Source organism: Kitasatospora sp. NPDC054768, from assembly GCF_053612025.1.
The window spans coordinates 1,821-54,954 of record NZ_JBSHBN010000052.1 but is presented as its reverse complement, the minus strand read 5'-3'; the positions used below and the strand labels follow the sequence as shown (position 1 = coordinate 54,954).

26 protein-coding genes are annotated in these 53,134 nt (G+C 74.5%); 6 read left to right on the top strand and 20 right to left on the bottom strand.

Features of this window, described 5'->3' with window-relative positions; translation table 11 throughout:
* Positions 1-52: 52 nt before the first annotated feature.
* Positions 53-646 carry a hypothetical protein gene (locus ACWGKU_RS17990; protein WP_452178550.1) on the bottom strand — a complete coding sequence of 198 codons (594 nt, stop codon included), beginning with the start codon at positions 644-646 and terminating at the stop codon, positions 53-55.
* A 274-nt stretch (positions 647-920) separates the two neighbouring features.
* The gene (locus tag ACWGKU_RS17985) at positions 921-2,465 is read right to left on the bottom strand and encodes an FMN-binding glutamate synthase family protein (RefSeq protein ID WP_452178551.1); all 1,545 of its coding nucleotides are present in this window, start codon (positions 2,463-2,465) and stop codon (positions 921-923) included.
* A 242-nt stretch (positions 2,466-2,707) separates the two neighbouring features.
* On the opposite strand from ACWGKU_RS17985, the gene ACWGKU_RS17980 reads away from it, so the two are divergent.
* Together ACWGKU_RS17980 and ACWGKU_RS17975 are read left to right on the top strand one after the other, a co-directional pair.
* Positions 2,708-3,358, top strand: coding sequence for an NAD(P)-dependent oxidoreductase (locus ACWGKU_RS17980; protein ID WP_401055069.1), 651 nt, complete (start codon positions 2,708-2,710; stop codon positions 3,356-3,358).
* 216 nt (positions 3,359-3,574) lie between these two features.
* Positions 3,575-4,342 (top strand): SpcZ, encoded by a 768-nt coding sequence (locus ACWGKU_RS17975; RefSeq protein ID WP_452178552.1) that lies wholly within the window; start codon positions 3,575-3,577, stop codon positions 4,340-4,342.
* A gap of 59 nt (positions 4,343-4,401) precedes the next feature.
* Here the strand turns inward: ACWGKU_RS17975 and ACWGKU_RS17970 are convergent, their stop codons facing one another.
* The 5 genes from ACWGKU_RS17970 to ACWGKU_RS17950 all read right to left on the bottom strand — a co-directional run bounded on the left by ACWGKU_RS17970 (position 4,402) and on the right by ACWGKU_RS17950 (position 20,871).
* Positions 4,402-5,274 carry a TauD/TfdA dioxygenase family protein gene (locus tag ACWGKU_RS17970; protein ID WP_401051843.1) on the bottom strand — a complete coding sequence of 291 codons (873 nt, stop codon included), beginning with the start codon at positions 5,272-5,274 and terminating at the stop codon, positions 4,402-4,404.
* Between the two features lie 33 nt (positions 5,275-5,307).
* Positions 5,308-6,003 (bottom strand): hypothetical protein, encoded by a 696-nt coding sequence (locus tag ACWGKU_RS17965; RefSeq protein WP_452178553.1) that lies wholly within the window; start codon positions 6,001-6,003, stop codon positions 5,308-5,310.
* Positions 5,966-7,015 (bottom strand): GSCFA domain-containing protein, encoded by a 1,050-nt coding sequence (locus tag ACWGKU_RS17960; RefSeq protein ID WP_452178554.1) that lies wholly within the window; start codon positions 7,013-7,015, stop codon positions 5,966-5,968. Before ACWGKU_RS17960 ends, ACWGKU_RS17965 begins: the two co-directional genes overlap by 38 nt.
* A gap of 204 nt (positions 7,016-7,219) precedes the next feature.
* On the bottom strand, positions 7,220-16,738 hold the full coding sequence (locus ACWGKU_RS17955; RefSeq protein WP_452178555.1) for an amino acid adenylation domain-containing protein: 9,519 nt from the start codon (positions 16,736-16,738) through the stop codon (positions 7,220-7,222).
* Positions 16,738-20,871 (bottom strand): non-ribosomal peptide synthetase, encoded by a 4,134-nt coding sequence (locus tag ACWGKU_RS17950; RefSeq protein WP_452178566.1) that lies wholly within the window; start codon positions 20,869-20,871, stop codon positions 16,738-16,740. The genes ACWGKU_RS17955 and ACWGKU_RS17950 overlap by 1 nt, the downstream gene beginning before the upstream one ends.
* A 1,224-nt stretch (positions 20,872-22,095) precedes the next feature.
* Here ACWGKU_RS17950 and ACWGKU_RS17945 point away from each other — a divergent pair.
* Positions 22,096-24,912, top strand: coding sequence for a hypothetical protein (locus tag ACWGKU_RS17945; protein ID WP_452178556.1), 2,817 nt, complete (start codon positions 22,096-22,098; stop codon positions 24,910-24,912).
* A gap of 111 nt (positions 24,913-25,023) precedes the next feature.
* Here the strand turns inward: ACWGKU_RS17945 and ACWGKU_RS17940 are convergent, their stop codons facing one another.
* Together ACWGKU_RS17940 and ACWGKU_RS17935 are read right to left on the bottom strand one after the other, a co-directional pair.
* On the bottom strand, positions 25,024-25,488 hold the full coding sequence (locus ACWGKU_RS17940; protein WP_401055614.1) for a phage tail protein: 465 nt from the start codon (positions 25,486-25,488) through the stop codon (positions 25,024-25,026).
* Between the two features lie 305 nt (positions 25,489-25,793).
* A complete protein-coding gene (locus ACWGKU_RS17935; RefSeq protein WP_452178557.1) occupies positions 25,794-26,981 on the bottom strand; it encodes a cytochrome P450 in 1,188 nt (395 codons plus the stop codon).
* A 378-nt stretch (positions 26,982-27,359) separates the two neighbouring features.
* On the opposite strand from ACWGKU_RS17935, the gene ACWGKU_RS17930 reads away from it, so the two are divergent.
* Together ACWGKU_RS17930 and ACWGKU_RS17925 are read left to right on the top strand one after the other, a co-directional pair.
* Positions 27,360-28,283, top strand: coding sequence for a glycoside hydrolase family 19 protein (locus tag ACWGKU_RS17930; RefSeq protein ID WP_452178558.1), 924 nt, complete (start codon positions 27,360-27,362; stop codon positions 28,281-28,283).
* Positions 28,284-28,805: 522 nt separating this feature from the next.
* Positions 28,806-29,447, top strand: a complete 642-nt coding sequence (locus ACWGKU_RS17925) for a class I SAM-dependent methyltransferase (protein WP_401043516.1) — start codon at positions 28,806-28,808, stop codon at positions 29,445-29,447.
* Here ACWGKU_RS17925 and ACWGKU_RS17920 read toward each other — a convergent pair.
* The 9 genes from ACWGKU_RS17920 to ACWGKU_RS17880 form a co-directional block, all read right to left on the bottom strand.
* Positions 29,342-32,809: a lantibiotic dehydratase gene (locus ACWGKU_RS17920; protein ID WP_452178559.1), complete on the bottom strand. Its 3,468-nt coding sequence runs from the start codon at positions 32,807-32,809 to the stop codon at positions 29,342-29,344. The genes ACWGKU_RS17925 and ACWGKU_RS17920 overlap by 106 nt on opposite strands.
* 69 nt (positions 32,810-32,878) lie before the next feature.
* The gene (locus ACWGKU_RS17915) at positions 32,879-33,676 is read right to left on the bottom strand and encodes a cupin-like domain-containing protein (protein ID WP_452178560.1); all 798 of its coding nucleotides are present in this window, start codon (positions 33,674-33,676) and stop codon (positions 32,879-32,881) included.
* An 81-nt stretch (positions 33,677-33,757) separates the two neighbouring features.
* Positions 33,758-33,946, bottom strand: a complete 189-nt coding sequence (locus tag ACWGKU_RS17910; protein WP_401043508.1) for a hypothetical protein — start codon at positions 33,944-33,946, stop codon at positions 33,758-33,760.
* A gap of 94 nt (positions 33,947-34,040) precedes the next feature.
* Positions 34,041-34,430 (bottom strand): hypothetical protein, encoded by a 390-nt coding sequence (locus ACWGKU_RS17905; RefSeq protein WP_401043505.1) that lies wholly within the window; start codon positions 34,428-34,430, stop codon positions 34,041-34,043.
* 341 nt (positions 34,431-34,771) lie between these two features.
* A complete protein-coding gene (locus ACWGKU_RS17900; protein WP_359897263.1) occupies positions 34,772-35,044 on the bottom strand; it encodes an ester cyclase in 273 nt (90 codons plus the stop codon).
* A complete protein-coding gene (locus tag ACWGKU_RS17895; RefSeq protein ID WP_452178561.1) occupies positions 35,044-37,101 on the bottom strand; it encodes a hypothetical protein in 2,058 nt (685 codons plus the stop codon). The genes ACWGKU_RS17900 and ACWGKU_RS17895 overlap by 1 nt, the downstream gene beginning before the upstream one ends.
* A gap of 13 nt (positions 37,102-37,114) precedes the next feature.
* A complete protein-coding gene (locus ACWGKU_RS17890; RefSeq protein ID WP_452178562.1) occupies positions 37,115-38,653 on the bottom strand; it encodes a hypothetical protein in 1,539 nt (512 codons plus the stop codon).
* On the bottom strand, positions 38,647-38,847 hold the full coding sequence (locus ACWGKU_RS17885) for a hypothetical protein (RefSeq protein WP_380356405.1): 201 nt from the start codon (positions 38,845-38,847) through the stop codon (positions 38,647-38,649). Before ACWGKU_RS17885 ends, ACWGKU_RS17890 begins: the two co-directional genes overlap by 7 nt.
* Before the next feature lie 105 nt (positions 38,848-38,952).
* Entirely contained in the window at positions 38,953-40,926 is a 1,974-nt protein-coding gene (locus ACWGKU_RS17880; RefSeq protein ID WP_401043497.1) for a B12-binding domain-containing radical SAM protein, read from the bottom strand.
* 494 nt (positions 40,927-41,420) lie between these two features.
* Between ACWGKU_RS17880 and ACWGKU_RS17875 the strand changes: the two genes are divergently transcribed.
* Positions 41,421-41,903: a hypothetical protein gene (locus tag ACWGKU_RS17875; protein ID WP_380352678.1), complete on the top strand. Its 483-nt coding sequence runs from the start codon at positions 41,421-41,423 to the stop codon at positions 41,901-41,903.
* Positions 41,904-42,114: 211 nt separating this feature from the next.
* On the opposite strand, the gene ACWGKU_RS17870 is transcribed toward ACWGKU_RS17875, so the two are convergent.
* Both ACWGKU_RS17870 and ACWGKU_RS17865 read right to left on the bottom strand, forming a co-directional pair.
* The gene (locus tag ACWGKU_RS17870) at positions 42,115-47,661 is read right to left on the bottom strand and encodes a non-ribosomal peptide synthetase/MFS transporter (protein ID WP_452178563.1); all 5,547 of its coding nucleotides are present in this window, start codon (positions 47,659-47,661) and stop codon (positions 42,115-42,117) included.
* The gene (locus ACWGKU_RS17865; RefSeq protein ID WP_452178564.1) at positions 47,658-52,754 is read right to left on the bottom strand and encodes an amino acid adenylation domain-containing protein; all 5,097 of its coding nucleotides are present in this window, start codon (positions 52,752-52,754) and stop codon (positions 47,658-47,660) included. The genes ACWGKU_RS17870 and ACWGKU_RS17865 overlap by 4 nt, the downstream gene beginning before the upstream one ends.
* Positions 52,755-53,134: the final 380 nt, after the last annotated feature.

The window sequence follows — 53,134 nt, the reverse complement described above, 5'->3', positions numbered from 1 at the left end:
GTCCTCGTCCCACCCGGGCGAGGACCCGGGGCCACGGGGCCGCTCGGGAGGGTTACACGGGGAAGGGCCAGGTCGGGCACCACGGCCAGACGATCTGGCCGGGGAGCGGCGGGCCCCACGGCGGGCAGGCCGGGAGGGGCGCCGGGGTGGACGGGGCGGAGGTCCACAGGACCTTGCCGTTCAGGACGACCGCGATCGCGCCCTCGTTGTAGATGGCCAGCTCGGCGCCCGGGCGGCCGCCCGTCTGGCTGTTCCACAGCGGCGTGTTGGCGGCGGAGTACACGACGAGGTTGCCGTCGCCCTGCATGACCAGCACGTTGCCGTCGGGCATGGCGCCGGGGGCCACCCAGACCGGCTTGTTGTCGCGGTAGAGCACGACGTTGCCGTCGCCCTGCATGGCGAACATGACCCGGCCGTCCGGCGAGTACCAGGCCTGGTTGCGGGAGATCGCGGTGTTGCCCGGGATGCGGGTGGGCGTGGACAGCGCCGCGACCGCGGCGGGCGCGGCGGCGGGCGCCTGGGCGACCGAGGGGGCGGCCGGGGACGGCGCTGCCGCGGCGGCGTGGGCGGCCCCGGCGGTGAGGGTGGCGAACCCGACGGCGGCGACGGCCGCCAGGGCGGCGGCCCGGGTACGGAGAGTGGTCATGGCAGGCTTGGGATCCTTCCGGACGGGGACGGCGAGCCACGGGGGCCGCCGTTCTGACGGCGCGTCATCCTGGTCCTGCGCGCCGGGCGCCCAGGCTATGGCGGCCGTCCCGGGAGGCTGCGGCAGATCGACCGGCAGCTTCCCGGCACCCCCTCGGGTCCCGGTGGCGCCCCTCCGCCCCTTGCGTGCCGACGGCTCCCGGCGGTCCCTCACGTCCCACCGGCCTCCCGCCACCCCTCGCGTCCCGCCCCGTGGAGCCGCTCCGGGCGGTGCCTCAGACCGCCGGCTTCCGGGAGGCGGCCGACTCGCCGGTGAGGAGCGCCGTGATCTCCTCGGCGAGGTGCGGGCCGAGCTCGCCCCAGCCCTCCTTGTAGCCGTAGACACCGGCGAGGGTGCGGGCCTCGTAGTCGCCGTTCATGATCTCGAAGTCGTCGGCCGTGATGAGTGCCGGGTGGGCGACGCCAACGGCCGCCGAGACCTTCATCAGCTCCTTGCGCAGGGTTCGCAGGTAGGAGGCGGCCCGGTCGGCCTTCGAGGCCGGGTCGATGCCGCGGGCCAGCCACGGGTTCTGGGTGGCGATGCCGGTGGGGCACTTGTCGGTGTGGCACTTCTGGGCCTGGATGCAGCCGATCGACAGCATCGCCTCACGGGCCACATTGATCATGTCGACGCCCAGGGCGAAGGCGACGGCGGCGTTCTCGGGCAGGCCGAGCTTGCCGGAACCGATGAAGGTCAGCTCGTCGGTCAGCCCCAGCTCGGCGAAGGTGCCGTAGACCCGGGAGAAGCCCATTCGGAACGGCAGCGACACCGAGTCGGCGAACATCCGCGGCGCCGCCCCGGTGCCGCCCTCGCCGCCGTCGATCGTCACGAAGTCGACCCCGCGGTCGCCGCGCGCCATCAGCGAGGCCAGCTCCTGCCAGAAGCCCATCTCGCCCACCGCGCTCTTGACCCCGACCGGCAGACCGGTCTCGGTGGCGAGCAGTTCGACGAAGTCGAGCATCGAGTCGACGTCGCCGAACGCGGAGTGCCGCGACGGCGAGGCGCAGTCCTGGCCCTCCGGGATGCCGCGGATCCCGGCGATCTCGGCCGTCACCTTCGCGCCCGGCAGCATCCCGCCCAGCCCCGGCTTGGCGCCCTGGGAGAGCTTGATCTCTATCGCCTTGACGGGCGCGCCGGCGACCACCTCCTTGAGCTTGTCGAGGTTGAAGGTGCCGTCCTCGTTGCGGCAGCCGAAGTACGCCGTGCCGAGCTGGAGGACGAGGTCACCGCCGTTGCGGTGGTACGGCGAGAGGCCGCCCTCCCCCGTGTTGTGCATCGCGCCCGCGAGCGCCGCCCCCTTGTTGAGCGCCGTGACGGCCGCGCCGGAGAGCGACCCGAAGCTCATCGCCGAGATGTTCACCACGCTCGCCGGCCGGAAGGCCTTGGCGCGCCCGCGCGGCCCGCCCAGCACCTTGGCCGAGGGCAGCGGGGCCTGCGGGTCGTGCGCGTCGGGCAGCGTGCCGGCGAAGGTGCGCTGCTTCAGGTAGGCGTGCCCCTGGACGTGCTCGACGTCGACCTCGGTGCCGAACCCGAAGTAGTTGTTCTCCTCCTTCGCCGACGCGTAGATCCACGTGCGCTGGTCACGGCTGAACGGGCGCTCCTCCTCGTTGGAGGTCACGATGTACTGCCGCAGCTCCGGCCCGATCGTCTCCAGCAGGTACCGGGCGTGCCCGACCACCGGGAAGTTCCGGAGCAGCGCGTGCCGCTTCTGCACGAGGTCGCGGGCCGCCAGGAGGGCCACCGCTGTGGCGGCGGCCGCGCCGATCTTCCGGGCTTGCATGGACGTTCCTCCTCGATGGACGGCTCCACCGCCGGGCGGTGGAGCCGTCGTGTCGTACGGGGTGCGGGACGGCGGGGACACGGCCAACCGGGCAGCAGCTCCGTCGAAGAATGCGACATGATGGTAAAAGGCCGCGCCGAACCTCCTGCGACCAGGGGGTGTCAGCGCGCCTTCCCGGGCGACGACGGCACGCTGGCTAGCGTGGTGCCTCCACCCGATGCCCGGTCCCGAGGAGACCCGCCATGGCCAAGATCGCTCTGTACGGCGCCACCGGCATGATCGGCAGCCGCATCCTGCGCGAGGCGCTGGACCGCGGCCACCACGTCACGGCCGTCGTCCGCGACCCCGGGAGGCTCACCGAGAAGCGGCCCGGCCTCACCGTCACCACCGGCGACGTCCTGGACCCCGCTTCGGTGACCGCCGCGGCCCGGGGCCAGGACGTGGTCGTCAGCGCCGTCGGCGGCAGTGACGGGCCCGGTCACCTCGCCACCATCGCGCCCTCCGCCGAGTCCCTGGTGGCCGGGCTGCGTTCGCTGGACGGAAAGGCCCCGCGGCTGATCACCGTCAACGGCGCCGGTTCGCTGCGCACACCCGACGGAAAGCAGGTGTGGGACGCCGAAGGACTGCCCGAGCCCCTGCTGCAGATCATGCACGCCCACGGCGACGCCCTCGACTTCTACCGCTCCGTCCACGACGTCCGCTGGACCTGCCTCAGCCCCGCCGGACAGATCGAGCCCGGCGAGCGCACCGGCACCTACCGCACCGCCCTCGACGACCTGGTCGTGGACTCCGAGGGCAGGAGCCGAATCTCCGCCGAGGACTACGCGGTGGCCCTCGTCGACGAGATCGAGCAGCGGAACCACGTCGGCGAACGCTTCGCCGTCGGCGACTGAACCCCGCGCTCCGCCGGCGGTATCCGACCGGTGGCGGCGAGAGCGGGTCGGGCCGAGGTGCGGGCGCACCGGGAACCCCTCCCCCGCCGTCTGCGCGCCTGTACGATCTCCTCACCGGAGCGGCCGGTGAAGCTCCGCTTCTCCACCGCTCCAGCGGACTTCACCGGTTCGGCGTTCTCGCCCGGGTCGGGGACGAGCCCCTGAGGAGCAGAGCGGATGACCACGCCCGAGACCTTCGCGGTCTTCTCCTCCTCCCTCGGCACCCTCGCACCGGCCCCGGTCGGGGCGGCGGCGCCGGGTGGGGGGCCGGCCGTGCCGCCCTGGCTGGCGCAGGTGTCGGAGGCGCTGTTCGAGGGCATGGACGCCGACGCGGCGCGGGCCTGGGCACGCCGTGTGCGCCGGGAGATGGAGCGGCTGAACGGCAGGGTGCCCTTCAGCGTGGTCCACGACTGGTACCGCTCCGCCGTCGGGCCGGTGCTGACCGAGGCGAGCGCACGGCGCGGCGGGTCCGTCGCGCAGCACCAGCGCGTCCAGGCGCTGCACGCGGACGCCCTGGGCGGCGGTCGGGTCGACGAGGGCACGTGGCGCGCGGCGCTCGAACCGGAGCTGCGAGAGCTCTTCCACCACGCGTACCCGTACGCCGAGGCCTACGCCGCGGCCGCGGCCGCCGCCGGCTCCTACGCGCTGGCGAACGGCTACGACGCGGCCGAGGCCGCCCAGTACGGCGAGACCTACGCGGAGCTCAACACCACGGCCAACGTGCGGGCCCATGCCGACGCGAACGCCCTGGCCAACGCGGCCGCCGTGGCGGCCGCGTACGCGGCGGCGGACCCCGCCGCCTACGCCGCGACCTGGCCGTCCGCCCAGGTCCGCGCGGTGGTGCTGGTGCACGCCGACCGGCGGGACGAGCGCGGCGAGCGCGCCACCTGGGCGCGGCTGGCCGACGGCCTCGCCGCCTGCCTGGCCCGCGCGGAAGCCGCCTGACCCGGAGCTGAGCCCGGCACCCGGGCTCAGCTCCGGGCGCGGACCGGGCGCGGACCGGATCAGCCCTTGAGCGGCCCGCCGTTGATCGCGACCCGGCGACCGTAGCGGGTGTGCGGGTGGTAGTCGTACGTGGCGTGGTGCTGGACGCAGCGGTTGTCCCAGAACACCAGCGTGTTGGGGCTCCAGCGGATGCGGCAGCTCAGCAGGGGCCGCTGGGCGGGCAGCGCGCAGAGCAGGTCGAGCAGGGCCCGGCTCTCGTCGGGCGACAGCTGGGGGATGCGCGCGGTGTAGGCCTTGTTGACGTAGAGGATCCTGCGGTCGGTGTCGGGGTGCCGCACCACCAGGGGGTGTTCGCTCTTGGGAATCACGTACCCCTCGGGCGGGGTGTAGCCCTGGAAGGCGACGAGGCCGTCGTGGATCGCGGTCAGGCCGTCGAGCAGCTCGCGCATCGTCGGGGACAGCATCTCGTACGCCAGGTGCATGTTGGCGAACAGGGTGTCGCCGCCGCTGCCCGGTTCCGGCACCCGGGTGATGTGGAGCATCGACCCGAGCGAGGGTTCGGCGTCGGCGGTGCCGTCGGCGTGCCAGCCGTTGCCGGCGACGTTGTCCGCCTCGGCGCCGGTGCTGATCTCCAGGATGTACGGATCCGCGTCGACCGGGGGCGGGTTGACCGGGCGCAGTTCGCCGAAGTGCCCGGCGAAGCGCTTGTGGTCCTCGTCCGTCAGCTCCTGGTCGCGGAACACGAGGACGTGGTGGTCGAGGAACGCCTGCTTCAGTTCGGCCAGTTGATCGTCCGACAGCTCCTTCGAGAGGTCGACGCCGGAGACCTCGGCGCCGATCACCGGAGTGACCGGGTCGACCGTGACGGTCCGGTACTCCTTGGCGGGCCTGGTGGTGACGGCCCTGACCGCGTCCAGCTCGTACTGCTCCATGACCTGCTCCTGTGGTGGGGGGATTCGGTGTCGTCACAGCCCGCGTGCCAGCAGGTCCGCGAGGACCAGCCGGCCGAAGGCCAGGTTGCCGTGGATGGAGTCGTCGGCCTCGCACAGCTCGGGGCGCTGGAAGCCGTCCGGTCCGGTGGTGCGGGACCGGAGGTCGACGACCTCGACGCCGAGCGCGTCGAGCGCGCTTCGGACCGTTTCCTGCGCGGCCGTGAACACCACCGGGTCGGACTGCTCCGGCACGCGCTGCGGCGGCAGCACGGCCAGCACCCGCAGGCCGAGGCCGAGTGCGTGGCGGTAGAAGGCCAGCGCGTCGCGGACGGTGGCGCGGACGACGGCGTCGAACAGCGGCCCGGAGAGGAAGCCCGGGGCGAAACCGCCGTCGCGGCCACGGTGGAGGTGCCAGTTCTCCCGGGTGGCGACGAAGTGCGCGCTGAGGCCGAAGGTGGACACCAGGGGGACCGTGAGGTGCCCGAGGCCGTCCGCGTCCAGGCCGGCCAGGAAGCTGCGGTAGTGGGCGTCGGCCTCGGCCTTGTGGAACACCACGTCGTGCTCGCGCGGCGCGAAGAAGTCGTCGGTGAACTCGCGCCCGGCACCGATCGGGCCGCCCTGGAAGGGGATCCGGGCGGCCTTCGCGGCTCGTCCGATCGGGCCGGCGTGCGAGTCGCCGAGCAGCAGGAACCTAGCGGGGGCGGTAGTAGTCGAGGACGGCGTCGTCACAGGTGTCCACCCCCTTCGGTCCCGCGGCCGGCGTACCGGTTCGGACCGGTCGCGGATCCGCCGAGGGCCGCGACAGCCCGGCCATGAAGTGGCGCATCACGAAGTCGACGCCCTCGGAGGTCACTTCACGCAGGTTCGGCGCGTAGAACCTGCTCCGGAACGGGAGGCCGGTGATGAGTTCGTACGACGGGAAGTAGTCGACGTCGTCGAGGTCCTCGGTCAGCTGCCCGGCCACCGTCCGCAGCAGCGACTTGGAGTAGGTGTTGGCGGTGAGCGCGTGGCCGCCGGTCGCGGTCGCGGTCAGCGGAACCGGTGAGACGGTCAGCAGGACCCGCAGCCGCGGATTGGCCTCCCTGGCCAGCGCCACGGCGTCCGTCAGGTCGCGGCGGACCTCGTCGAAGGTGAACCGGTGGAGGACGTGGCGGTCCGGGTCGAAGGTGCCGCGCACGGTGCCGGGGCAGGACGGCAGGACGGTGCCGTCGGCGCGGTCCCGCCACGCCTCGGTCAGGCCCAGGGTGAAGATCAGGCAGCCGGCTTCCGTGACGGCCTCACGGATGGCGGCGAGGGTCGTCCCCCGGGCCGCCAGCATCTCCTCGGCCGAGGCGTGGCCGCCGGGTTCGACGGACGGACGGCAGGGGTCGTGGTACCTGCCCTCGTCCAGCCACGCCCCGGTGGGCGGGGTCGTGCGGCCGAAGGCCCAGGAGAGCCACTGCCGCAGCACGGCGGCGGTGTAGATGTTTCCGGTGCGGAACGAGAACACCCCGTAGTGGCGGGCCCTGCGCTCCTGCTCGGTCAGCCCTGGCGGGGCCGGCTCCGCGTCGCACCAGTTCATGCCCTGCTCCAGCAGGGCACGGCCGATGTGCGCGGCGAAGCAGGACCCCGCGGTGAGGATCGGCTCGTCCTGCCCGATCGCGAACGCGGGCGTCCAGAGGTCGTCGATGGCGAGCGGGTCCGGCTCGGCCACGGCGGAGCGCCAGAACGAGCGCGCCGGTAGTGCCTGGTAGGGGTTCACGGGGGATGGTCTCCGATGGGTCGGACGGCGGCGGTCGAAGGAGGCGCGGGTGCGGAACGGCTGAGGGGCTGGGGCTGGTGCTGGTGCGGACCGGGCCTGCGGCCGCGCCGGGCGACGCCGGACGTCACCGGGCGACGCCGGGCGCCCCCGCCGGCGGTCCGGGCCCGATGCCGCCCGGACCGCCGGTGCGGGGAGCGCGCCGGATCACGCCCGGGGGCGGTCGGCGCGATCCCCGGGCGGGTCGTCCGACGCCTCGGCGATCGCCGCCGCCACCGCGTGCACATGCGGCGGGCGGACGATGCCGTAGTGCGTCGTGTCGAGCCGGTGCCAGGTACTGGGTTCCGGGAGGTACGGGCGCCACAGCTCCCGCTGCCGCTCCGGCGCCCCCGCCCAGGGCAGCCCCTCCACCGGCCGCCCGGCCAGCCACAGCCGGCTGGGCGTGGCGCTCAGCATCGGCATCCGGTAGTCGGCCATGCTCCGCAGGTTGGCCCGGCAGCACCGGACCAGACGTTCGGCGTAGCCGTGGGCCTCGGGCCCGGCCGGCACCGACCCGCCCTGGCCGAGCTCGTGCGAGAACACCGCCTGGAGCTGCGCGTCGTCGTACCCCTGGAAGAGCCCGCCGGAACCGGGCGGCGGCGGGTCGATCAGGTGGACGCCGTGGACCGGCCGGCCGATCGCCTCCGCCTCCGCGGCCATCCCCATCACCGCCCAGGCGCCGAAGGACCAACCGGCCAGGTGCAGCCGCCGGGTGCCGTCCGCGAAGCGTGCTCGCAGGGCGGCGGCGTAGCGGCGGGCCCGCTCGGGCAGTGTCCAGTCCGCGGTCCCGGGCCGTTCCAGCGCGGGATCGGCGATCAGACAGACGGTCGGCCGGGGGCCCAGTGCCGACACCAGGGACCGGTAGGCCTGGATGTCGCCGCCGACCGGGTGCACCAGGCACAGCACGTCGGTTCCGGTGCCCTGCTGCCAGATCTCCGGAACCACGCCCTCCGTGGCGACGGCCCTGGCGGGTGTCGCCTCGGACAGCCGGGTCAGGATCTCGCTGAGGGAGACCCGGTGGCTGAGCCGTGACAGTTCCAGCTCGACATCGAAGTGACGTTTCACCAGGCCGATCAGGTCGAGCAGGGTCAGCGAGTCGGCGCCCAGGTCGTAGAGCGGGGCGTCGGGATCGATGCGGTCGAGATCCAGCCAGTCGCACAGCCGGTCGCGGAGCAGGGCGGCCGCGCCGCCGTCTGCCGTCTCGGCCGCCACGGTGCCTCCGGCGGACACCGGCGCGGTCCCGGCGGACGGCACCGTCCCAGTGGGCAGCGCAGGAGCGGGCGGCACGAGGGCCCCGGCGCCGGGCGCCGAGTAGAACGCGCGGGATGTGTGGAGGTCGGTGGTGGAGACCAGCACCTGCGGCAGTTGCAGTCCCATGGCCCGCGCGAACACCCGCTTGCCCTCGGCCACCGTCAGCCCGACCGACAGGTGCGCCCGGTGGCGTGCGTCGGCCCGCGGCGCGCGCAGCGCCATGCCGGCCTCGCTCCACACGTCCCAGTTCACGCCGAGCCGGACCGTGCTCCCGGCGTCACCGGACGACCGGTACTGGGCGAAGCCGTCGAGCAGGCTGTTGGCGGCCGCGTAGTCGAACTGGCCGACGCCGCCGAGCTCCGCCGACATCGACGAGCAGTACACCGCCACCGACGGCCGGTAGCGCTCGATCACCTGCTCGACCAGCAGGGCGCCCTGCAGCTTGGCGGCGGACGCCCGCCCCATCGCCTCGGCGTCGCGCCGGGCGATCAGCCCGCCGCTCGCCACCCCGACGGCGTGGATCACGCTGTCGAGACGGTCGGTGCGGCGGCCGATACGGGCCATCACCTCCTCGGGCGCCGACTCGGTGAGATCGGCTTCGACCAGGTCGACCCGGTCGGCCCAGGGCGTCAGCTCCTTCGGCAGCCGCGGACTCCTGGCCAGCAGCAGGACCCGGGCGCCGCCGTTCTCCAGCAGCCAGCCGGCGATGCTGCGGCCGATCCCGCCGGTGCCGCCCAGGACCAGGTGCACGCCTCCGACAGGCAGCCCGACGGGGCCCGCGCCGGCCGTGGACACCGGCAGCGTGACCTGTTCCCACCAGTGGCCCTGGCGCAGCGCCAGCCGGCGCGGAAGGGCGGCCGCGGCCGCCGGGGGCGCGGCCTCGGCCAGCAGTGCCGCCAGCGGTACGGCCCAGTGGGCGGGGTCCGCACCGGGGACGTCGACCCAGTGGCCCGCCCCGGTTCCCTCCTGAGGCGCCACCTCGGCGGCACCGGCCAGCAGGCCCGCCTCCGGCCGCTCCACCGGGCCGTCCACCGGCCTCGCCCGGTACGACAGCCACCACGGCCTCAGCCGCAGTGGCCCGGCGGCGTCGGCCACGGCCCGCAGCAGTGCGGCCGGCGTGTCCAGACAGGCCCAGCGGGCCCGGGCCAGGCTGTCCCGGCCGACCGGTCCGCCGATCCCCAGCGGCAGCGCGTGCACCCAGTCGATGCCGTCCTCGCCCGCACCCGAACCTGTGCCCGTACCCGTACCCGCCAGTGCGTCGAGCAGCCGACCGAGCGAGGCGGGGTCGGCCGGGTCGACCTCGTAGACGTCGTCGCTCCGCCGGGCGAACGCCCCGGCGGCACGGACCCGCACCACCCGGGCGTAGGCGGCCTCGAAGGCGCGGACCACCTCCGGGGGCGCCGGTCCGTCCGTGAGCAGCACCAGCGGCCGGGAGGTCCGCGAGCCGATCGCCGAGCCCGCTCGGCGCAGCCGCGCCCAGTGCGGCTGGTGCAGCCAGGCGTCCTCCGGAAGGCGCCGCGGAACGTCGGCGGCGGCCGGGCCGGCCGGGTCCGGGGCCGTCGGGACGGGGGCCGCCGGGGCGCGGGGGAAGTCGAACTCCGCCAGCTCGAAGGCCGGCGGCGGGAAGTCCCACGGTGCCTGGGCAGGGCCGGCGGGCCAGTCGATCCGCTCGCCGGACAGCCAGGCCGCGGCCGTCTCCTCGGCGGTGAGGCCTTCGCTCGAACCCGGTGCCCCTGCGCGGGCCTCCCCCGCTCCCGCGTCCGTGATCCGGCCCGCGCCGCGCAGCCAGGCCACGGCGGCGGAGGCGTCGGGGCAGACCGCTGCCAGCCGTCGGCGGCGTGCGGGACGGCCCGCCTGGAGGTGGCGCAGCACCTGCGGATAGGCGGAGGGCCGGGCCTCCAGGTAGTCGGCGATCCGGGCGGCGTCGACGCGCAGGCCCGCTTCGCTGCTGCTGGAGAGCAGCAGGCAGGGAGGCACCGGGGTGTCCGGTGCCGCGTCGCCCGCCGTCGGGCCCGCTCCGCCCACCGTCGGGCCCGCTGTGCCCGTCGTCCCGGGGGCCGGCCGGTCGCCCTCCAGGACCGCGTGGGCGTTGGTGCCACCGATCCCGAAGCTGCTCACCGCCGCGATCCTGTCCCGGTCCGCGGGCCAGGGCCGGGCCTCGGTGGGGACGTAGAACGGCGTGGGGTCGGCGCCGAGCTGCGGATTGAGGGCGTGGAAGCCGACGTTGGGCGGGATCACGCCGTGGTGGACCGCGAGCGCGGCCCGTACCAGCCCGACCACGCCGGCCGCCGCACCCAGGTGTCCTATCTGGCTCTTGACCGAGGTCAGCGCGCAGTGGCCGGACCGGTCCAGGTCGAAGGCCTGGCGCAGGGCGCCGACCTCGACCGGGTCGCCGAGCCGGGTGGCGGTGCCGTGGGCCTCGACATAGCCGAGGTCGGCGGCGCCGCGGCCGCTGCGGCGCAGGGCGGCGCGGATCACCTCGCGTTGCCCGGCGAGCGAGGGGGCGCTGTAACTCAGCTTGTCGGAGCCGTCGTTGTTCAACGCCGTGCCGGTGATCAGGGCGTAGACGGTGTCGCCGTCGCGTCGGGCCAGCCGGAGCGGCTTGAGCACCACCGTGCCGACGCCGCTCGCGCCGATGGTGCCGCTCGCGTCGTCGCTGAAGGGCCGGCAGCGACCGTCCACGGAGAAGATGTGCTGCGGCCGGTAGCGGTATCCGCCGGTCAGGGTCGGGTCGACCAGGACTCCGCCCACCAGCATCACCTCGGCGTCGCCCTGGCGCAGCATCCCGGCGGCGACGTGGACGGCCACCAGCGAACTGGCGCAGGCCGCCTGGGTGGTGAAGGCGGGCCCCGTCAGCCCCAGGTGGTAGGCCGCCTTGGTGGCGAGGAAGTCCTTGTCGTGGTGCAGGGCCAACTGGAAGCCGTCGGGCAGGCGTTCGGGGTCGGCCTCGCGGAGCATGGACTGGAAGTAGGTGCTCTCACCGGCTCCGGCGACCAGGCCGACGCGCGCACCCGACGGGTCGGCGATCCCGGCGTGTGCCAGGGCCTCGACACAGCTCATCAGCAGGTGCCGCTGCTGGGGGTCCATCAGCCGGGCCTCCTGCCGGCCGATGCCGAAGTGGTCCGGGTCGAAGTCCAGGGGGCCGTCCAACTGGCTGCGCGCCCCGACCAGGCCGTCGGCGGCGTCGAAGTGCTCGATGCCGGTGCCGCCCGTGGTGACCATCCGCCAGAACGCGGCGAGATCGGACGCGCCCGGAAGCCGTACCGCCATGCCGACGACCGCGATCGGCTCGTCCAGGGCGATCGGGCCGACGGTGGGGGCCGGCGGCGCAGCGGCGGCGGTGGAGGCCGCGGTGGCGGCGGTGGGGCCCGCGGTGGGGCCCGCGGTGGCGGTGCGTGGGGATCCGTCGTCCGCAGCCGTTGCCGACCGGTCCAGGAAGTCGGCCAGCGCCCGTACGGTGACGTGTTCGAACAGGTCGGCGACGGTGAAGCGCAGGCCCGCTTCGGTGGTGCAGCGCAGCTGGAAGCGCATCAGGCCCAGGCTGGAGGCTCCGGCGTCGAAGAAGGTCTGCCCCGGGTCGATCGCCAGGCCGGTGACCGCCTCGAACGCCTCGGTCAGCAGGGCCTCGCGCGCCGACAGGCCTGCGGCGCGGGCCGTCGGGCGGCGCAGTTCCCGCCCGGCGGAGCGCAGCGCGCCCCGGCGGTCCAGCTTGCCGCTGGGGGTCCTGGGCAGCTCCCCCATCACCCGGAAGCGGGCGATCCGGACGTGGCCGGGCAGCATCGGCGCCAGGTGCGCGGTGAGGTCCTCGACCGTGGGCGCCTCCCCACGGCATTGCAGGCAGGCCACCAGTTCCTCACCGTCGCGGACCACCACGGCGTTGACGACGTCCGGGTGCCGCAGCAGGGCCGCCTCGACCTGTCCGGGCTCCAGCCGGTGTCCGCTCAGCTTGATCTGGTCGTCGTCCCGGCCCAGGAAGTGCAGCCGGCCCTGCCGGTCGAAGCGGGCCCGGTCGCCGCTGCGGTAGCACAGGCCGAGGCCGGGCAGCTCGACGAAGCGCGCGTCGTTGAGCGCCGGGTCTCCCAGGTAGCAGCGCGCCGCCATCGTGCCGCCGATCAGCAGGGTGCCGGCGCGGCCGGGGGGAACGGGCTCGTCGGCCTCGTCGACCACCGTGAGCACGGCGTTGGCCACCGGTCGGCCGATGGCGGGACGCTCCGGCCACAGGGCCGGATCACCGTCCAGGCACAGGCTGCTCACCACGTGCGTCTCGGTCGGGCCGTAGTGGTTGAACAGCCGGGCGCCCGGCAGGCCCGCGAACCAGCGGCGGATCGCCTCGGTGCACACCAGCTGCTCGCCGGCGGTGACCACCTCCCGCAGCCGCGAGGGGTAGCGGCCCAGGTGGACGCCGTGCTCGGCGAGGAGCTGGAGTGCCACGTAGGGCATGAAGACGCGCTCCGCACCGGCCGTCTCCAGCTGCTCCAGCAGCGTGGGGGCGTCCTGCCGCCAGCCGGGCCGGACCAGGTGCAGGCAGCCGCCGCCGCACAGCGTCCCGAAGACCTCCTGGAAGGACACGTCGAAGGAGAGCATGGAGAACTGCTGGGTGGCCGCCGGGGCCGCCAGTCCTCCCGACTCCGCCTGCCACTGCAGCAGGTTGCACAGGGTGCGGTCGGACACCTGCACGCCCTTGGGGACACCGGTGGAGCCCGAGGTGAACAGGGTGTAGAGCGGTCGGGCGCCGCGGTGCGCCGGGGCGGCGGGTGCGGTGGGCGCGGCGGCGGGCGCGGCCGCCGCGGTGGCGGGTGACAGCACCACCGGATGGCGAGCGACGCGGCCCGGGTCGACCGCGTCGAACTCCGGGTCACCGCCCGGGGGCAGCAGCACGCACAGCGGCTCCACCTGGTCCAGCACCTGGCGGCGCAGGGCCGGTGGATAGGACGGGTCGAGCGGCACGATGGTCACGTTGAGCCTGGCCAGCGCCAGCAGCGCCACCACGTGCTCGACCGACGGCCCCAGGTGCAGCGCGACGCAGCACGGACGGTCGTCCCCGTCCGGCAGCGGGTGGTCGGCCCGCAGCTCGGCGGCGAGCGCCGCCGCGTGGGCGTCGAGTTCGGCGTAGCTCACCGGTCGGCCGTCGGACATCAGGGCCGGTGCGTCGGGGGTGCGGGCGACCTGCCGGGCGAAGCCCTCGGCCACCGTCGTCCAGGCCGGCACCGTCGGGGCGCCGCGACCGGGTTGCGGCAGTCCGCGGCGGTAGGGTGCCGCGAGCTCGGCCGGGGTCGCCGTCCCGCCCTCGGCCAGCAGGTCGAGAGCCCGCCGGAACAGGCCCGCCATCGCCGCCACCTCGGCGGCGTCGAAGCGGTCGTCGGCGTACTCCCACAGGCAGTCGAGACCGCCCTCGCGCTCGACCACGGACAGCGTCATCGGGCACTTGGCCTCGGCCGGGGCCCACCACAGCGGGCGGGCGGCGCAGCCGGGCAGGGCCAGCGCACCGAAGTCGGTGTTCTCCAGGACGAACAGGTAGTCGAACGGGGAGTCGCCCCGGGCCGGCTCCCGGTCGGCCAGGACGTCGGCCAGCGCCACGTCCTGGCGGTCCAGCACCCGGCGGGCTTCGGCGCCCTGGCGCAGCAGCTGGCCGCGCAGCTCCTCGCGGGGCGCGACGGCCTGCGGCAGCAGCACGGTGTTGGCGAACATGCCGACGCTGCCCTCGAACTCCTGGACCGGCCGGTTGGCCACCGGTGCGGCGATCCGCGGCCTGGCCGCGCCGGTCACCCCGTACAGGCTCCAGGCGAAGACGCCGAGCAGCAACTCGAAGCGGGTCATGCCCAGTTCGGCGCAGATCCGGTCCACGGCGGCGCGCCGCACGACGTCCAGCGAGGTGTGCAGCAGGCCGGCCCGGGAGAAGGGCGGGGCTCCGGCCCGGTCACCGGACTCGTGGTCCACCGCCTCCTCCGACCGGGCGTAGTGGGCCCGCAGTTCGGCGCGCTGGGCCAGGTAGGCGGGGCCGGCGAACCAGTCGGCCTGCCAGGCGGCGTAGTCGAGCGGGGTGGGCACCGGGGCGGTGTCCGTCCGCCGCGAGGCCTCGGCGGCGCCGCCGAGGGCGTGCCGGTAGCCGGACGACAGGTCGTTCAGCAGGACGTTGAGCGACCAGCCGTCGACCGCGATGTGGTGCAGATGGAGCAGCAGCACCCCTCCCCCGTCCTGCGGCAGCCAGCGGGCGCGCAGCATCCGGGGGCGGGCCAGGTCGAACGGCACGGCGAAGAAACGTTCCGCCATGGCGCGCGCATCGTCCTCGCCGCCGATGCCGACCACCCCCGGGCCGGGTTCGGCCCGCAGGCCGGGTTCGGTCCCCGGGCCGGGTTCGGTCCACGGGTCGTACGGGTCCCCGACCAGCTGGCGCAGGCCCTCGGGCGCGGCCTCGAAGGCGGTGCGCAGGGCCGCGTGGAGCCGCACCAGCTCCCGCAGCGAACCGCGCAACGCGTCGGTGTCGACCGGGCCGTCCAGGCGGAAGGCCAGTTCCACCGCGTAGGCCCGGGAGCGCGGCGCCCGCTGCTGCAGCAGCCACAGGCGCTGCTGCTCGCTGGTGGCGGACGCCGAACGTGCCCGGGTGGGGGCGGGCGGCACCGGGTACGGCGAGTCGGCGGCTCCGGCCTCCGCCACCGCCCGGGCGATCCCCGCCACGTCCCCGGTCAGCACACGGGCCTGGGGCAGTTCGCAGCCCCAGCGCCGGCGCACCTCGAAGCGCAGCCGCAGCGCCTTGAGCGAGTCGCCGCCGGAGGCGATCCAGCGGTCGTCCAGCCGCAGGTCCGGCACCCCGAGCACCTCGGCCGCCAGGGCCAGCACCTCACGCTGCCGCGCGGTGACGGCCGCGGCGCCCGGACGGTCGCCCTCCGGGCCGCGCCAGGGCCGGTCACTGCGGCGCAGCAGGGCGGCCCGGTCGACCTTGCCGTTGGCGTTCAGCGGGAGCGCGTCCACGAGGTGGATGTGATGGGGCCTCATGTAGCCCGGCAGCCCGGCCGCCAGATGGCGGTCGAACTCCTCGAACGGGACCTCCTCCCCGAGTACGACGTACGCCAGCAGCTCGTTCGGGCCGTCCTCCCCGAGCCTGCGGGTGCACACGTACGCCTGCCGCACCGCCGGATGCGCGACGATCTGCCGCTCCAGCTCGCCGGGCTCGATCCGGAAGCCGCGGACCTTCACCTGGCGGTCGGCGCGTCCGACGTACTCGACCAGGCCGTCGGCGTCGGCGCGCACCAGGTCGCCGGTGCGGTAGTGCGTCGTGCGGCCGTCGTCGTACCAGGGCAGCCGGACGAACCGGCGCTCCGTCTCCTCGGGCAGCTTGCGGTAGCCGGCCGCGAGACCGGCGCCGGACAGATGGAGTTCGGCCACCTCCCCGGGCGCCGCGACCCGGTCGCCGTCCGGGGCCACCAGCACGGCCCCGGTCCGCGGCAGCACCCGTCCGATCGGCACCAGGTCCCCGTCGAAGTCGCGCGGGATCGGGTGGCACAGCGCGAAGGTGGTGGCCTCGGTGGGGCCGTAGACGTTGTGCAGCCGGGTGGGGGCCGCCGCGTTGTGCCGGTACCAGCGGCGGATCAGCCGGGCGTTGAGCTGCTCGCCCCCGACCAGCAGCTGTCCGACCCCGGCGAAGCAGGACGGCTCCGTGTCCACCACCGCGTTGAACAGGGCCACCGTGACGAAGGCCGTGTCGATGCGCTCCCGCAGCAGGGCGGCGGCCAGCCGGTGCGGCGTCTGAACGGCCTCGTCACCGAGGACGACGCAGCAGCCGCCGGTCAGCAGCGGCACCCAGACCTCGAAGCTCAAGGCGTCGAACGCCGGATTGGACAGGCACGAGTAGCGGGCTCCCTGCTCGATGCGGATGTACCCCGGGCTCGCCAGCCGCAGGATGCCGGCGTCCCGCACCTCGACTCCCTTGGGGCGGCCGGTCGTGCCCGAGGTGTAGAAGAGGAAGGAGACCGGCGCCCCGGTGAAGACCGCCTCCCGGTCGCCCGGTCCGGCCGCGAGCAGCGCCGCCGCCTCCAGCGGGCGCACCCGACCCGGCAGGTCGTCGGGTGCCGTCCCGCCGTGGACCACGGCCACGCTGGACGAGTCCGTCAGGATGTGGCGTCGGCGTTCCGCCGGGCTCTGCGCGTCCAGCGGGACGACCAGGGCGCCGAGCCGCAGGACGCCCAGCATGACGCAGACCAGCTGCCAGGAGCGCGGCAGGCAGACCGCCACCGCCTCACCGGGGCGGACGCCGGCACGGCGCAACCCGTGGGCCACCGCCGCGGCGGCGGCCTCCAGGCCCGTGTAGTCCAGCCGGACGTCGCCGTCGACCAGCGCGACGGCCCGGGGGGTGCGCAGGGCCTGCTCGTGCACCGCCAGGGCGAGGCCGGTGGCCGTGGGCGTGACGGGGGCTGCGCTCACGGCGCTCTCGGCGGGCATCAGGCCTCCCCGGCGGGCGCGGCGGACGCGGCGGACGCGGCGGACGGTTGTCCGGGTACGGGTTCGGCCGGGGCGGGCGGGGGCACCGGATGGCGGTCCAGCTCGGCCGCGATCAGCTCGGCGATCCGGGGCACCGCCGCGCTCTCCAGCAGGTCCCAGTGGCCGCCGGCGACCGGCTCGACCAGCAGGCCGCCGCCGGCGCGCCGCTGCCAGAACGCGCGTACGGCATGCGCCAGTTGCTCCTCCTGTTCCCGGTTCGCGTTCCCGCCGGCCGATGCGTCCCCGGCGGCCTCGACCAGCACCAGCCGGGCCGGTGAGGGCGGCGTCCGGTAGTCGCGGGCGGTCATCCGGTTGTGGTTGTAGATGCGGAAGTACCGGTCGACCTGCTCGTCCTCGATCCCCGGGTACATCCCGTTGAACCTGATGAGCTTGTCGCGGAATTCGGCCATCGGCACGGGCTCGATCGAGGCGAGCTGCTCCGTGTCCTCGGTTCCGTGGGTGTCGAGCAGCACCACGCTGAACCGGGTGTGCCCGGCCTGGGCCAGTCGGCGCCCCATCTCGTGGGCGACCAGGCCGCCGTAGGAGAGACCGCACAGCACCAGCGCCTCGTCCGGACGGGGGTCGACCAGTGCCAGGTACTGCTCCGCCATGGCCTCGACCGTGGGCAGTGGTGTCTCCCCGGGGTTGATCCCGGGCGACTGCACCCCGAGGACGCCGACCCGGTCGGGAAGCGCCGCGGCCAGCGGCAGGTAGCAGAAGGCGGTACCGCCGGCCGGATGGACGCAGACCACCCGCTGTCGTCCGTCCCCCCGGCGGAACTCGACCAGGTTGCCGTCCGGTGCGCCCGACGCCCCCGCCCGGAGCCGTTCGGCCAGGGCCTCGATGGTCGGGTTCTGCACGAGATCGCGGATCGGCAGGGTCTCGCCGAACTCCTCACGGACGGCCAGGGCCACCTTGATGGCGGATATCGACGTGCCGCCCAGATCGAAGAAGTTGTCGGATATCCCGATGCCGGGGTGGAGCAGCACCCGCCGCCAGATGCCGTGCAGCGTCATCTCCACGTGGTCCCGCGGGCTCGCCGTGTTGACCCGGGCACGGGTCGCGGAGCGGGCCGCGTCCAGCAGCGCGGCGCGGTCCGGCTTGCCGCTGCGGTTGAGCGGCAGCCGCGGCAGTTCCACGAAGAGCGCGGGGATCATGTAGTCCGGCAGCCGCCGCGCCAGGGCGGCACGCCACTCGTGCGGTCGGCGCGGCTCCGCGTCGCCCCGGCCCAGGCCCGCTACCAGGCGCAGCTCGCCCGCGGCGTCGCGGTCGGCCAGCACCACCGCCTCCCGCACGCCGGGGAGGGCCAGCAGCGCGGCCTCGATCTCCCCCGGCTCGATCCGGAAGCCGCGCAGTTTGACCTGGTCGTCGCCGCGACCGAGGTACTGGGCGTTGCCGTCCGGAAGCCAGCGGGCGAGGTCCCCGGTGCGGTACAGGCGTTCACCGGGCGCGAAGGGGTCGTCGACGAAGCGCTCGGCGGTCAGGTCCGGACGGTGCAGGTAGCCCCGGGCCAGGCTCGCCCCACCGAGGAAGACCTCGCCGGTCACCCCGGTCGGCACCGGCCGGAGCCGCCGGTCGAGCAGGTAGAGGCGGGTGTTGTCGAGGGGGCGGCCGATCGGGCACGGCCGGTCCAGCGGCCGCGGGTCGGTGTAGGCGGTGCTGTACAGGGTGGCCTCGGTGGGCCCGTAGCCGTAGCAGACGCGCAGGCCGGGCAGCGCCTGCTGGATGCGGTGCAGCGCCTTCTCCGGGAGGGACTCCACCCCGGTCAGCAGCTGACGGAGCACCAGCCCGTCCAGGCGCGCCTCGGGGTCCTCGTCGATCCACGTGACGTAGGACGGCGGCAGGAAGGCCTGCACGACGCGGTGCTCGCGCATCCAGCCCAGCAGTTCCTCCGGGTCGCCGCGCAGCTCGTCGGGGACCAGGTGCAGCACGGCGCCGGTGGTGAGCGGCATCAGCAACTCGTGCACCGAGGCGTCGAATCCGATGCTCGACCAGGCGGAGGCCGCCTCGCCGGGGGTGGCCCCGAAGCGCGCCAGCCAGGTGTCGAAGAGGTTGAGGACGCTGCCGTGGGTCACCGCCACGCCCTTGGGGCGGCCGGTGGAACCGGAGGTGTGGATGACATAGGCGAGCTGCGACGGCCCGACGGTGATCCCCGGTGCGTCGTCGCGCTCCGCCTCGGCCTCGACCGCCCGCACCGGCTGCCAGCCCCCGGGCGGCACGTCGGCGTCGCTGAGCACCAGGGCCGGCGCCGCGTCCTCGACCATCGCGGCCAGCCGCTCGACCGGCTGCCCCGGGTCCAGCGGCAGGTAGGCGGCGCCGGCCTTGAGGATGCCGAGGACGCCCACCACCAGCTCGGTCGAGCGCCCGGCGTGCAGGCCGACCACCTGGTCCGGGCCGACGCCGCGGGCGATCAGCGCGTGCGCCAGCCGGTTGGCGCGGCGGTCGAGCGCGGCGTAGTCGAGCCGCTCCCCTGCCCGGACCAGGGCCGGACCGGTGGGGCGGGTTCGGACCTGGGCCTGGAAGCGCTCGACCAACCCGGCCGGGGCGGCAGCGGCGGGCGTCACCGACCCGTCGGCGCGGTCGTCCGGGTCGTCCCGGTCGTTCTGGCAGGTGCCGTCGTCCCGGTGGGCCCGGTCGGCGCCGCTCCACTCCGACAGCACCCGGCGGCGCTCCTCCTCGTCCATGAGTTCCAGCTCGTCCACGCCCAGGTCGGGCCGGTCGACCAGCTGGGCCAGTACCCGGAGCAGATAGCCCGCGTAGCGCTCGGCCGTCGGGTGGTCGAACAGCGCGACGGCGTAGTCCAGATGGCCGACCACCCGGCCGTCGTCCTCCTCCGCCAGCGACAGGGCCAGGTCGAACTTGGCCCCGGCGTACGGGATGCCGAGCGGCTCGACCTCGATCCCGGCCAGGTCCAGCAGGCCCTTCCGGGAGGGCTGCCAGGCGACCATGGTCTGGAACAGCGGGGTGTGGGCGGTGCTGCGCGGCGGGTTGATCAGCTCCACCACCTGCTCGAACGGCAGGTCCTGGTGCTTCAGGGCGGCCCGCAGCGCGCCGCGCACCTGCTTCAGCACGGCCGACCCGGTCGGCGAGTCCGCCAGGTCGACCCGCACGGCCAGGGAGTTGACGAAGAATCCGATCAGGTCGGAGAAGGTGCCGCGGCGGCGGTTCGCCGTCGGGACGCCGACGACGATGTCGGTCTGCCCGGTCAGCCGCGACAGCACCACGGACCAGCCGGCCAGCACGGCCGTGAACAGGGTCCCACCCTGCCGGCGCGCGAGCGACGTGAGGGCGGTGCCGAGTTCCCCGTCGATGGAGAGCGGCACCCGGCCGCCGCGGTGGTCCTGCTCCGGCGGGCGGGGGCGGTCGGTGGGCAGTTCGAGCAGGGCCGGGGCGCCGGCGAGGGCTTCCCTCCAGTGGGCGGCCTGCACCGCCGGTTCGTCCCCGCACGCCCACTCCCGCTGCCAACGGGTGTAGTCGGCGTACTGCAGGGGCAGCGGCGTCAGCGGGGAGTGCGCGCCGTCACGGAAGGCCGTGTACAGCGTTCCGAGTTCGCGCAGCATCACGGTCATGGACCAGCCGTCGAAGACCGCGTGGTGCAGGGTCAGCAGCAGCACGTGGTGCTGCTCGGCCAGGACGATCAGACGGCCGCGCGCCAGCGGGCCGCGGCTCAGGTCGAAGGGCGTGTCGGACTCCGCGCGCTGTAGGGCGGTGACGCGCGCCCCGGCGTCCGGGAGCCCGGTCAGGTCGTCCACCGCGAGGGTGTAGCCGGAGTCGGGCGGACCGATCAGCTGGTGGAGGCCGTCTCCGCCGGCGACCAGCCGGGTGCGCAGGACCTCGTGCCGGGAGACCAGTTCGTCGAGCGCACGGGCGAGCACCGCCCGGTCGAGGGTTCCGCGCAGGGTGAAGGCCAGGGTCTCGTTGTACGCGGCGTTGGCGCCGTCCAGCTGGGACAGCGCCCAGAGCCGTTGCTGTCCCGGCGCGGGCTCCGGGAGCCGGACCCCGGCCGCCGCCGGGGTGTCGGCCCCGCGCGCGGGACGCGTGTCCGCCTGGTCGGTGGTGGTGCCGTGGGGCTCGTACGTCTCCGACAAGGCCAGACCTTTCCTGGGGGAGGGTCGTTGCAGGGATCGACGGCGCGGTGGCGGTTCGTGGGGGGAGCGGCCGGTGACCCCGGTGGTACGGATCGGATCGCCTGGGCCGAGGCCCCCGATCGGATCGCTCGGGTCGCTTCGAACGCGCGCGGAACCCCGGGGTGACGGACGGTCGGCATCCGTTGGAGCTCGGGCGGTCCAGGGCGGCCCACAAGGGTGCCCGTGAAGCCGGCGATGACGACGTGCAGTGGATCAACGCCTCTGGATGCATAGTTAAGATGACTAATTCGGCCGGGGCAAGAGCCTGGATCTTCTTCCCCTGCCCGTCCGCGCGCCCACCGTCACCGGAGCACGCCGGTCCGTCACCGGAGCACGCCGCCCGTCCATCGCGTTGCCCGCACGAGCCGCGATCAAGGATGATGCTCCGCCGTGACGTATCTCGTCCTCGGCCTGCTGGGCATGCTCGCCTTCGCCGCCGTCCTCAGGTTCCGCAGGAACAGGGCCCGGAACTGGGCCCGGACCGAGTTCGACGCGCCCACGTACGGCATGGCCCCCCGCGACCGGCTCGACCCGGGCCGCGCCGGTCCGCCACCGCCCCCGCACCTGCGCCAGGAGTCCCTGGCGATGGCCGAGGCGGCCTGGGCCGGGGACTGGAGGCCGGCCGCCGCGTACGTCGAGGCCGCCGGGCAGGACTGGGACGAGCGCTGGTACCGGCTCGACCTGGCACCGCGGCCCCGGCCGTGCGCGGCTCACCACCCCGCACCGCCTGCAACTCCGACCGCCTCGCTCCCCCGCCACGAAGCCCGGGCGCCTACCAGGTCCGGGCGAACGGATGTGGCGACTTCTTCGGTTCACCATCCCGGGCGGGGAATTCATGAAAGGAAAGTTCCCTGGTCACAAGGGGTGCGAGACGGCCCGGCCGGTGGGGTGCGCACGTCATTTCAATGACGTGTTCCCGATTGAGCCGAGGGCAGGACGAGGAATTCGCCCCTCGCTCACGTGAATCGCGCAAGTCCCTTCCGTTCCCGGATTGAATCTGACAGCATCGTCCGCTATCCGGTGACCGAAGGCCGGTGATCACTGCGCCGGTGCGCCCCCAGGGTGCCCGTCCGCAGCCGACGTCCCCGGACCGGATCGACGAGTGGGACGGAATGCGGCCGGGGCGGCGCAACCGGGGAGGAACGTGATGCTCGGCTTCGTCGTGGGCAGGCTGCGCCACGTGGAGGAGAAGTGACCGCCCAGGCCGGCACCCGCGTGCCCACCCGCGACTCCGCCCAGCGCCCACCGCGCTGGGTCCGCACCAGGCTGCGGGCGAACCCGCTGTCCGCGCTGCTCATGGCGGCCCTCGCGTTCGTCACCGTCTTCCTGGCGGCGGCCTTCCCCCGCCTCGCGGACCGGGGCGCGGACACGGCACTCCAGGACTTCGTCAGCGGGAAGGGCCCCAACCAGACCAGCCTGCAGACCACTTCCAGGACCAGGGACGACGACAACGCCCTCGAGCTCGACCGGGTGCAGCGGCAGCTGATCGAACAGGTCGGCCGGCGGCTGACGCCGGCCCAGCCGGGGCAGGCCTACGGTGCCCGCGCCCTGGGCGACCACTCCATGGCCAATCCGGGGTACGCCCACCTCTCGGACAAGGAGCCCTACCCGGTCCTCAGCCTGCTCCACCTGCACGACCTGGCCGCCCGGGCCACCCTCACCGACGGCACCTGGCCGACCCCCGGCGCCGTCGGCGGTCCGCTGCCGATCGTGGTCAGCGAGAAGGCCGCCGAGACCATCCGCATCAAGCTCGGTGACGTCATCGACAACGGCGTCGAGAGCTCCGGCGCCAGGCGGACCACCGTGGTGGTCGGCCTCTACCGGGTCAACGACCCCCAGGACCCCTTCTGGGACGACCTCGGCTGCCCGGCCCGCGCCTGCCTGAACACCAAGGCCGACCACGAGCACTGGACGACCAGCGGGTTCGTCGACGGCGGCAGCCTGCCCGCGCTGGTCCGCTGGGGTTCGACCGCCGAGAACTTCTGGCGGCTGCCCGTCGACCCCGCCTCGCTGCACGCCGACCGGATCGACCGCACCCGCGACATCATCAGATCCTTCCTGACCGGGCGCGACGCCACCGCCCTCCTCGACGCGACCGGACGCACCGACCTGCAGACCGTCTCCGGCCTGCCCGACGTCCTCACCCGGGCGGACGAGCGCTACCGGGCCTCGCTGCCGCTCAGCGCGATCGGCCCGGCCGGCGTCGCGGGCGTCGCCACCGTGGTGCTGTTCCTGGCCGCCGCGCTCACCACCGACCGGCGCGCCGCCGAGATCCGGCTGCTCCGGGCTCGCGGCGGTTCCCTCGCCGGGGTGCTGCGACGGCTGATCGGCGAGGGTGCGGTCACCGTCCTGCCCGCCGCCGTGCTCGCCACGGCCCTCGCCCTGGTGCTGCTGCCCACCCCCCGGTGGGACCGCGCGGTGTCGGCCGCCCTGGTCGCGGCCCTGATCGCGCTGCTGGCCTTTCCGGTTCGCGCGGCCCTGCTGTGGTCCCGTCGACGGCCGGCCGGCGGCCGCCGCCGACTGGTCGGCGAACTCGCCGTCCTGGCGGTCACCGCCGCGGCCGTGGCGGAGGTCCGGCGCCGGGGTGTCGGCCACCCCGGGGCCGGGGTGGACCCGCTGCTGGTCGCCGCGCCGCTCCTGCTCGCCGTCACCGGCGGACTGCTGCTGGCCAGGATCGAGCCGGTGGTGGTCGGCCGGCTGGCCACCCTCGCCGGCCGGGGCCGCGGCCCGATCGGCTTCCTCGGCCTCGCCCGGGCCGCCCGCGACGGCTCGGGCCGCCGCAAGCCCTCCGTGCTGCCGCTGCTCGCCCTGCTGATCGCCGTCACCACGACCGGCTTCGGCGCCACCGTGCTCGACACCGTCGACCACGTGCGGACCCGCGCCGCGCGCATCGCCACGGGCGGGGACATCGGCGTCGCCCTCCCGGACTACGCCACCCTGACCGAGCCGTTCACCGAGGCCGCCGCCGCCCTGCCGGGCGTCCGGGCCTCGACCGCGGCCTGGATCGAGCCCAGAGCCCGCTTCTTCGCCACCGACCGGGACTACACCGAGGCCGACCTGGTGGTGGTGGCCGACCCGGCGGCGTACGCCGAGATCGCCCGGGCCCTCGGGGTCGGCGGGTTCGATCCGGCGAGGCTGGCCGGGACGTCCGGCGGCGGCCGGGACACCCCGGTGCCCGCCCTGGTCAGCCGCGACCTGGCCGAACGCCTGGCCGCAGGGCCGTCCCGGGTGCGCACGCCCAACGGCAACGACCTGCACCTCGCCGTCGCCGGGACCGTCGGCGCCACCCCCGCACTGCCGGACCCGGGCAAGCCGTTCGTCGTCGTTCCCGCCGGCCCCACCTGGGAACGACTGCCGGACACCAGGCGGGTCAACACGTGGTTCGCCGTCGGCGACGTCGACCCCGACCGGGTCAGGACGGTCCTGCGGGACAACAGCGGGGACCGGCCGGTCGGTCTGGCCAAGCTGATCGCGGACGACGCCACCGCCGTCGGCAAGGACACCCACGGCCTGCCCTCGGGATACACCGTGCACAGCAGCCGGGAGACCGCCGCCGCGCTCGGCGACGACCCGCTGCAGCACGCCGCCGGGCGGCTGTTCCGGTACGCGGCCGCCGCCGGAGCCGGATTCGCCCTGCTCGCCGTCCTGCTGACGCTCTTCCGGGCCGCACCCGACCGCACCGCCGTGCTCGCCCGGCTGCGCACCATGGGCATGCGGCCGCGGCAGGGGCTGGCACTGATCATGACCGAGGCGCTGCCGCAGACCCTGGCCGCGGCCGTCGGCGGCGGCCTGGTCGCACTGGCGGCGGTCGCCCTGCTGGGCGGGGCCTTCGACATCTCGACGCTGGTCGGCGCCACGGTCGGGGACGTCGTCGTCCCCGTGCTGACGCCGGTGCTGCTGCCCACCGCGGGCCTGGCCCTGCTGGTCGGGCTCGGGGTGGTGGTGGAGACGCTGGTCGCCGGCCGGCGCCGGATCGCCACCGAACTGCGGGCGGGTGAGCAGTCGTGACACCGGGAGCAGCCGGGACCCCCGGTCGGTGTCCCGGTCCCCCCGGTCCCCCCGGTCCCCCCGGTCCCCGGGGGGCCGGGAGCCGGGCCGCCGGACGCGGGGGTGCCGCGGTCAGTACTCGTTCTTGACGACGAAGAACGAGCCGCGGATGACACCGGCGAGCTTCGACTTCTGCCGGGCGAACTTGAAACGGGAGGCGAGCTCCTCCGGGATCTCCATCCCCTCGGAGAGCTTGAACCCGACCGCCCGCTTCTTGGCGTCGTCGACGGTGTACATCACGTTGATCGACAGCCCGCTCTCGTAGAAGACATAGGCCATGCGGATGTTCTCGACCTGAAAGGCCGTGGCCTCCAGCGGGCGGGAGGCGATGACGATGTCCCGTTCCTCCTTGAGGATCCGGTGCACCCAGTCGACGGCCTCCTGGGCGTCGCCGGCCGGCTCCACCGTGAAGACGTGGTCGTACTTGTTCCTGAAATAGCGGGCCTCGTTCGCCCGCAGACCGGCCAGCGCCTCCGCGACGGGTGAAGACTCCAGACCGACGGTCGAGACGGTGTCGAAATCCACGGTGTAGGTCATGGCGGGTTCTTCCTCGTCGGCGTCGGTGGACGGCGGACGCCCCGGCACCCGCGCCGGAACGAGTGCCTGCCTCGTCCCGCGTCCCACGTCCCGCTCCGAGCGCTGGTCGCCGTGGACCGGGATGCCGTCGGCTCCCGCCAGTATGCGGGCCCGGTGGGGCTGGTTCCAGGTCCTGAAGGTGGTGTCGCGCCCGGTGAAGCCGTTCTCCGATCTGCCGGGACGGTGCGGCCGAGGTGCCGGAGGCCGCAGCGGACGTCCGTCGCACCGTTGCTCGACGCCGCCCTGGTTCCCGTCACCGTCACGGGTCACCAGGTGACAGGCAACGCGTCGAGACCGTAGACCTCGTTGTTGACGCGGTAGGGCACGTCCTCGGCGGGACACGCGAGCGCGAGACCGGGCAGTCGCCGCAGGAGCGCGGGCACCGCGATCCGCAGTTCGGCGCGGGCCAGCGGCGCGCCGAGGCAGTGGTGCGGGCCGTGCCCGAAGGCCAGGTGCGACACGGGTGTGCGTGCGATGTCGAAGCGGTCCATCCCGGCGCCGAGCGCCGGGTCGCGGTTGGCCACCGGCAGTTGACAGACGACCTGGTCACCGGCCTTGATCGGCACGCCGCCGATCTCGGTGTCGCACCGCGCGGTCCGGGCCAGCGCGGTGCTGGACACGGACAGGTACCGCAGCAGTTCCTCGACGGCGGTGTCGATCACCGGATCGGCCTCAGGAGCGTCGCGCAACCGGTCGGCCTGCTCCGGGTGCGACAGCAGGGCGAGCACGCCCAGGCCGATCGTGTTGGACACCGTGACGTGGCCGGCGAGCAGCAGCAACTCGCAGACGCCCACCAGTTCGGAGTCCGACACCGCGCCGCCGTGGTCCCGGACGAGCGTGCCGATCATCCCGTCGTCCGGGCTGCGCCGCTTCTCCGCCACCAGGGAGGCCATGTACGCGTGCGATTCCCGGCCGGCCACGAGCCGTTCCTCGATGGGGAGCCCGAGATCCAGCGTGGTACGGGACCAGCGGTGGAACCGCCCCTGGTCGGGGTCGGGAACGCCGAGCATCGCGCAGATCACCCCGAGCGGCAGCGGCAGGGCGAAGTCGGCCATCAGGTCCGCCGTGGGACCCCGCGATTCCATGGCGTCGATCAGCTCGCCGACCAGGGTGCGGATCATCGGCTCCAGTGAGCGGATCCGCTTCCCGGTGAACTCCGGCGTCAGGACGTGGCGCAGCCGCGTGTGCTCCGGCGGGTCCATGTTGAGGAGCTCGTTCGGCAGGACCGGAGCGCGTTGCGGGTCGTACATCGCGAACGTCTCCTGGTCGGCCAGCACGCGCCGCACGTCGGCGTGCCGGGTGACGAGCCAGTACTCACCGACCCGGTGCAGCCAGAAGTCCTGGACGCGCCGAACCCGGTCCCCGCGCTGGGCCTCACCCAGTGCCGGGCCCGGGCCGAGCCCGTCGCGACGGTAGAAGATCGAGATCGGCGGCACTTCCTGCTGCTCACTCATGGAACCTCCCGTGATCGCCCGATACCCACGTGCCGATACCGCCTTCCCGATACCCCGGTGCTCGTGCCGCTGCGCGCTTCGGCCTCGGTCCTGTGCGGCGCGCGGGGGCGCGGAGACTTCGAACCCACCCCCTCCCCCGAGCCGGAGCCGCCCCCTGCCCCTGTTCCCTCCCCGGCCGTTCCGCGGGGTGCGTCTTTTTCCGGGAACCCCTTGACAGGTATAGACCATTCCGCTTGAGTCTGGGTCAGCCCCGCACCGGCCCGCACCCCGGTCGGCCCGCCCCCCACGACGTGCCCCCACCCGCGGGGCCCGGCTCCCCTGCCCCGACGTCCCTACCTCCACGACCGTGCGGCCCCACACCGCACAAGGGGTGATCAAGTGTCCACGAAACGCCTGCTCGCACTGCTCTCCGCCGTCGCCACGGCACTGGCGGTGGTCCTGCTGCTGCCCGCGGCCAACGCCAGCGCCGCCGTCTGCGCCACGCCCTGGAACTCCTCGGCCGTCTACACCGGCGGCGCCGCCGTCTCCTACAACGGCCACAACTGGCTCGCCAAGTGGTGGACCCAGAACGAGCCGCCCAGCACCGGAGGCTCCGGCGTCTGGTCCGACCAGGGCGGCTGCGGCACCGGCCCGACGACGACCCCGACCGCCACGCCCACGTCCACCGGCACGCCGAACCCCAGCGGATTCCCGGTGAGCCAGGCCCAGTTCGACCAGATGTTCCCGAACCGGAACCCCTTCTACACCTACCAGGGCCTGATCGACGCCCTTGCCGCCTACCCCGCCTTCGCGGCCACCGGCAGCGACACCGTCCGCAAGCAGGAGGCCGCGGCCTTCCTCGCCAACGTCAACCACGAGACCGGCGCGCTGGTCTACGTGGTCGAGCAGAACACCGCCAACTACCCCCACTACTGCGACACTTCACAGCCGTACGGCTGCCCGGCCGGGCAGGCCGCGTACTACGGGCGCGGCCCGATCCAGCTGAGCTGGAACTTCAACTACAAGGCGGCCGGCGACGCCCTCGGCATCGACCTGCTGCGCAACCCCAACCTGGTGCAGACCGACCCGGCCGTCGCCTGGAAGACCGCGCTCTGGTACTGGAACACCCAGAACGGGCCGGGCACCATGACCCCCCACAACGCGATCGTCAACGGCTACGGCTTCGGCGAGACCATCCGCAGCATCAACGGCTCACTGGAGTGCAACGGCGGCAACCCCGCACAGGTGCAGAGCCGGATCAACGCCTACCAGCGCTTCACCCAACTGCTCGGCACCGTACCGGGCAACAACCTGAGCTGCTGAACACCCACGGCCCGCCCGGCACATGATCACCTGCCCGGTCCGCGAAGCCAGCGGATCGGGCAGGCCGGGGCCGCCCTCGTTGCCGGTGATCAGGCGGCCGCCGACCCGGCCTTCAAGCCATCGCCATGCTGGGCGGCGCCGCAGCTGGTTGGCTCGGGGTGCGCCAGGGGCTTTTCGTGTGTGCCGCCGCTGGCTGTTTCGCCTTCGTTCCGATTCTCCTTTCGCCGATGCGCACCATGCGGAAGTTCCCGTCGTCGCCCGACGGTGACGATGAGGCTCATGAAGGAGTTGCCGAGGCCGCCGCCAAGCGCTGAGCACCTCATTCCTGAGTGTCATTGGTGGACGTCCCCGCCCTCGACGCCGCCTTCACCGGGGTCCGCGGTCGCTCCTCACGCGCGGGACGGCCCCGGCCTCGATAGCCTGGAGGCGAGCCCGTGCACCCGTCCTCGTCCGAGGGGTTGATCGGTCATTCTCCACGCACTCGTCGGCCGGCTGGGGATCGTCGCACGGGCGTTCCCCGCCGTGTGCCGTCGGGTCGGGGTCGTCCGGGCCGTCCGGCTGGGTGCTGGTGAGCTGCTCTTCGACCTGCGCCACGGCACCGAGACCGGAATCGACGTGGCGGCCCGGCACGAGGGGGCGAGCCCCTGGATGTTCGCCGAGCTGGTGCGGGTGCTGCCCGCGGACGGTCGGCGGGTGCTGCTCGACCTCGGCTCGGGCAAGGGCCGGGCGTTGCTGCTCGCCGCGCGGCACGGCTTCCGGGAGGCGGTCGGGGTGGAGCTGTCCCCGGAGCTCTGCGCCGTGGCCCGGGCGAACCTGCGTGGACGCCGGGCCGGGGCCGGCAGTTGTCGGACCGAGGTGCACTGCGCGGACGCGGCCGGGTTCGAGGTGCCGGACCGGGTCGACACCGTCTTCCTCTTCGACCCGTTCCCCGAGGAGACGCTGCGGGCCGTCGTCGGACGGCTGACCGCCTCGCTGGAGCGGGCCCCCAGGGAGGTCCACGTCCTGTACCAGCATCCGAGGCTCGCCCGGGTGCTGACGGAGGCGGGGTTCGCCCCGGTCTACCGGATCGGCTCCGAGGGGATGGTGCTGCGCCGCGACGGCCGGGCCGACGGGGCGGCGGCTCCGGCTTCCGGCGCCGCGTACAGGCGGGACAGGAAGTCGTAGAGCAGCAGTTCCTGTGCCCGGGCGGCGGAGCGCAGCACCCGGTTGGCGTGCAGGTGGACGTAGTTGCCCGCCAGGGCGGCGATCGGGGTGCCGATCTGCCCGGTCCGCACCCCCTCGCGCAGCTCCGCCGCGAGGGACCGGACGGCCGCGGACGTGTCGTCCGCCGTGCCCGGGTCCGTGCCCATGCCCGGGCACGGACCCGGGTCCGCCAACAGTCGTTCCAGGGCGGCGCGTTCGCGGCGGTAACGGTCGCCGATCCCGCGTCGCGCGGCCTGGTCCACCCGGAACTCGGCGCGGAAGCGGTCGCGGGCGGCGCTCACCAGGGCGCGCTTCTCGGCCCGCGGCAGGCCGAGGTCGGTCAGCAGCCGGTCGATGCCGACCAGCGCGGCCCGCCAGCGGGAGTCCGCACCGCCTTCCGCACCGCGCTCGATGCTGCCCTCCGTATCGCCCTCCGTACCGCCCTCCGCACCGAGCGACTCGACGGTGCGCAGCGCGGCCTCACTGTCCTGCCGGAACAGGAGTTCCGAGAGCCGGATGCCGAGCGGCCCGCCGTAGCGCTCGATCTCCCGCTCGTAGGTGTCGAGTTGGACGCGCCGGACGACACCGTCCGCGAGCAGCGGCTGCGCCGCGTCGTACAGGGCCGGCAGGACGTCGGCGGCCAGGCGCCGCCGATCGCCGTGCAGCCGCACCCTGAGGTGCCAGTCCGGGTCGGCGTAGCGGACGTAGAACCAGCTGTCCGCCGCGCCCTCGGCGAGGGCGCGGTGGACGAGCGGCCGGACGACCCGGCGCAGGGCTTCGTCGGCGCCGGCCGAGCCGGTGTAGAGCTTGGCGTAGAGCCACTCGGACCCGGGCGGGAAGCTCCGTACGCACGGTCGCGCGTCGGCGGCACGCGGTGGCCCGGGGTCGGCCCCGCGCGCGGGCGGGTGCGCCCGCCGATACGCGGGCGGGTGCGCGCCGGTACGGACGAAGGGGACCACCATCTCGTGGGTGAACCGCCCCTCGGGGCCGCGGGCGAGCACGTCCTCGTCGCCGAGGAACAGCTCCGCCACGGTGGCCGTGGAGCGGCCGGCCAGCAGCCGGGCCGCCATGTCGAGGAAGACGGTGTTCTCCAGGTCGACGGGCAGCAGCCGGTCGCCCTCCGCCACGGCGACCCACCGCGGCAGGCCCAGCTCCCGGCGCAACTCCTGTACGGCGACGAACCGTTCGCCCGGGGACGGCGCCGCGAAGCGCAACAGCTGGCGCTCGGTCAGGTTCCAGCGCGCCCGGGCGAGCACCAGGCGCCCGGAGACGATCCGCGGCAGGTACGGCGCGGCGGCGAGCGGCCCGAGGACGGCGTCCAGCCCGTGCGCCTGCTGCGGGGCCTGCAGCGCGCACAGGAAGCGGTACAGGCCGAGGTTCGCGGGGGCGGCGAAGTGGTGCGCGGACGTCAGGCGCGGGACGACCTCGGCCCCCAGCCGGGTGGAGCGCAGCGCCAGGCGGTCGCCGTCGGGGGCGAGGGTCAGGTCGGTCAGCGGGATCTGCTGGTCGGGCGGCGCCCCGGAGCGGCCGAGGCAGGGGATCTCGTGGCCGCGCAGCAGCGGCCGCCACAGGACGTTGCCGATCCGCTCGCCGGGCAGGTGGGCGATCTCCGCGAACACCGCGTCCGGCCTGAGCGCCTCCTCGGCGCGCAGATGGGCCCGGACGCACCGGGTGAGGTCGTCGCCGTCGTGGCAGAACCGGCCCAGCAAGTACGCCCCGGAGGGTCCGCCCAGGGCGGATATGTGCACCCGGTAGCGTCCCCGCGCCACCGCCTGCGGGCTCTCGGCGAGGATGCTCGCCACGACACCGAAGGAGTCGGGCAGCGGTGGCCGGTCGATGGAGCTCTCGTCGGCGGCTGTGAGCGCGTCGAGCCGTTCCGGGCCGAGGACGAGTTCCCGGGCGCCGGTGCGTACCGCCTCGCCCAGCCAGGTCAGCAGCAGCCGGTGGCGCCCGTCCCAGCGCTGCTCGCCGTCCACCGGCCGACCGGAAGCGTCCTGGCCGGCGAGGCCGGCGAGGTCGAGGCCGTCCGGGTCGAGGCCGGCAAGGCCCAGGCCGGCGAGGTCCAGGCCGGCGAGCAGCGGTTCGGCGGCGGCCATCGGGGCGGCCCGGACGGGGAACCCGAGGCCGGACTCCGGGTCCAGCGCCTCGCACAGCGGTACCTCGCGGGCGCCGTAGCGGGTCCGGTAGGCCGCGGTGAACCGCGCGAGCTGCGGGTCCGGGCGGGTGCCGCCCAAGCGGTGGACGAGCCGGGCGCCCCGGAGCACCTCGGCGGCCACCGCACGCCCCAGCACGGCCCGCGCGGCCGGCTTCACCAGGTCGATCCGGAACAGCCCGGCCGGCCCGGACGGGTCCGCCGCCACCGGTGGGCAGGTGAGCAGCGCCGCCGCGCGGGCGTAGTGGCCGGACGCCTCGCCCGGCGGCCGCCGGTCCGCCATGGCGAGCTGCCGCCGCGCGGCGTCCAACGCGGCCGTGACGGGGCCGAGCCCGGCCCGTTCGGCGAACGGCCGGACCTGGGCGAGCAGGTCCGCCAGCGGCTCGGGCCCGCTCACGGGCGGTGCGAGCTCGGGGACGAGGATCTGGTGCTCGATCAACTCCTCGACGGCCCGGCGGGCTTCCCCGGGCTCCACGTCCGGTTCGGCGGCGAGTACGGCGGCGACGAGTTCGTCCGGGCGGGCGCCGGATCCCGCCCGGTCGACGGCGGCGAGGAGCCACGGCGCCGGCTCGACCTCGACCAGCCGGTGGGTCGGGCCCGCGTCCGTCCGGAGCACCTCGACGTACCGGAGCCGCCCGGCGCTCCGGTACAGGCTGGAGTTGGGCCGGTGGACCAGGTGCCGTCGAACCTCCGGCCGCCGCCTCAGGTCGGCGGTCAGCGCGCCGAGGTAGCCGAAGTCCAGGCCGGTGCGGCGCCGGTAGGAGGAGGACGGTCCGAGTTCGAGGGCGGTCGGGCCGTCTTCCGCGGGGTCGACCGAGCCGACCGAGCAGCCGGCGAAGAGTCCGAACGGGGTCGGCCTGGCGGACATCCGGGCGAGGTAGCGCAGCAGGCTGTGCTCGGCGTTCCGGCCGCGCCGGCTGTCGGGTGAGTGCTCCCAGGTGTCCAGGCCCGTCGTGAGCGAGGAGGAGGCGACGGACAGTGCCTCCCGGACGTCGGCACGGCCGTACAGCGCCCGCAGCCGTGCGCGCACCCGCAGCCGGTCGCGCCGGACGGCGGCGCCGACCAGGTCCGGGTGCCCGCCGCACCGCGCGGCGGCGAGTCCCTCGCCCAGGCCCAGCAGGGCCTCCAGGGGCAGCAGCGGGGTGCGGAGCACGAAGAACTCCGCGGCCTCCCAGGCCGGTTCGCCCTGCACGGGCCCACCCCGAACGGGCTCATCCTGCACGGGCCGGCCGGGGCCGGCCGCGTCGGACCCCACCGCCGGTCAGCTCCGGTCGCGCAGCCGGGCCCACCCGCGCCGCAGCAGGAACGGCCACAGCGGCGGGGCCGACAGCCCCTGGGCGAGCGGGCGCGGCCAGAAGAAGTTGACGTTCAGCGCCCAGGCCGAGACCACCGTCACCTGGTGGTACCAGCCCACCGGGATGTAGAGCGACTCACCTGCGTCCAGGGTGCACTGCCACCCGGTTGCGCCGCGGGCCCGCGGGAACCGTTCGTAGTCGGGGAGGTTGGGGTCGAAGCGGCAGTGCGTGATCTGCGGGATGCGGTAGACGCGCCGGGCCTGCGAGGGCGGATAGAGGACGAAATGCTTGCGTCCGACGACCTGGACGTTGCAGTTCGGCGTCACGTCGCAGTGCAGTCCGGAGGAGGTCCCGAGCACGCCGCACCAGAGGTTGGTGTCGATCGGACCGCGTCGGTACCAGCCGGGTGGCGGCGCGTCGTCGAGCAGGTCCTCGGACAGCTGCCGGAGCTTCGCGTCGAGGTAGTACGAGCAGCGGAACCCGTCGGCGCACACCGCCCGGGTGATCTCACCGGCGCCGCTGCAGGACAGGGCGATCCGTTCCAGCCCGCCGGCGGTCTCCAGCACCCAGTCGAGGTACCGGCCGAAGGAGGTCCGCCCGCCGGCCGCGAGGTTCTGGAAGACGTTCCGGGGTGGCCCGTTCGTCTCCCGGACCGTCACCTCCCGCTCCCCGGCGACGGACCGCAGGTAGTCCGCGTCCCAGCGGTGCAGGGCAGGCCAGTCCCGGACGTTGTCCAGGACGACCCGGGGCTCGCCCTTGCGCAACGGTGCGCGGAAGTCGTCGCGGCTGACGCGCGGGACGGCTCGGAGGGCCGTGCCCCGCCCTCCCGGGAGGCTCCGCGGCATCTACTCGGGCCCGCGCCGCTTGGTGCGCCCCCGCCGGGATTCGGGCGCCCCGGGTGCCGACGCCGTCTCGTCGCAGGTCCACAGGCTCCAGCCCTGGGTGGTGAGCAGCGGGTCGTCGAGGTTGCCCACGGTGGACCGTTTCAGGTCGAGGGTCTTCTTGCCGTCCTTCGGCTCCGTCGTGCGCTCCATGGTTCTCCTCCTTCGAAGCGAGGAACTCTCCGCCGGGAAGGCCTCGCGTCAGCGGGGCCTCGGATCGGCGGGGCTTCGGGTCACTTGCGGGGCGTCATTTCAGGAAGACCTCCCGCGCCAGCCTCATTCCGAGCAGCTCGCGGAACTGCGCGCAGCCGTGCGACTTCCGGTCGGGCCCGTCGAGCCGGGCCGAGAGCTCGGCCATCCGCTCGCTGTAGCCGTCCAGCGCGGCCATGTTCTCGACCTCGGTCACGATCATGACGTTCCAGTCGTCACGGCCGGTCGGCGGGGAGACCAGGATGCGGTAGTCGCGGATCAGCTTCTGCCGCTTGGCCTCCTCCATCAGGGGCTTCCACCGCGCCCCCAGGTTGGCGAGGTAGGCGTTGGTCAGGCCGGGCTTGGTCTGGGCGAACTGCACCGACCACACCGGCCCCTCGGAAAAGGCGAAGTCACCGGCGGCCATGGCGGTTTCGTTCTCGGTCATCGAATTCTCGGTCATCGAATTCTCGGTCATCGAATTCTCGGTCATCGAATTCTCGTTCCGGACGTTCGAGCGCGGTTCACCGGGCGTCCCCGTCCCCGCAGGACGGCCCACGCGGCGTCCCGCACGGCGCACGGTTTCGAGGGGCGGGAGAGGGGCGCAATCGCGTACGGGACGGACAGGTGTCCCGTGACCGGACCGCCGTCCGGGCGGGCCACCCCTTCATGATGCTGCGGCGGCCCCGGTCCCTCAACCGCTGGGGGAACGCGACGGAACGGCGGTGGCCCCGGCGGAGCCACCGCCGGAGCCACCGAGGCCGTAGCCCGTCGGCCAGAGCCCGTCGCCTATCGTGAACCGGCCGGCTCGATGAGCGCGCTGGTGACGATCGTCAGCGTGGCCGGCGCGTTGGTCGCGGGGTAGCCGTCCACCTCGCCGCTCTGGGTGCCGCGCACCGACCACACGAACGCGACCGCGCCCTTGTCGTCCACGACGCGCTGCTGCAGCGTGAAGGTGGCGTCCGGGAACGCGGTGCGGATCCTGGCGATCAGCTGGCGGGTCTCGTCCGCGCCCGTGGCGCGGTACCGCCGGGGCACGCTCTGCCGTTCTTCTGTTGCCATCACAGGTCTCCTGTCGGGATTGCGGGCACCGCACCGCCGGTCGGCGATGCGACGTGCAGGGCGCGGAGCGCCGTCGCCGTGGTGAACAGTCGCCGCCAGTCCTCGGCGACGACGTCGAGGCCCGCGATCGATTCCGTCCACGACGTCTGTTCCCAGGGCTCCGTCAGCTGCGGCCGGGGCACCCGGAGGATCGGCACGACGGGCCAACTGCCGTCCGGTCGCTGGTGTTCCACCAGCCACCGGGTGCCGCGGGCGAGGGCCGCCCGGAGGGCCGGGCAGTCGTCCCCGGGCGGCGCCGTGAGCAGTTCGCCCAGCGCCTGGACGGCCAGCGCGGTGGCGAAGGCGGCGCACGCGCGGTTCGGCGCGTGCGGCCAACCCCCGTCCGGGCGTTGGGCGCGCAGCAGCCACCCGGCGGCTCCCGCCCGGGCCGCTGCCGCCCCGGGCAGGTCGGTACGGCGGCTCAGCTCTCCGATCGCCTGCACCGCACGGCACGTGGTGTACAACGCGCTCGCCCACCAGTAGGCCTCCCAGTTGCCCTCCGGGCGCTGCTGGTCCAGGAGCCGGCGCGCGGCCCGCAGCGCCGCGCGCCGCTCCCGCTCTCCGTCCAGGCCGGCCAGCAGCAGGGCGGCCACGGCGGTCACGCACGGGTGCGAGGAGGTCCAACCGCGCAGGTCGCCGGCGTCGGAGTGGAACCGGACGAGCCAGGGCTCCGGGTCCACGATGGTGGTGAACCCGCCGTCGGGTCGCTGCGTCGACAGCAGCCAGTCCAACGCCGGTCGCCACCGCTGCGGTTCGGGCGCGCCGATCCGGGTCAGGAACAGCAGGGCGTTCGCCGTGGAGTCGACGTCCACCGGCCACTGGCCGTTGTATCCCCAACCGGCTCCCGGAGCGCGGTTGGCGACCAGCCAATCAGCCGCCGCGGCAAGGGAGTTCACCGGAATCGGGTGCGCCGGGGCCGGGGCGTCCGCCGCCGTGCCGACGGTCGCCAGGTTCCAGCCGACGTAGCCGGTGACCCAGGAGGTGCTCTGCTGGCCGAGCAGCAGGAAGTCGCCCCAGCGGCCGGCCGGATCCTGTTCCCGCCGCAGGTAACGGGCTGCTGCCGCAAGGGAGTCGGCGATCGTATCGGCGGTGACCGACCTGCCGCCCGCGGCCACGGTGGCGCCGGGGGCGGTGTCCCGCCGCGCCGCCGGACGGCCGCCCCGGCCCGCGGCGGCGCGCGCCCGGGCCAGCCCGTCCCGGCGCATCCGGTCGAGGTCCGCGCGCAGCCCGCGGACGGACTCGGAGAAGCCGATGAGCCGCTCCACCCAGCCCGCGGGCGGCAGGTCGGTCACCGCCGCCAGCGCACGGCACAGCTGCTCGGCGGCCTCGTCGAGGGTGTGTTCGGCGAGGCCGCCGTAGTGGAAGCGGCGGGCCGCGTCGGCGACCAGCTCGGTTCGGGCGGCGCGGGTCGCCGAGGGCGTCAGGCCCAGCTCGGCGAGCAGCCGGGGGACGAGCTGCGAGGGGTGGCCGTGCAGGAAGTCCTCCTTCCAGTCGACGCATTCGCGGTAGCGGGCGAGCCCGGCGTACAGGCGGCTCTGCGACTCGGTCACCGGTCCGACCGGCTCCGGCGTCCCGGCCAGCGCGGCGAACGCCTCCGTGGTGGTGTGCGCGAGCTCCGCCCCGGCGCCGGCCGGGTCCCAGGGGCGGCGGTAACCGGCGGAGAGCGACTGCCGGAACGGCTCCCGGCCCGGCAGGTCGTCCGCCAACTGCCGGGTGGCGTAACGCCGCAGGGACGCGCACTCCCGGTCGGCCCGGGCCGGTGCGCACTGGCCCCGGCTCTGCCGGAACCGCAGGAAGCGGGCCGCGCCGCCCGCCCGCGCGGCCAGCGCCACCCGTCGGGCCGCGCCCATCGGGACGGTCGCGAAGTACTCGTACAGCAGGAACGGCAGGTGGTCGAAGAGTGCCCCGGGGAGCGGCTGCGCCGGGTCCCACGGGCGGTCCTCGCGGCCGGGCAGGCCCGCCCACTGCTCGGCGAACACCCGGTCGGTGTCACGGGTCTCCATCAGCAGCAGCGTCACGGTCGCCTCCGTCCTAGGCCACGGACTCGGCGCGGTAGGCGCGGAGCAGCACGTCGGGGGCCTGGGCGCCGCCCGGCCCGGCTCCCTTCACCAGCCGGTGGCCGAGGTACCGGCCGACCGCCGGCGGCACCCAGCCCGGCACCCCGCCCGACGGCACCCGGCCCGACTGCTCCGCGCGGCCCGGCCGCCACGGCTCGGGCGGCTCGTCGAGGCCGAGCGCGAGCAGGCCGTCCAGCCACGGGCCGTGCTGGTCGAGCCAGTCGAGTTCGGCCGCGGAAACGCCGAGGTGCTCGGCCAGGCCGAACTGCGGGAGGGCCCGGCGCGAGGCCGCGATCGCCAGGCCGACCTGGCACAGGGCCTCACCCGTGGTGCGCGCCGGGCCGGCGGTCCCCAGGACCCGGAACTGCTCCGCCAGCACCGCCGGCCCGGGCGTGCGCGGTTCCCGGTGGGCATCGAGCCAGGGCCGCCAGGACGCCGCCACCGGTGTCGCGGGTGTCCGCCGGTCGCCCCGCCAGGCAGCCGCCCCGAACGCCCCGACTGCCGCGGCCGCCCCGGCCGGGGCACCGTGCGGAGCAGTGGCGGGCGGCTCGGTCGGCAGGTCGAGGCCGAGCGTCGGGCCCGCGATCCGCTGCCGGGTGGTCCGGATGGCGGCGTGCCAGCTCCCCTCGGCGATCCGGTCGGCCGCGCCCTCGGCGCGGTCCAGGTGGCCGAGCGCCAGCGCGCGGACCTCCTCGACCACGCCCTCCCGGGCGAGCAGCTCGGCCACCTCGGACACCGGGGGCCGCTCGGCCGACTCCACCCGCCGCTGCCAGCCGGCCCGCAGGAACGCCACCGTGAGGGGGTAGGAGTAGTGCCCGCGCCGGTAGTCGATCCGCCAGTCCGCCAGGTCGTCGGCGAGCTGGAAGGCCACGTAGTGGGCGTCGTGCGAGGCCTCCAGCCCGGCCAGCGGCCGCTCGTCCCCGCCGAGTACGGCGAGGGCCGCGAGGCAGGCCTTGGCGATCGCGGACTTGCCCGCGTAGACGAGCTCCAGCTCCTCCCTGGGGTACGGCTGGAGCAGGCCGCGGTGCCGGGCCTCCTCGCGCAGCACCGCCTGGCAGAAGTGCCCGAAGTAGCGGTCGAAGTGGCCCCAGAACGGGCTGGCGGGCGGCAGCAGCGCGTACAGCCCGTGCAGCGCCTCGCGCTGGAGGAGGCCGCCCAGCAGCAGGCCGCCCCCGGTGCGGGCACAGGGGCGGTCCAGTACCTCGTCCAGGGCCAGCACGTAGTCGAAGAGGTACGAGCCGCTGACGGACAGCGCCCGCAGCTGCGCCAGCGAGACGCGGGGGAAGGCGGTGTAGAACAGCAGCGGGTAGGTGTAGAAGACCCGGGGGTCGACCCCGGCGGCGATCCGCCGTTCGGACGGCAGGCCGGTGGTCGCCGCCAGGCCGTCCACCTGCAGCAGGCGGGCGACCCGGCGCCGCAGCGGCCGCCGGGCCTCCTCCACCAGGGCGTTGTCGCCCCGCCAGCCGACGTGCCGTTCGACCCGGACCCCGCCGTTCGGCCGTTCGGCTACCACCGGCCCGAGACGACCGTCGTGACGACCGTGGTGACGCCGCTCGCCTGGGCCTCCGCCTCGACCCGCGACTCCAGCTCGACGAGGCCCAGCTCGCCGACCGGCAGGTCCTCGAACGGGACCTCCTCGAACGCCAGCTCCTCGAACGGCAGGTCGCCGACGGGCTTGCCGCGCTCCGCTGCCACGTCTCCAGCCATCATGTTCTCCTTCGTCTCGGTGTACCGGTGTCCTGTGCACTACTTCGGTCGGTGGGTCCGGACCGGCGGGCCCGGCGGGTGACCGGGCCGCGGGCCGCGGCCCGGTCACCCGGTGGCGGTGCCGGCCGGTTCCCGCCGCAGCCCCAGCGCCGTCACGTGGCGCTCGGTCAGATGGTGTTTCGCGGCGAAGGCGCGCCGCTGCGAGGTGTTGCGGATGACCAGCTCCGGACGGGACAGCAGCTGACGGACCGGGTCGCGGATCTCCAGCCGGTCCCCGGGCCGGACCAGCGGGTCGGCGGTGCGCGGGACCGACACCTCCAGGAAGGCGTAGCCGCGGCCCCGGGACGCCGTCAGGTTCACGAACAGCAGGTCGGACGCTACGCGCTCCACGTCGAGGCCGCCACCGGTGCGCAGCGCGGCGCTCAGCTCCCGGACGTCGCAGTCGAAGGCCCGGAAGACCGTCCCGTCCTCGGTCAGCCGGCGCTGCAGTGCGTAGCGCAGTTCGACGTACGCCATGAGGTCGCGCAGGACCGGGGCGCACGGTCCGAGCCCGTCCAGGACCTCGGCCGCCAGGTACCGGCACAGGTCCGGGACGAACCCGTAGAGGTAGTAGTCCGGCCGGAGCTGCTCCGGGCCGACGTGCCGGTGCTGCCAGCGCGTCCAGCCGGTCAGCACCTGCCGCAGGTCGGCGCCGGCGGTGCGCAGCGCGAGGAACAGCGTCGGGCAGGTGTAGGTGGCGGCGGAGATCGCCTTGGCCAGGTCGCGGTCGAGGTGCGGCGTCGGGATGTGGTAGAAGCTCGGGAAGATGTCGGGGTGGCGGGTGACCGTCGCGATCTCCTCCTCGTCCAGCAGGAAGAGCGAGATGTCGGAGCTGTGCCCGTCGAAGCGCAGCTCCTCGCGGTGCTCCTCGTACAGCGGACTGCCCACCAGTGGTGCCAGCAGGTGCATCTGCGCCTGGGTGTCCGGCGAGAGCTGCAGGACGTCGAGCGCGAGGTCGAGCGAGGCGACCGCGTCCTCGGTGGTCTCCTCCGGGAAGCCGACGATCAGGGAGGCGGTGCAGGAGATCCCCCGGTCGGTGCCGGAGCGGATGACCGGCAGCACCGCGTCGGTGCGCAGCCGCTTGCGCACCAGCGGCTGCATCCGCTGGGATCCGGTCTCGATCCCGAAGAACATCCCGCGGCAGCCGGCGGCGGCCATGGTGGCCAGCAGTTCGTCGTCCACCCGGTCGGTCCGCGCGCTGCACGCCCACTCGAAGCCCTGCCCGCCGTCGAGCAGGGCGGCGCAGAACGCCAGGACCCACCGCCGGTCGACGGTCAGCATGTCGTGCACCAGGTCGAACCGGGTGAATCCGTGGGCGTCCCGCAGGTGCCGCATCTCGGTGATCAGCCGGGCCGGCGACTTGATCCGGTAGTCGCGGTTGAAGAACACGTTGGTCGAGCAGAACGTGCACCCGTACGGGCAGCCCCGGCCCGCCTCCACCGGCGCGAGGTCCTGCAGGGTCCGCTCGAAGGGGTACAGGTCGTAGGCGGGGAAGGGCAGTTCGTCCAGGTCCTGCAGCAGCGGTGCGGCGGGTTCGCGCACCGGGCCGCCGTCCGGCCCCCGCCAGGTGGTGCCGGCCACGCCGGCCAGGTCGTCGCCCGCCGCCCACCGGTCGAGCACCCGGACGAGGGACCGGTCCGCCTCGTTGCGCACGATCGCGTCGATCCAGCCGAACTCGCGCAGGGTCGCGACGTCCACCACGGAGGCCTGCGGGCCGCCGAGCAGGATCCGTACGTCGGGATCCAGCTCGCGGCACTGCCGGGCCAGCGCCAGCGTCTGAGGGTAGGAGTTGCACATCGTGGTGAGGCCGACGACGTCGGGCCGGGACTCGCAGATGAGTTCCGCCACCTCCCGGTGGAACTCGGGCCCGTCACCCACCCGGCCCTCCAGCAGCGCGAGCGTCGGATCCACCACCACCGGTTCGTGCCCGCTGCGCCGGGCCACCGCGGCCAGCCCGAGGAGGTTCAGCGGCACGTACGGCGAGGGGACCTTGCCGAAGTGCCAGTCCGCGTTGAAGCACGTCACGAGAGCCAGTCGCATCCTCGGCCCACCACACCCTGTCCCGGCCCCGGGGACCGTCGCTGCCGTCGCGTCGAAGAGTCGTCTACTCCGTGCGCGCACGACGCGCCAGCGGCCACGCCGCCACTGCCCCGACGGAGTACCCCGCCCGGCCGTACCGCAGGGGCCCGGTTCCGTGATCGTGCGGCGCCCCGTGAAGCGCTTCGACGCGCTGAAGGCCGCTCCCCGTCACGCGAAATTCACAGACCGGGGTCTACTCGCATAGACAACGGTGGGGCATCCTGGTGCGATGCCGGCTCTCGTAGCCCGTCGTCCCCGTTGCCCGGGAACCGCGGGCGGTGGCGCCGGACGGACCGGTCGGCCCTCGCGCCGGAGCACCGCCGCGTCACAGCACTGCGTACGTCCCCTTCGTCCGGGCCGGTTCCTCAGGCCCGGCTCCGGGCTTCCCGCCCTCCCGCCGAGGCGCGGCAGGAGGGCAGGGAGCCGAGTCGGAGGCACACCATCCTCACCGGGAGATGCAGATGAAGCCACGCACCGCAGCCACCGTCGTCGCCCTGGCCCTGGCCGGCCTCGCGCTTTCGGCGCCCACGGCCGGCGCCAGCGGCACCAAGTTGTCGCAGTCGACGGCCGCCAGTCAGCTCAGCAACGCCGGCGTCACGTGGAGCTCCAGTGGGGGCTGCACCACCAGGTCCAACTCCACCTGTACCTCGTTCGACCAGATCAACTCGGGCACGGTGAGCGCCGTCATCACCCTCAAGCAGGCCAGCGGCTGCGCCATCAACATCACGGGCGGGACCGAGGTCGGCCACGCCTCCGGCACCTACAGCCACTACAACGGCTACAAGGTCGACATCGCCCGCAGCTCCTGCATCGACAACTACATCCAGAACAGCTTCACCTACATCGGCCTCCGGGGCGACGGCTACCCGCAGTGGAAGGCCGCGTCGGGCAACCTGTACTGCAACGAGGGCAGCCACTGGGACGTCCTCATCTACTGACGCCGGCCTCGGGTGCCGGCGCCCCGAGGGGCGCCGGCACGCCGGAAGGGTGTCGGTCGGTGTGCCGGCACCGCGATCACGCACCGGGTCGCCACGCCCGGAGTGCCGAATTCCGGTCAGTTGCGCAGGGTGGCCGCGGGCCACAGGGACCGCGGTGGCGCCAGAACTCCCCGGTGGGCCGGAGCCGTCGGCTCCGCTCATGCCGGTCCGGTCACCGTCCCCCGCCGGACATGGCGCGGTCGGCCGCGGCCTGCAGGGCGTCGAGGTCCTCGGCGATCTCCGCACCGGCGACGGCGTCCGGCAGCTCGTCCTCCATGTACCGCAGGGGGCGGTGGCGCAGGCCCATGACGGCCCAGGCGATCAGCAGCAGTCCGCAGGTGACGAGGAGCAGGCCGGTGCCGCGGCCCGGCCCGGTGCCGAGGGCTCGTCCCACGGTGCCTGCCAGCACCCCTCCCGGGTTCAGCAGGCCGGAGAAGTACCCGGCGAGGGGCGGGGCGGTGAGGAAGGCCAGCGGGGTCATGGCGACGGCGAGCATCTGGTTGGTGGCGAGCACCCGGCCCTGGAGCTCCGGGCCGACCTTGAGCTGGATGATGGCCAGCCAGTGCGCGTTGAGGATGCTCATGGACGCCCACCAGACGAGTGCTCCCACGGCCGCCAGCGTCACGGACGGACGCAGGCCGACCAGGACGACGCCCAGGCCGACGCCGCTCACGAACCCCACCATGCCGGTCGCCCGCCGCACGGTGCCGCCCCACAGCGCCACGATCAGGCTGCCCGCCACGGCACCCGCGCCGCCGACCGCGGTGACCACGCCCACCGCCGTGGTGCCGCTGAAGGAGAGCACGCTCGGGACCGTCAGCGTCACCGCGAGGGTGCCCAGGTAGTTCTCCACCATGAAGAACACGATCATGATCATCAGCGGACGCCGCCGGATCAGGAACCGCCAGCCGCCGACGACGGTCCGGGCGAAGGATTCCTTCTGCCGCCGGAAGAGTCGGTCGGGGAAGCGCACCCACAGCAGCGCGGCCACGCCGACGAGGAACGACGCGACGTCCACGGCCACCACCCAGGGCAGGCCGACCAGCCCGATCAGCGCGCCGCCGGCCAGCGGGGCGATCAGCGTCCCCAGGCCGGCACCGAGGTTGGCCAGCCCGTTGGCCTGCACCAGGTACGGCTTGGGGACGAGCTGGGCGACGGCGGCCAGGTAGGCCGGTCGCCGGAACGCGGTCACCAGCGACATGACGCCCACGATCAGACCGACCTGCCAGAGCGCCAGGCTGCCGCTCCACAGCGCGGCCACCAGGGACACCGTGGCGGTCGCGGAGACGGCGTCGCAGGTGAGCATGACCCGGCGGCGGTCGATCCGGTCCGCCACCGCGCCGCCCAGCGGCGCCGCGACGATCGCCGGGAGCATGGCGAGCATGCTGATCAGCGCGTAGTCGAGGACTCGCCCGCTGCGCTGGTAGGCCCAGACGCCGAGGGCGAACGAGGTCAGCGCGCTGCCGATCAGCGAGACGGTCTGGCCCGCGGCGACGAGATAGAACTTCCTGAGGTCATGTCGCGCCGTCCGGCCGACGACCGTGACGTCGGCGATCGGCTCCGGCAGCAGGCCACCGGCCCAGGCACCGAGCCGCTCGCCGATCAGCGCGGCGAGCTGGGCGGCCTGGTGCTTGAGGAAGTAGTGGCCCGCTCTGGGGAGGGTGGCCAGCTCCACCCGGTCGGCGAAGGCTCCCCACTCCGTGAACCGCTCCTCGTAGAGCTCGGTGGACCGGTCGCGTTCGCCGATCACGCAGAGCACCGGGGCTCGTAGCCTGCGGGCGTCCGCCCTGGTCAGTTCACCGGTGAACCAGCCCTGCGCCTGGTCCACGTCGTGCCGCAGAGCGCGCAGCACGGTCCGCTGTGCCGCTTCGGCCGCTTCCCCGTCGCCGTCGCCGTCGCCGTCGTCCATGCCGCCGAGGGTGCGCAGGAAGTCCCGGTAGGCCCGGTCCGACGTCCAGCGGGTGGCCGGGAACCTGCTGCGCAGCCAGGTCGACAGACGCCCCGGCAGCCGCGCGCCGGGAAAGCTCCCGCCGACCAGCAGGCCCGTCACCGGGACACCTTCGGCTTCCAGACGCAGCGCCAGTTCGGTGGCCGCGGCGGAGCCGACGCAGTGGCCGTACACCGCCACCGGGCCGACCCGGCCACCCGTCCCCGGGGCCGGGCGGGCCGCCTCGGCCAGCTCGGCGACGACCCGGTCGATCAGCACGGTGAGCGGGAGCAGCGGCTCGTCCGGCCGCGCCGGGTCGTGCCCCGGCGGTTCCACCGCCAGCACGGCCGCGCCGGGGATCGCCGTGGCCAGTTCCGTGGCGAGCGGACCGTAGGCGGCGGCCGAACCGCCGCCGTAGGGGAGGCACACCACGGTGACGGTCGGGAGTCGGCCGGGCGGGGGACCCGCCAGCCGGTGCAGCAGGCGGCGCTCACCGCCGGGCCCGCCCGCCTGCGCCGTGTCGAGGAACGCGGCAAGCTCGCGCACGGTCGGCCGGGTGAACAGGTCGATCACCCGTAGCGTCGGGTCGATCGCCCGGACGGCGCGCACGGCCCGGAAGGAGTCCCCGCCCAGGGCGAAGAAGTCGTCGTCGATGCCGATGCCGTCGGGGGCGTCCAGGTCGAGGACCTGTGCCCAGGCCTGTGCGACGCGCAGCTCGGTCGGCGTGCTCGGGGCGATGTGCTCGGTACTCGCCGCCGGCTCGGGGGCGGGCAGGGCCGACCTGTCCACCTTTCCGTTGGGGTTGAGCGGCAGCGTGGGGAGCACGACGATCGCCGAGGGCACCATGTAGTCGGGCAGCCGCTCGCGCAACGCCGTGCGCACGCGCGCGACGTCCACGCCGGACGCCGGCGCCGCGGGGGTCACCCAGGCGGCGAGCCGCCTGGCATGGGCCTCGCCGACCGGCAGCACCACCGCTTCGGCGATCTCGGGCAGGTCGCGCAGCGCGGCAACCACCTCGCCCGGTTCCACCCGGAAGCCGCGGATCTTGACCTGGTCGTCGATCCGGCCGAGGAACTCGAACAGTCCGGCCGTGGTCAGCCGGACCCGGTCCCCGGAGCGGTAGCACCGCGCGGTGCCGGTCACCGGGTCGGGGACGAAACGCTCGTCGGTGAGGTCGGGGCGGCCGAAGTACCCGCGCGCCACGCTCGGCCCGCCGATCCACAGCTCGCCGGGCACCCCGGCGGGCAGCGGCCGGCCGCCGGAGTCGACCACGTAGCAGTCCACGTCGGCCAGTGGCCGACCGATCGGAACCGTCCCCGAACGCCGGGCCGGCGGGGTCTCCTCCACGGCGCAGCCGAGCACGGACACTGTGGTCTCGGTGGGCCCGTAGTGCACCTGCACGGACAGCTCGGGCCGCGCGGCGCGGATCCTGGCCACCAGGTCCCAGGAGCAGGCCTCTCCCGCGAGGATGAGCAGCTTGCGGGGCAGCACGCGGCCAAGGTCCCCGTGGGCGGCGAGCAGTTCGAGGTGGCTCGGCACCATCTTGACCGCGTCGACCGGGTGCGCCTCCAGGTACTCCCCGTACGCCTCCGGGTCGGTGGCCACCTCGCGGTCCACCAGGTGCACCGTGCCGCCGGTGGCCAGCGCGCCGAAGAGGTTGGTCATGCCGAGGTCCGCCGCGTGGGTCGACACCAGGGCGAACGCGCCCCCCTCGACACCGCAGCCGGTCAGTCGCTCCGTCACCGCGTGCAGGTAGTGCACGATCTGCCGGTGCTCGACGGTGACGCCCTTGGGGCGGCCGGTCGAGCCCGAGGTGAAGACCAGGTAGGCCGGCGCGGTCGGATCGACGGCCACGCCCGGTGCTCCGCCGGGCTGTTCCGGTGGCGTACCCGGAGCGGGCGGACCGTCGAGGACCAGCAGCTCCCCCGGGGTGCCCGCGAGGTCCGCGCCGCGCCCCGGGAGGCGCCGCGCGAACTCCCCTTCCGCGAGGACGACTCGCGCACCCGCCGTCGACAGGATGTCGGCCAGCCGGTCGTCCGGGTACACGGGGTCGAGCGGCAGGTAGATCGCGCCGGCTTTGAGGGTGGCGAGCAGGGCGACCACGAGCGGTGTCCGGCGGTCGGCCAGGACGGCGACCGGTTCCCGCGGTCCGACTCCGGCCGCGAGCAGCCGGTGCGCGAGCCGGTTCGCCCGCCGGTCCAGCTGTCCGTAGGTGAGTTCACCGTCGGGGCCCACGACTGCCGGCGCGTCGGGCCGTTCGGCCGCCCAGCGCTCGACCAGACCGTGCAGCGGCTGCTCCAGGTCGAACTGCCGGCGCGGCCCGGACAGCAGCGGTCCGTCCACCGGTTCCACGGCCACCTCCCGCACGGGGCGGTCGAGATCGGACAGCACACCGTCCAGCAGGACCGCGTACCACTCGGTGATCCGCTGCGCGGTGTGCCGCTCGAAGAGGTCGGTGCGGTAGATCAGCGAACCCTCGTAGGTGTCGCCGGTGCCGTTCGAGGAGGTGGCCGCGAACGCCAGGTTCAGTTCGTACTTGGCCGTTGTCGCCGGCGGTGCGAAGACCCTCGCCGTCAGGCCCGGGAAGCGCGGCGCCACCGCCGGGGTGTCGATCACGTTGAGGAGGACCTGGAAGATCGGCGTGGTGGAGAGGTCGCGAGCCGGGCGCAGCCGGTCCACGATCCGCTCGAACGGGACCTCGGTGCGGGCGAAGGCCTCCAGCGCCGCGTCGCGCACCCGGGTCAGCAGCTCCCGGCCGCTCGGCCCGCCCGACAGGTCGGTCCGCATGGTCAGGGTGTTGATGAAGAAGCCGATGGTGTGCTCGGTGTCGGGGTGCCGTCGTCCCGCCTCGGGCACGCCGACCGGCACGTCCTCGACGCCCGACAGCCGGGCCAGCAGCTCCTGCCAGACCGCGAGGAGCACCATGAACGGCGTGCAGCCGGTCTCGGCGGCCCGCCCGCGCACCTTGGCGGTCAGGGCGGCCGGAAGGATCACCGGCACCTCCGCGCCCGTCCGTTCCGCGATCGGTGGGCGGGGCAGGTCGGTGGGCAGGTCCAGGACCGGCTCCAGACCGGACAGCGCATGGACCCACCAGGCCAGGTCGGTCTCCGCGCGGTCGCCGTCCTCCGGCCGCCGGGAGAGCCAGTGCGCGTAGTCCGTGTACTGGACCGGTGGCGGTGCGGGAGACTCGGCCAGCCCGAGCCGCGCCGAGTAGAGTGCCGCCAGTTCCGCCACCGCCACCGTCCTCGACCAGGCGTCGAAGGCGATGTGGTGGACCGTCAGTGCCAGGACGTGCTCGTCGGTGCCGAGCCGGAGCAGCACCGCCCGCAGGGGCGGTTCCACCGCCAGGTCGAACGGCCTGCGCAGGTCCTCGATCAGGCGGCGGTCCAGCGACTCCCGCTCGCCCGGCCCGGTCAGATCGGCCTCGGCCAGCGGTACCGCGTCCGCCGGGCCTGCCACCGCCACCGGCTCGCCGTCGGTCTCGACGATCAGGCTTCGAAGGACCTGGTGCCTCTCGGCGAGATCCCGCACCGCCCCCAGCAGCGCCGCACGGTCCAAGGGTCCGTGCAGGTGCAGGGCGACCGGGATGTGGTACGCGGTGCTCTCCGGATCCAGCTGGGTGAGGAACCACAGCCGGGTCTGTGCGGCCGACAGCGGGGCCGGGGCGCCCGCGTCCGGCCGGGCGGGTATCGCCGGGGTGCCGCGGACCGCGGTGCGGCGGGCCGAGGCGAGCCGGGCACGCAGCGCGTTGGTGAGCCGGGGGTCCCGCCGCTCGGCGGACACCTCGGTCATGCGGCACCGCCACCGGTGACGGAGGCCGGGCGGGCGGGTTCGGCCGGGTCGGCCGGGTCGGCCCATTCGGCGAGGTCCGCCGATTCGGCGAGGTCGGCCAGCAGCAGGGCCTCCAGCGCGGCGGCGAAGTCGGCCAGGACCGGGTGCTCGAACAGCAGGCGCACCGGCAGCGCGAAGTCCAGCGCCGCCATCAGCCGGCCCGCGACCCGGGTGGCCGCCAGCGAATGCCCGCCGAGCGCGAAGAAGTCGTCGCGCGCACCGACTTCGGTGGCCCCGAGCACGGTCTCCCACACCTCGGCCACCAGCAGCTCGGCATCGGTGCGCGGGGCGATCCGTTCGCGGCCGGTTTGGCGACCGGGCGCCGGGAGGGCGCCCCGGTTCACCTTGCCCGAGGCCGTCAGGGGCAGGGCGTCGAGCACGACCCACCGCCGGGGCACCATGTGGTCCGGGAGACGGGTGTGCAGGCGCTCCTCCACCGCGGGCGTGCCGAAGGCGTCCGCGGTCGCCGCCGAGGGGTCCACCGCGAGGTAGCCGACCAGGTGGGCGTCGGCTCCCTCGCCGAGGACCACGACGGCCGCGTCCACGACGGCGGGCTCTGCGCGCAGGGCGGTCTCGATCTCGCCGAGTTCGATCCGGTGGCCGCGCAGCTTCACCTGCTGGTCGCGGCGGCCCAGGAAGTCGAGGGTGCCTCCGCCGGCCTCCGGCCGGGAGGACCCCCATGGCCGCCAGCGGGCCAGATCACCGGTCCGGTAGCGCCGTCCGCCCGGCGCGAACGGATCCGCGGTGAACGCCGCCGCGGTCGCCTCGGGCCGGTTCCGGTAGCCCCGGGCGACGCCCGCACCGCCGATCCACAGTTCTCCGGTGACTCCCGGCGGCACCAGCCGGCCCATGGCGTCCAGCACGTAGGCCGTCTCCCCGGCCAACGGACGGCCGATCGGCACCGCCTCGCCGACGGGCGTCCCCACCTGCGCCACGGTCGAGTAGACCGTGCTCTCGGTGGGCCCGTAGGCGTTCCACAATTCGCCTGTCCGCGCCAGGAGTTCGCGCGCCAGCCCGGGGTCCATCGGCTCGCCGATGCTGACGACGCGCACCCCTGGGGCCGACCACTCGGCGGCGACCAGCATCCGAAGCGTGGTCGGCGTGGCGGTCATCAGCGTCACCCCGGCCCGGTCGATGAACCGCGCGACGGCATACCCGTCGACCGCGGCCTTGCGGTCCAGCATCGCCAGCCGGAGTCCGCAGGCCAGGCTGACCCAGAGTTCGAACCCGAACACGTCGAAGGCCGGTGACGTGAGACCCAGCATCACGTCGTCGGGCCGGATGCCCGGCCTGATCCGCATCGCGGCCACGAAGGCCGCCAGGCTCGCGTGAGTGACCTCCACGCCCTTGGGCCGGCCGGTCGAACCGGAGGTGTACAGCACGTACGCCAGACCCTCGGGCGCGGCCTCGGGCAGCCTCGTGGGCCCGGGGTCGGTCAGGCCGCCCAGGTCGAGGACACCGACGCCGACCGATTCGCCGAGCTCGCCGGCCAGCGCGAGGGTCTCCTCGGCGGCGACGACGACGGTTGCCCCGGAGTCGGCGAGTTGGCCGCGCAGCCGTTCGGTGGGCTGGTCCGGTTCCAGGGGAACGTAGGCCGCACCGGCTCGCAGGACGCCGAGCAGGGCGGCGGGCAGGTACCGGTCGCGGGGAAGGCAGACCCCCACGGTGAATGCCGCCGCCGGTCCTGCCGCGGGCTCGGCCGGTCTTCTCGCGAGCAGGGCCGCGGCCACTCGCCGGGACCGTTCGGCCAGTTCCGCGTAACTGAGTTCACCGGCCGAGTCGGAGGCGGCCACCGAGGCCGGTCGCTGGGCGGCCTGTTCGAGAACGGCCGCCACCACGGTCCGCGGACCGCCGGCCGGCAGCGGGACTCCGGTGCCGGCGGCGAGCAGAGCGGCCTTCTCCGCTCCGCTCACCAGCTCCAGGGCCGACAGCGGAAGGTCCGGATCGGCCGCCGCGGCGCGCAGGACCCGGAGCAGCCGGTCGGCGAACGCCTCGGCGTCGGCCGGGCCGAACCGGTCCACGTCGTACTCGATCTGGAGCTCGGGCCCCCGCGCCGTCTCGTTGACGAACACGGTCAGCGCCGCCTGCGTCCCGCCGCTGCTCACCTCGCCGAGCAGCTCCAGACGGACGCCGTCGTGCTCCACCGCCACCGGGAGGCCGGCCGGCTGGAGCGAGAGCACGACCGGGGTGCCGATCGTTCCCCGGGGGTGTTCGACGCCGGCCGCCTCGAAGGCGTCCTGCACGGTGAACCCCGGATGGTCCATGACGCGGGCAGTCGTGGCGGAGGCACGGCCGACGGCGCTCCGGAAGGACAGTCCCTCCGCCAGCCTCAGCCTGATCGGCATGATGCCGACCAGTGGCCCGACGACCGCCTCCAGCTCGGGGTGCGCCCGGTGCGCCACGGCTGCGCCCAGGACGACGTCGGACCGGCCGGTGAGGCCGGCGACCAGCACACCGAGCGCGGTCAGGAACATCGAGAACGGAGTGGATCCGCAGTCGGCCGCGAGCTCGCGCAGCATCGCCGCCGTGTCGGCGTCGAGGGGACGGGCCAGCCGTTCGCCGACCAGTCGACCGGGGCCGGCGGGCCCGGCGGAGAGGAGGTCGTGCGGCGGGACGGCGTCCGCCAGCTCCCGGGCCCAGAAGGCCCGCAACTCCTCGACCCGGTCGGGCCCGGCGGCCAGCGCGCGCTCGTGCAGCGCGATGTCGCCGACCTGTACGGGCGGCGGCGTGATGTCCGAGCCGCTGCCCGACCCGTGGTCCGCCCCACCACCCGGGACGCCGACCAGCTCCGACATCAGGACGCCGATCGACCAGCCGTCGAACGCCACGTGGTCGGTCACGACGACCAGTTCGGCGGTGTCGTCGTCGAGCCGGAGCAGGGTGGCCCTGAGGAGCGGTGTCTCGGTGGCGAGGTCGAACGCGTGGCCCGCGGCCGCGCGAGTCAGCTCGGCCGCCCGGCTCACCCGCTCCGCCTCGGGCACTCCCCTGAGATCGTGCTCCTCGAACGGCACCGGGGCCGGCGGGCGGACCAGCGCGACCGGTTCGTCGTCCGCTCCCCGACCCGAGACGTCCACCACGACGCCGGCCGGCACGACGCTGCGCAACACCTCGTGCCGCTCGACCACCGCGTCCAGCGCGGCCCGTAGCCGCGCCGTGCCCGGCAGTCCGCGCAGGCCCAGTCGGAAGGCGATGGTCGTGGCGCGCTCGGCGGAACTGACCTGCCGCAGCAGCCACATCCCCTGCTGCGCGGACGTCAGCGGGTACGTGTCCCGCCCTGTGTGACGGACCAACGCGGGCTCCGGCCCGGTGCCCGGGCCGTCGGCCGACCGGGCTCGCAGCAGCGAGGCGAGTCCGGCGACGGTGGGCGCGGCGAGGAAGCCCGCCAGCGGGACGGTCGTTCCGAAGTCGCGGCCCAGGACGGCACAGACGCGGGCGGCCGCCAGGGAATGGCCGCCGAGCGCGCCGAAGTCGTCGTGGATGCCGACATCCGCCAGACCGAGGACACCGGCGACGACCGCCGCGATCCGCTGCTCGGTGTCGGTGCGCGGGGCGACGTACTCGGTGTCGACCCCGCGGCCGAACTCCACCGCGGCCAGTGCGGCGCGATCGGCTTTGCCGGTCGGACCGACGGGCAGGCGGTCGAGGACGGCGATCCGGGACGGCACCAGGTGGTCCGGCAGCCTGTCCCGGAGCCAGGCACGCAGCCGCGCCTCGGTGAGCGTCCGGTCGGCCGACTCCGCGTAGGCCACCAGCTGCCGGGTGCCGTCCTCGTCCGCCGGCGCCAGCACCACGGCGTGCTGGACGGCCGGGTGTCCCGCGAGCGTCGCCTGGACCTCGCCCGGCTCGATCCGGAAGCCGCGGACCTTCACCTGGTCGTCGACCCGCCCGGCGAAGTGGTGGAGCCCGTCCGCCCGCCGGACCAGGTCGCCGGTCCGGTAGTGCCGGACTCCGGCCGCATCCGTGACGAACCGTTCGGCCGTCAGCTCCGGCCGGGCCAGATAGCCCCTGCTGACCAGCGGACCGGACACCCAGAGTTCCCCGACCTCGCCGTCGCCGAGCGGGTTCCCGGAGCTGTCACGTATCGAGAGGCCGCTCTGCGCGTAGGGCGACCCGATCGGCGGCTCCCCCCGCCCGGCCCTGGGCACCTCGTGGGTCACGCAGCTGACAGTGCATTCGGTCGGGCCGTAGCTCTGGACGACCCGTCGTACGCCGGCGTTGGCGTAGATCCGGTCCGCCAGGGCCCGGGTGAGCGGTTCCCCGCCCGCGCGGACGGTGCGCACGCCCGGTGGCAGCGGCTCACGCACGAGCGCGGCCAGTACGGACGGCGTCCCGTAGACCATCGTGACCTGCTCCCTCGCGGGCAGGGCAGGCAGCGCGAGCAGGTTCTCGGCCAGGATCACCGTCCCGCCGCCGAGCAGCGGGAGGAACAACTGGGTCACCGACGGGTCGAAACAGACGGACGTCGCGGCCAGCATCCCGCGGAGTTCGCCGGACGAGTACACGGACGACTCCCACCGCAGCAGGGCCGTCACATTGCGGTGCTCGACCACCACGCCCTTGGGCCGACCGGTCGAGCCCGAGGTGTACATCACGTACGCGGCGTCCGTCGGCTCGCCGGACATGTCGAGGGCGGCGCGGTCGTCCGCGCCCGGGACCACCGTCTCGACGAGCAGCAGGTCGACGCCGGCGGCCCGGCGGACGTCGCCGCGGCGCTCAAGGACGGCCGACGAGGAGACCAGGTGGGAGATCCCGGCGTCCGTGGCGATGAACTCCAGGCGGTCCGCCGGGTGGGCCGGATCCAGCGGCACGTAGGCCGCACCGGCCTTCCAGACCCCCAGCAGCGCCGGGATCAGCCACTCGTCGCGGTCCAGGCAGACCCCCACCAGCGAACCCCGCCCGACGCCCAGGCGGCGCAACTCGCGGGCCACGGCGGCGGCCCTGCGGTCGAGCTCCGAGTACGTGGTCCGGGCCGACCGCGCCACCACGGCGATGTCGTCCGGGGTCCGTCTCGCCTGTTCCTCGAAAGCCCGATGAACCTGGCCGGTTTCGGACATGCTCGCCGACGTCACTGTCGATCCCCCTCATGAACGCGCCACTGCACCGGATCCACGTCCGTCGGGTTTTCGGTGCAAACGCCCTTTTGAGCGCTGGTCAGTTGTCATTGCCGATGCTGTGTGCGGGCTGATGCCGAGTGCGGTCGGGCAGCCCAAGAAGGTCAGCTCGAAGGCGTTTCGGGGCGGGCCTCCAGCGACGCGCCCACCGTACTTGCCGTCTCCGGTGGGGTCCATAGCTGTGATCGGCTTGTCAGCCGGTACCCCCTCGGCCGCGACGCCGACCGCGGTCCCGCCGGTGTCGATTCCCCCCCGGTTACCAAGGGCGGGGGGGGTGGGAGGGGTTGGGGGGGTTTAGCCCGGGGAAAGCCCGATGGGGTAGG

Coding starts and splice junctions, on each gene's coding strand:
- ACWGKU_RS17990 (WP_452178550.1), bottom strand. CDS start 646: ATGACCACTCTCCGTACCCGGGCCGCCGCCCTGGCGGCCGTCGCCGCC.
- ACWGKU_RS17985 (WP_452178551.1), bottom strand. CDS start 2,465: ATGCAAGCCCGGAAGATCGGCGCGGCCGCCGCCACAGCGGTGGCCCTC.
- ACWGKU_RS17980 (WP_401055069.1), top strand. CDS start 2,708: ATGGCCAAGATCGCTCTGTACGGCGCCACCGGCATGATCGGCAGCCGC.
- ACWGKU_RS17975 (WP_452178552.1), top strand. CDS start 3,575: ATGACCACGCCCGAGACCTTCGCGGTCTTCTCCTCCTCCCTCGGCACC.
- ACWGKU_RS17970 (WP_401051843.1), bottom strand. CDS start 5,274: ATGGAGCAGTACGAGCTGGACGCGGTCAGGGCCGTCACCACCAGGCCC.
- ACWGKU_RS17955 (WP_452178555.1), bottom strand. CDS start 16,738: ATGCCCGCCGAGAGCGCCGTGAGCGCAGCCCCCGTCACGCCCACGGCC.
- ACWGKU_RS17940 (WP_401055614.1), bottom strand. CDS start 25,488: ATGACCTACACCGTGGATTTCGACACCGTCTCGACCGTCGGTCTGGAG.
- ACWGKU_RS17935 (WP_452178557.1), bottom strand. CDS start 26,981: ATGAGTGAGCAGCAGGAAGTGCCGCCGATCTCGATCTTCTACCGTCGC.
- ACWGKU_RS17910 (WP_401043508.1), bottom strand. CDS start 33,946: ATGGAGCGCACGACGGAGCCGAAGGACGGCAAGAAGACCCTCGACCTG.
- ACWGKU_RS17905 (WP_401043505.1), bottom strand. CDS start 34,430: ATGACCGAGAACGAAACCGCCATGGCCGCCGGTGACTTCGCCTTTTCC.
- ACWGKU_RS17900 (WP_359897263.1), bottom strand. CDS start 35,044: ATGGCAACAGAAGAACGGCAGAGCGTGCCCCGGCGGTACCGCGCCACG.
- ACWGKU_RS17885 (WP_380356405.1), bottom strand. CDS start 38,847: ATGGCTGGAGACGTGGCAGCGGAGCGCGGCAAGCCCGTCGGCGACCTG.
- ACWGKU_RS17880 (WP_401043497.1), bottom strand. CDS start 40,926: ATGCGACTGGCTCTCGTGACGTGCTTCAACGCGGACTGGCACTTCGGC.
- ACWGKU_RS17875 (WP_380352678.1), top strand. CDS start 41,421: ATGCAGATGAAGCCACGCACCGCAGCCACCGTCGTCGCCCTGGCCCTG.
- ACWGKU_RS17870 (WP_452178563.1), bottom strand. CDS start 47,661: ATGACCGAGGTGTCCGCCGAGCGGCGGGACCCCCGGCTCACCAACGCG.
- ACWGKU_RS17865 (WP_452178564.1), bottom strand. CDS start 52,754: ATGTCCGAAACCGGCCAGGTTCATCGGGCTTTCGAGGAACAGGCGAGA.